At 37.1% G+C, this 57,671-nt stretch carries 49 protein-coding genes and 1 tRNA gene (2 of these 50 cut by a window edge); 35 read left to right on the top strand and 15 right to left on the bottom strand.

Annotated elements, in window-relative coordinates:
- On the top strand, positions 1-225 hold the 3' end of the coding sequence (gene phaC, locus ACFSFY_RS13700; RefSeq protein WP_381538919.1) for a class III poly(R)-hydroxyalkanoic acid synthase subunit PhaC. The gene continues 867 nt to the left of window position 1, outside the view; 225 of the gene's 1,092 nt are visible here — the last part of the coding sequence; its start codon lies beyond the left edge, outside the window; its stop codon occupies positions 223-225.
- A gap of 69 nt (positions 226-294) precedes the next feature.
- Here phaC and ACFSFY_RS13695 read toward each other — a convergent pair whose 3' ends face one another.
- Positions 295-744, bottom strand: a complete 450-nt coding sequence (locus ACFSFY_RS13695) for a GNAT family N-acetyltransferase (protein ID WP_381538917.1) — start codon at positions 742-744, stop codon at positions 295-297.
- A 99-nt stretch (positions 745-843) separates the two neighbouring features.
- Between ACFSFY_RS13695 and ACFSFY_RS13690 the strand changes: the two genes are divergently transcribed.
- Positions 844-1,671: a MerR family transcriptional regulator gene (locus ACFSFY_RS13690; protein ID WP_381538915.1), complete on the top strand. Its 828-nt coding sequence runs from the start codon at positions 844-846 to the stop codon at positions 1,669-1,671.
- Between the two features lie 85 nt (positions 1,672-1,756).
- Here ACFSFY_RS13690 and rpoN read toward each other — a convergent pair whose 3' ends face one another.
- The 5 genes from rpoN to ACFSFY_RS13665 all read right to left on the bottom strand — a co-directional run bounded on the left by rpoN (position 1,757) and on the right by ACFSFY_RS13665 (position 6,365).
- Positions 1,757-3,055 carry an RNA polymerase factor sigma-54 gene (rpoN, locus tag ACFSFY_RS13685; RefSeq protein ID WP_381538913.1) on the bottom strand — a complete coding sequence of 433 codons (1,299 nt, stop codon included), beginning with the start codon at positions 3,053-3,055 and terminating at the stop codon, positions 1,757-1,759.
- An 87-nt stretch (positions 3,056-3,142) separates the two neighbouring features.
- Complete coding sequence (locus ACFSFY_RS13680) at positions 3,143-4,492, bottom strand: sigma-54 interaction domain-containing protein (protein ID WP_381538911.1); 1,350 nt, start codon at positions 4,490-4,492, stop codon at positions 3,143-3,145.
- 172 nt (positions 4,493-4,664) lie between these two features.
- A complete protein-coding gene (locus ACFSFY_RS13675) occupies positions 4,665-5,108 on the bottom strand; it encodes an acyl-CoA thioesterase (protein ID WP_381538909.1) in 444 nt (147 codons plus the stop codon).
- Positions 5,105-6,028, bottom strand: a complete 924-nt coding sequence (locus ACFSFY_RS13670) for an alpha/beta hydrolase (protein WP_381538908.1) — start codon at positions 6,026-6,028, stop codon at positions 5,105-5,107. The genes ACFSFY_RS13675 and ACFSFY_RS13670 overlap by 4 nt, the downstream gene beginning before the upstream one ends.
- Before the next feature lie 25 nt (positions 6,029-6,053).
- The gene (locus tag ACFSFY_RS13665; protein WP_381538906.1) at positions 6,054-6,365 is read right to left on the bottom strand and encodes a muconolactone Delta-isomerase family protein; all 312 of its coding nucleotides are present in this window, start codon (positions 6,363-6,365) and stop codon (positions 6,054-6,056) included.
- Positions 6,366-6,625: 260 nt separating this feature from the next.
- On the opposite strand from ACFSFY_RS13665, the gene ACFSFY_RS13660 reads away from it, so the two are divergent.
- From ACFSFY_RS13660 to ACFSFY_RS13625, 8 genes are all read left to right on the top strand, one after another.
- The gene (locus tag ACFSFY_RS13660; protein WP_381538904.1) at positions 6,626-7,624 is read left to right on the top strand and encodes an NAD(P)H-dependent flavin oxidoreductase; all 999 of its coding nucleotides are present in this window, start codon (positions 6,626-6,628) and stop codon (positions 7,622-7,624) included.
- A complete protein-coding gene (locus tag ACFSFY_RS13655) occupies positions 7,621-9,048 on the top strand; it encodes a carotenoid oxygenase family protein (protein WP_381538902.1) in 1,428 nt (475 codons plus the stop codon). The genes ACFSFY_RS13660 and ACFSFY_RS13655 overlap by 4 nt, the downstream gene beginning before the upstream one ends.
- Positions 9,049-9,120: 72 nt before the next feature.
- The gene (locus ACFSFY_RS13650) at positions 9,121-10,842 is read left to right on the top strand and encodes a class I adenylate-forming enzyme family protein (RefSeq protein ID WP_381538900.1); all 1,722 of its coding nucleotides are present in this window, start codon (positions 9,121-9,123) and stop codon (positions 10,840-10,842) included.
- A gap of 42 nt (positions 10,843-10,884) precedes the next feature.
- Positions 10,885-12,087, top strand: coding sequence for an acetyl-CoA C-acetyltransferase (locus ACFSFY_RS13645; protein WP_381538898.1), 1,203 nt, complete (start codon positions 10,885-10,887; stop codon positions 12,085-12,087).
- A 56-nt stretch (positions 12,088-12,143) separates the two neighbouring features.
- Complete coding sequence (locus tag ACFSFY_RS13640; protein ID WP_381538896.1) at positions 12,144-13,253, top strand: acyl-CoA dehydrogenase family protein; 1,110 nt, start codon at positions 12,144-12,146, stop codon at positions 13,251-13,253.
- A gap of 63 nt (positions 13,254-13,316) precedes the next feature.
- Positions 13,317-14,504, top strand: a complete 1,188-nt coding sequence (locus ACFSFY_RS13635; protein ID WP_381538894.1) for an acyl-CoA dehydrogenase family protein — start codon at positions 13,317-13,319, stop codon at positions 14,502-14,504.
- Positions 14,505-14,569: 65 nt separating this feature from the next.
- Positions 14,570-16,120, top strand: a complete 1,551-nt coding sequence (locus ACFSFY_RS13630) for a class I adenylate-forming enzyme family protein (protein ID WP_381538893.1) — start codon at positions 14,570-14,572, stop codon at positions 16,118-16,120.
- Positions 16,121-16,317: 197 nt separating this feature from the next.
- Positions 16,318-17,685: a 3-hydroxyacyl-CoA dehydrogenase family protein gene (locus ACFSFY_RS13625; protein WP_381538892.1), complete on the top strand. Its 1,368-nt coding sequence runs from the start codon at positions 16,318-16,320 to the stop codon at positions 17,683-17,685.
- Positions 17,686-18,056: 371 nt separating this feature from the next.
- On the opposite strand, the gene ACFSFY_RS13620 is transcribed toward ACFSFY_RS13625, so the two are convergent.
- The 6 genes from ACFSFY_RS13620 to ACFSFY_RS13595 form a co-directional block, all read right to left on the bottom strand.
- On the bottom strand, positions 18,057-18,731 hold the full coding sequence (locus ACFSFY_RS13620; protein WP_381538890.1) for an ABC transporter ATP-binding protein: 675 nt from the start codon (positions 18,729-18,731) through the stop codon (positions 18,057-18,059).
- Positions 18,732-18,733: 2 nt separating this feature from the next.
- Entirely contained in the window at positions 18,734-20,260 is a 1,527-nt protein-coding gene (locus tag ACFSFY_RS13615) for a hypothetical protein (protein WP_381538888.1), read from the bottom strand.
- A gap of 9 nt (positions 20,261-20,269) precedes the next feature.
- Complete coding sequence (locus ACFSFY_RS13610; protein WP_381538887.1) at positions 20,270-21,067, bottom strand: hypothetical protein; 798 nt, start codon at positions 21,065-21,067, stop codon at positions 20,270-20,272.
- A gap of 89 nt (positions 21,068-21,156) precedes the next feature.
- Positions 21,157-22,491: a sensor histidine kinase gene (locus ACFSFY_RS13605; protein WP_381538885.1), complete on the bottom strand. Its 1,335-nt coding sequence runs from the start codon at positions 22,489-22,491 to the stop codon at positions 21,157-21,159.
- Entirely contained in the window at positions 22,491-23,210 is a 720-nt protein-coding gene (locus ACFSFY_RS13600) for a LytR/AlgR family response regulator transcription factor (RefSeq protein ID WP_381538883.1), read from the bottom strand. Before ACFSFY_RS13600 ends, ACFSFY_RS13605 begins: the two co-directional genes overlap by 1 nt.
- 417 nt (positions 23,211-23,627) lie before the next feature.
- Positions 23,628-23,700, bottom strand: a tRNA-Val gene (locus tag ACFSFY_RS13595).
- Positions 23,701-23,839: 139 nt separating this feature from the next.
- On the opposite strand from ACFSFY_RS13595, the gene ACFSFY_RS13590 reads away from it, so the two are divergent.
- Positions 23,840-24,685: a DNA-3-methyladenine glycosylase family protein gene (locus tag ACFSFY_RS13590; RefSeq protein WP_381538881.1), complete on the top strand. Its 846-nt coding sequence runs from the start codon at positions 23,840-23,842 to the stop codon at positions 24,683-24,685.
- A 66-nt stretch (positions 24,686-24,751) separates the two neighbouring features.
- Here the strand turns inward: ACFSFY_RS13590 and ACFSFY_RS13585 are convergent, their stop codons facing one another.
- Positions 24,752-24,895 (bottom strand): hypothetical protein, encoded by a 144-nt coding sequence (locus ACFSFY_RS13585; protein WP_381538879.1) that lies wholly within the window; start codon positions 24,893-24,895, stop codon positions 24,752-24,754.
- Positions 24,896-25,036: 141 nt separating this feature from the next.
- Here ACFSFY_RS13585 and ACFSFY_RS13580 point away from each other — a divergent pair, with 141 nt between their 5' ends.
- The 11 genes from ACFSFY_RS13580 (at position 25,037) to ACFSFY_RS13530 (ending at position 41,270) form a co-directional block, all read left to right on the top strand.
- Positions 25,037-25,987 carry a Gfo/Idh/MocA family protein gene (locus tag ACFSFY_RS13580; protein WP_381538877.1) on the top strand — a complete coding sequence of 317 codons (951 nt, stop codon included), beginning with the start codon at positions 25,037-25,039 and terminating at the stop codon, positions 25,985-25,987.
- Positions 25,988-26,060: 73 nt separating this feature from the next.
- Positions 26,061-27,449 carry an aldehyde dehydrogenase gene (locus tag ACFSFY_RS13575; protein WP_381538875.1) on the top strand — a complete coding sequence of 463 codons (1,389 nt, stop codon included), beginning with the start codon at positions 26,061-26,063 and terminating at the stop codon, positions 27,447-27,449.
- Between the two features lie 89 nt (positions 27,450-27,538).
- Positions 27,539-28,591, top strand: coding sequence for a M42 family metallopeptidase (locus ACFSFY_RS13570; RefSeq protein ID WP_381538873.1), 1,053 nt, complete (start codon positions 27,539-27,541; stop codon positions 28,589-28,591).
- A 13-nt stretch (positions 28,592-28,604) separates the two neighbouring features.
- A complete protein-coding gene (locus ACFSFY_RS13565; protein WP_381538872.1) occupies positions 28,605-30,089 on the top strand; it encodes a UDP-N-acetylmuramoyl-L-alanyl-D-glutamate--2,6-diaminopimelate ligase in 1,485 nt (494 codons plus the stop codon).
- 120 nt (positions 30,090-30,209) lie between these two features.
- Complete coding sequence (locus ACFSFY_RS13560; RefSeq protein WP_381538870.1) at positions 30,210-31,784, top strand: peptide chain release factor 3; 1,575 nt, start codon at positions 30,210-30,212, stop codon at positions 31,782-31,784.
- 247 nt (positions 31,785-32,031) lie between these two features.
- Positions 32,032-35,100 (top strand): efflux RND transporter permease subunit, encoded by a 3,069-nt coding sequence (locus ACFSFY_RS13555; protein WP_381538869.1) that lies wholly within the window; start codon positions 32,032-32,034, stop codon positions 35,098-35,100.
- Between the two features lie 108 nt (positions 35,101-35,208).
- Positions 35,209-36,297, top strand: coding sequence for an SDR family oxidoreductase (locus ACFSFY_RS13550; protein WP_381538867.1), 1,089 nt, complete (start codon positions 35,209-35,211; stop codon positions 36,295-36,297).
- Positions 36,298-36,541: 244 nt separating this feature from the next.
- Positions 36,542-37,306: a TerC family protein gene (locus tag ACFSFY_RS13545; protein WP_381538865.1), complete on the top strand. Its 765-nt coding sequence runs from the start codon at positions 36,542-36,544 to the stop codon at positions 37,304-37,306.
- A 240-nt stretch (positions 37,307-37,546) separates the two neighbouring features.
- Positions 37,547-38,893 carry a TrkH family potassium uptake protein gene (locus ACFSFY_RS13540; RefSeq protein ID WP_381538863.1) on the top strand — a complete coding sequence of 449 codons (1,347 nt, stop codon included), beginning with the start codon at positions 37,547-37,549 and terminating at the stop codon, positions 38,891-38,893.
- A 382-nt stretch (positions 38,894-39,275) separates the two neighbouring features.
- On the top strand, positions 39,276-40,715 hold the full coding sequence (locus tag ACFSFY_RS13535) for an ATP-binding protein (protein ID WP_381538861.1): 1,440 nt from the start codon (positions 39,276-39,278) through the stop codon (positions 40,713-40,715).
- A gap of 114 nt (positions 40,716-40,829) precedes the next feature.
- Positions 40,830-41,270 (top strand): MarR family winged helix-turn-helix transcriptional regulator, encoded by a 441-nt coding sequence (locus ACFSFY_RS13530; protein ID WP_381538860.1) that lies wholly within the window; start codon positions 40,830-40,832, stop codon positions 41,268-41,270.
- A 54-nt stretch (positions 41,271-41,324) separates the two neighbouring features.
- Here ACFSFY_RS13530 and ACFSFY_RS13525 read toward each other — a convergent pair whose 3' ends face one another.
- The gene (locus tag ACFSFY_RS13525; RefSeq protein ID WP_381538858.1) at positions 41,325-42,032 is read right to left on the bottom strand and encodes a hypothetical protein; all 708 of its coding nucleotides are present in this window, start codon (positions 42,030-42,032) and stop codon (positions 41,325-41,327) included.
- 280 nt (positions 42,033-42,312) lie between these two features.
- Between ACFSFY_RS13525 and ACFSFY_RS13520 the strand changes: the two genes are divergently transcribed.
- From ACFSFY_RS13520 to ACFSFY_RS13495, 6 genes are all read left to right on the top strand, one after another.
- Entirely contained in the window at positions 42,313-42,513 is a 201-nt protein-coding gene (locus tag ACFSFY_RS13520; RefSeq protein WP_381539082.1) for a Spo0E family sporulation regulatory protein-aspartic acid phosphatase, read from the top strand.
- A gap of 19 nt (positions 42,514-42,532) precedes the next feature.
- Complete coding sequence (locus ACFSFY_RS13515; protein WP_381538856.1) at positions 42,533-43,468, top strand: AAA family ATPase; 936 nt, start codon at positions 42,533-42,535, stop codon at positions 43,466-43,468.
- Positions 43,468-44,631, top strand: coding sequence for a DUF58 domain-containing protein (locus tag ACFSFY_RS13510; RefSeq protein ID WP_381538854.1), 1,164 nt, complete (start codon positions 43,468-43,470; stop codon positions 44,629-44,631). Before ACFSFY_RS13515 ends, ACFSFY_RS13510 begins: the two co-directional genes overlap by 1 nt.
- Positions 44,618-45,847: a hypothetical protein gene (locus ACFSFY_RS13505; RefSeq protein ID WP_381538852.1), complete on the top strand. Its 1,230-nt coding sequence runs from the start codon at positions 44,618-44,620 to the stop codon at positions 45,845-45,847. The genes ACFSFY_RS13510 and ACFSFY_RS13505 overlap by 14 nt, the downstream gene beginning before the upstream one ends.
- Before the next feature lie 183 nt (positions 45,848-46,030).
- Entirely contained in the window at positions 46,031-46,897 is an 867-nt protein-coding gene (locus tag ACFSFY_RS13500) for an NAD(P)-dependent oxidoreductase (RefSeq protein ID WP_381538850.1), read from the top strand.
- A gap of 99 nt (positions 46,898-46,996) precedes the next feature.
- A complete protein-coding gene (locus ACFSFY_RS13495; protein WP_381538848.1) occupies positions 46,997-47,455 on the top strand; it encodes a chemotaxis protein CheW in 459 nt (152 codons plus the stop codon).
- A 70-nt stretch (positions 47,456-47,525) separates the two neighbouring features.
- On the opposite strand, the gene ACFSFY_RS13490 is transcribed toward ACFSFY_RS13495, so the two are convergent.
- Entirely contained in the window at positions 47,526-47,987 is a 462-nt protein-coding gene (locus tag ACFSFY_RS13490; RefSeq protein WP_381538846.1) for a YkyB family protein, read from the bottom strand.
- Positions 47,988-48,492: 505 nt separating this feature from the next.
- Between ACFSFY_RS13490 and ACFSFY_RS13485 the strand changes: the two genes are divergently transcribed.
- From ACFSFY_RS13485 to ACFSFY_RS13455, 7 genes are all read left to right on the top strand, one after another.
- Positions 48,493-50,187, top strand: coding sequence for an EAL domain-containing protein (locus ACFSFY_RS13485; RefSeq protein ID WP_381539080.1), 1,695 nt, complete (start codon positions 48,493-48,495; stop codon positions 50,185-50,187).
- A gap of 101 nt (positions 50,188-50,288) precedes the next feature.
- The gene (gene fadH / locus ACFSFY_RS13480; RefSeq protein ID WP_381538844.1) at positions 50,289-51,047 is read left to right on the top strand and encodes a 2,4-dienoyl-CoA reductase; all 759 of its coding nucleotides are present in this window, start codon (positions 50,289-50,291) and stop codon (positions 51,045-51,047) included.
- Between the two features lie 419 nt (positions 51,048-51,466).
- Entirely contained in the window at positions 51,467-51,907 is a 441-nt protein-coding gene (gene cbpB, locus ACFSFY_RS13475) for a cyclic-di-AMP-binding protein CbpB (RefSeq protein ID WP_381538843.1), read from the top strand.
- A gap of 125 nt (positions 51,908-52,032) precedes the next feature.
- Positions 52,033-53,529: an MDR family MFS transporter gene (locus ACFSFY_RS13470; protein WP_381538841.1), complete on the top strand. Its 1,497-nt coding sequence runs from the start codon at positions 52,033-52,035 to the stop codon at positions 53,527-53,529.
- A complete protein-coding gene (locus ACFSFY_RS13465; RefSeq protein ID WP_381538839.1) occupies positions 53,510-54,409 on the top strand; it encodes a LysR family transcriptional regulator in 900 nt (299 codons plus the stop codon). Before ACFSFY_RS13470 ends, ACFSFY_RS13465 begins: the two co-directional genes overlap by 20 nt.
- Positions 54,410-54,491: 82 nt before the next feature.
- Positions 54,492-56,897: a hypothetical protein gene (locus tag ACFSFY_RS13460; RefSeq protein ID WP_381538838.1), complete on the top strand. Its 2,406-nt coding sequence runs from the start codon at positions 54,492-54,494 to the stop codon at positions 56,895-56,897.
- On the top strand, positions 56,894-57,671 hold the 5' portion of the coding sequence (locus ACFSFY_RS13455; protein WP_381538836.1) for an ABC transporter ATP-binding protein. The gene runs 155 nt beyond the window's last position; 778 of the gene's 933 nt are visible here — the first part of the coding sequence; its start codon is at positions 56,894-56,896; the stop codon falls past the right edge of the window. Before ACFSFY_RS13460 ends, ACFSFY_RS13455 begins: the two co-directional genes overlap by 4 nt.

Genomic DNA, 57,671 nt, shown 5'->3' with positions numbered 1-57,671 from the left:
GTAGAGCTTAGTAAAATAACTGCAAACCTTTTAAATATTGCAGGAAAACATGATGTCATAGCTTCTCCTAAGCAAGTCGAACCACTAAATGCTAAAGTATCAAGTCAGGATCAAACATTTCATTTGTTGAATACAGGTCATGTTTCAGTTGTTGTTGGAAAAAGAGCGATTGAAACCACATTTCCTTTGATTGACAAATGGTTGACAGATCATTCCGAAGCCTAAAAAAAAATCCCGTTGTACATGCAATTATCAATTGCGTGTGCAACGGGATTTTCATAAGTTACTTCAGTTTTAAATGATTTTCACCATAACTTTTTCATTATTGATATCGGATTCACCGTTAAATTGAAAACCGAATTTCTCATATAGGCGGAGTGCTGATTGATTGTCTTCATATAAACTTAAATAGATCTCCTGACATGAAAATTCTTGCACTAATTTTTGAATTAATGCTGTCAACATAGCTTTTCCATAGCCAATCCCTTGATACTTGGCATCAATGAGAAATCGGTCTAACCAAACACGACCGTTTTTCATTTCTTCAGGGAAATATCCATACATTGCAAAGCCCACGAGCTCTTTGTTTGAATACAGTCCGACAGGTTTAAACTCAGGGTATTCCTTAGCGTCATCTAAACATTGTTCTGTCGTTTCTATAAAGTTTGTTTGGGATTCGGAAACACTTAAACTTAAAATATCTTCTTTATTTTCTTTTGTAACGTCATGAATGGATATACTCATGACTATCAAGTCCTTTCTAATTGCACCAATGGATATGTGTAGTGGTATAGTTATATCTTAAGGTATATGGTTACCGTATAGTCAAGGAGTGTGACTTAAGTGAGTGAGAATTTTCATAAATATTTCACGGTTGGTGAATTTGCGAAGTTATGTAATGTGAAAAAACAAACGTTGTTTCACTACGATGATATCGATTTACTTTCTCCTGAAATTAAGAATGAGAAAGGTTACAGATACTACTCTTATCATCAGTTCGATGTCTTTTCCGTCATTCAACTATTAAAAGAAGTGGACATGCCGTTAAAAGAAATTAAATTATTTCTGAAAAACAAAACCCCGATAGACCTTATAGAACTATTGAAGAATAAAACGCAAGAAATTGATGTGAAAATCAACAACTTGCAGAGTATACAAAAAATCATCCAGACGAAAATTGAACTAACAGAACGTGCATTAGTTATTGATTATTCAACAATCACTTTACAAGAACAAGCGGAAGAACGGTTGTTTTTGAGCAGTTCTATTTTAGATTGTTCCGATAAGGGGTTCCTCAATTCGGTTTCTACATTTATCGAATGTATTAAAGAGGAGGGGTTGGATATTGGTTACCCAATTGGAGCGGTGATCAGTAAAGATCAGGTTGAGCAAGGGGACTATGAAAACTATACGTATCTCTACACAAGATTGGAAGAACTAGCTCCGCAGATTGCTTGCTATGTAAACCCACAAGGCTTGTATGTGGTGGCATACCATAAGGGAAGTGAGGAATTGATTCATCAAACCTTCAAGAAAATGTTGGAATTTACCGTAAAAAATCACTTAAATCTAACGAACTACACGTATGAGGAGTACCTTTTAGATGAAATATCGGTGAGTGGCAGTGATCATTATGTAACGGAAATTAGAATGCAGGTAGAACGTAAGTGAAGGATACAGCTTTAACGGAAATACCAAGGGGGTTGTAAACCCTTGGTATTTTTCATTAAAATTTAGAGTAGTTTTTCTTGACTTTTTAAACGTGGATTTCTTTTCGTTGACTTGAAGATGGGATATTCAGCTCTTTTCGATATTTATTAATGGTCCTTCTTGAAATCAATATCCCTTTTTCGGTATTGAAATACTCAGCAATTTTTAAATCCGAATAAGGCTTGTGCTTATTTTCTTGTGCTATGAAATTTTGAAGAAGTGCTTTCACTTTGGTTTGTGAAACACTCTCGCCTTCACCCGTATTTATTTTTGAAGTGAATAATAGCTGGAGTTTGAAGGAACCGAAAGAAGTTTGGATTATTTTATTCCTCGTGGCACGACTCACAGTAGATTCATGCATTTCAATCTCATCAGCAACTTCTTTGAGTGTAAGAGGCTTTAAGGAAGAAAATCCATTTTTAAAGAAATCCATTTGTTTATCCAATAAAACCGTTACGATTTTAATGATTGTATTTCTTCGTTGTTCGATACTGCTTAGAAGCCATTGATATCCTTTGTATTGTGCATTGATATATTTTGACAGTTCATTTTTGGTGTTAATGTAATGTGTATACTCATTATTTAAACCAATAGTAGGTAAATAACCATCATTTAATTTAAAAATAAATCCATTCTCCTTAAATTCAACGATAATATCAGGAGTGATATATTGTATTGAAAAATCAGAAATGAAGGTGCATGGTTTTGGATTAAGCTTTTGAACGAAATCATAAATCTCTTTCACTTGGGCCATAGTGATATTCATCTGTGCAGCGATTTTATCCCACTTGTGTTCAGCCATCAAATCCAAATGATTTCTCACCAAGCATTCCGCCAATTCATTTTGGTTAGAAGCATAGGTCATTTGTAGAAGCAGGCATTCTTTTAAATTCCTAGCACCAGTACCGATTGGAGCGATGTCTTGAAGAAGATGGATTCCCTGTTCGATTTCATCTTCATTAAACTCTGCATAATGATCTAGGTTTAAATATCCATTATCATCAAGATTATAAATGATATAGTTCAACAACTTTTGCACTTGTTTTTCGGGGTAAATGAGTTTAGTCTGTTCGAATAACTCATCCCTCATATTATTATGAGTGCACTGGATTGTATCCATTGTGTTCCTGTGGTAACCGGTCGATGTAGAACGATGTTGTGATCTTTCCTCGTATGAACGATTTACCTCTTTTTCCTTCAATTCTATTAAAGGATTTTCAATTTCTTGTTTTCGAATATATTGTTCTAACTCGTAAGTGGAGTATTGTAATAGTTCGATGGCTTGTCGTAAATCGGTTGTCATTGAAAGGCTAAGTGTTTGTTTTTGTTGGAGTACAAGCTCCATTGAGATCCCTCCTTTTAAAGTCGATCTTAATGTAACCGTTCATGAAAAATTCGTTTCATTCATTGTAAAAGCAACTGTTTAGGTCTGTTAGATTTGGTATTTTTGTATTTTTTTAACGACAGAAGATTGACTGATACCAAGACTTTTGGCAACTTTTCGAGTTGTTTTATACATTTGTGTTTTTTCTAATATAATCTTCTTTTCTACTTCTTCAAGTGTTTTCTTCAAGGAGAAGCTTTCTGTGAAATCAGGTCGTTCAGATATAAAAGGAAGATCACTCCATGTAAGCTCGTCTTGTTCGGATGTGACGACGAGTCGTTCGATAAGATTTTCCAATTCTCGTATATTACCTGGCCAAGAGTACTTTTGTAAAAGCTCGACAACGCCAGGTTGGAAATGTTTATTTAATTGGTATTTTTGATTTGCTCGGTTTAAAATCATATGCGCTAGAGGTTTAATGTCTTCAATTCTTTCTCTTAATGGAGGAATATTAATTGGAACAATATTTAAACGATAGTAAAGATCTTCTCGAAACTCTCCTGTTTTCACAAGTTTGACTAGATCTTTATTTGTTGCCGAAATGATTCGTGCATCAATTTTAATTTCTTTGTTACCTCCTACTCTACGTATCTCGTATTCTTGTAAGACTCTAAGCAACTTCACTTGTAAATCGATGGGCATGTCGCCTATTTCATCTAAAAAAATGGTCCCTCCATGTGCTTCCTCAAAAAGCCCTCGTTTGCCATCTTGGTTGGCTCCTGTAAATGCACCTTTTTCATATCCGAAAAGTTCAGATTCCAGTAAATGATGTGGAATGGCTGCACAATTGATTTTAACTAATGGTTTTTCAGATCTTGGACTGTGCTGATGGATGAGTTTCACGATGACTTCTTTTCCTACGCCAGATTCTCCTAGGATGAGAATGGGAGAATCGAATGTAGCTATTTTAATTGCTAATCGAACAATGTGGTCGGTCCTAGGGCTGGCAGCGATAATATGGCTGGCAATAGGCGCTGAAGAGACGATACTTTGACTGGGTGGGGTGATACTATCGGACTTTTGTTGCTTAAGTGCGATGGATAATAATAAATCCATTTTGACATTTTTTAATTCTGATATATCTCGCACATTTAAGACGATATGACTAAGTTGTCCGTCCTGGTCGAAAATGGGATTCCCAGTAACTAAAGTTTCCACGCCTCGAATACTAATGACTTCCGTGATGGGGTGTTTTACTCGCATTACAACTTGCGTAACGGATTTTGAAATGAATCCTTTTTCTAAAGCAACTTTGATGTTTGTGCCGGTGAAATCTTCTCGAGTAAAGCCTGTGATTCGTTCGGCGGCATTGTTAATAGCGAGTCCGATACCGTTTTTGTCGAAAATGCAAATACCATCAAAGCTATTTTGGAATGCTTGAAAGTATAGGTTATCCACTTTTTCACCTCGTTTTTAGTTCTTCTACACGGAATGATTCTTTTTAGAATCAAGTATATATACTACTAACAGTAACTTAAATATTCAGAATTGCAATTACTTATTGAAAAATAAGCAGTTTTGCATAGAAACAACCATCTCACATGCAATGAGATGGTTGTTTCTATGCAACCTATTTTTCAAAATCTTGTATTGTTTGTTTAATAAGGTTAGGAATGACAGTAGTTTTTTTCGTTTCCTTATCGACTAAGACAATTGTTGTCCAGCTGGAAGAGATCAGTTCACCCGTCGATTTTCGTTGAATGGCACTTTCAATTTTTAGTGATTTTGTGCCGAAGTGAGATGTTCGAACTCGAACAGTTAAGGCATCGCGAGCATAACCTTCAAGATGGAATTTGGAATAAGTATCGCCAACAACGAACATAATGCTTTGATCGTAAAAACCTAAATGCTCAAAGTAATCAGCACGTCCTTGTTCATAATACAGACTATAGCTTGTATTGTTTACATGCCCGAATAAGTCGGTTTCACAGATTCGCACTTTTAAGTCCGTGGAGAAGGAGAACGACCCAAGCCATTCTTCAAGATTTGGTTTGATATATTCTAAAGGTGTCATTGCTCTACTCCTTTACATAAGTGCTCTATGAACCAATCGGTTGCTGCTTGTTGTGCAGCGTCAAATGTTTCTCCTGTGTAGACATCGAAATGACCTTTTGTTAATTTTACCAACTTTTTTGGCTCTTTGGCTTTTGTATTGAAAACATCGATTGCTGCAACTGCTGGTGTAATGCCGTCCTCAGTTGCGACAATCATCATAAGTGGAGTTGGTGAAATAATATCGACGTTTGCCGCCGGGAAATACTCCAAATAGTGTTCCATTGAATCGAGTGTAATGTAGTTTTTCCAAGTAGGGGCGACCTCTTCAGCCATCTTAAGAAACCACGGGTATGCTTCAGGATGTGTTTGTGCACTGTATTCGCCGCTAGTATCGGTAACTACTTTAATGTATTCAACGGGAGCTCCTGTATAGCGTTTTTTTCGATTCGCAATGAGTTTATCGATGAATGCTTGCATATTTTCTTTTCCCATTTTCTTCTCAGAACCAATCCAACCTCGAATTGTCGGCACTTGTGAAACAATTGCTTTAACACGTCGGTCAAGCGCACCAACTTGAAGGACGTGACCGCCACTATAGGAAGTTCCCCAAATACCGATTTGGTCTTCTAGAACATTCGGGTGCGTGGAAACCCAGGATATCGCATTGCGGTAGTCTTTGATTTGCTCAAGTGGGTCCATATGTTGGCGGTTATCGCCCTCGCTTTCCCCGAAGTTACGGTAATCGATAATGAGAGTTACGAGACCTGCTTCAGCAAATTTTTCAGCATATCTTGGTAAATAGGCTTCTTTTACAAGACTAAATCCATGTGCCATGACAATTGCCGGGAATTGTTTCGTTGAATCGCCTCTGTCCGGAATATATAAAAGTCCGCTACAAGTGACGCCTTCACTTATAAAAGTAATTTTTTCAACATTCATATCCGTTCCTCCTCAATTACTCATTCTAGGATTTTTTCCCCCAACGATTGATAACATCTTCCGCAAAGTCTAAATACGGTCGGATTGGTGTCATTTCATTAACCGTTATATAATCGGCCAGCGGAAGTTGGGCTGTAAATAAACGATCCAATTCATCATGTGAATCTGCTTTGTAAATTAAAATTACTTCCATCGAGCCGGCAATTTTATATGCACTAATTATTATTCCATGCTCCATCGCTTTTTTTGCGATTGAAATTTCTTTTTCCCATAATGTCCATAATTGTTCTTTTGACAATTCTTTTTGATGAACTGTTACACGAATAAAAAACAGCATATTGTCTTCCTCCTTAGAATAATATTATTTTGCACTCAACTATCATTATGCAAAATTCATGCCATGTTTATAAATGTGAGTAGGGCACGCCTTTAGAGAATATCCGATTGCTTTCGATTCGATTTCGAATCGAAAAAACAAGTGTTGATTCAAAAAGGAATCACTTTGTGCTTTTTTTTAATGATTTCATTGGCTTTTGATAGTGGCACGAATATTGCATTGTATTAAGTTAAGATCTGAACACTAAAAGGAGGGCTTTTTTGAAGAAAGAAGATATTTTGGAGAAAATAGCTGAACAAACCATATTACCTGTTATTGCAGCGCCCATGTTTTTAGTTTCGAGTCCAGAGCTTGTTATTGAATGCTGTAAAAATGGAGTGATCAGTTCTTTTCCTTTACCGAATGCTCGAACAATTGAAGTACTAGATGAATGGATGAACAAAATTACTGTTTCATTGGAAAAGTCTATTCAGAATTCGGATAGAAAAACAGCACCATGGGCAGCAAATATCATTACACATCAATCCTATGATCGATTTGAGCAAGAGTTAGACCTAATCAAACACTATAAGCCACCGATTGTTATTACCGCACTCGGAAGTCCTGCACGTGTAGTGGAAGCGGTTCATAAGTATGGGGGTCTGGTATTCGCAGATGTAAACTCCGTTAAATTTGCTAAGAAAGCAGCTCAAACGGGTGTAGATGGCTTGATACTTGTAAGTTCAGGTGCTGGGGGGCATACAGGATCGATGACTGGGTTTGCTTATGTTGATGCAGTCCGTCAATTTTGGGACGGCATTATCGTACTAGCAGGTGGAATTTCAAGTGGAAAAGGTATTTTGGCGGCACAGGCTTTGGGAGCAGACCTAGTCTATATGGGGACATCTTTCATTCCAGCTGAAGAAAGTTATGCACAACAAGAGTATAAAGAAATGGTAGTGGAAGCAGAATTCGACGACATTTTATCCACTAATGCATTTACAGGGGTCCATGCGAATATGCTAATTCCGAGTATAAAAAAAGCAGGACTTATACCAGAAAATCTGAAACCAAAAGAATCCATAGATTTCAGCAATCCACAAGGTGAATCGAAGGCGTGGCGTGATATATGGTCAGCTGGACAGGGAGTTGGAGCAATTCAAGCTATACAACCGGCTGCAGTGATAATCGAGAAGTTACGACAAGAGTATGTGCAAGCCCAACACGATTTACAACTAACGAATAAATGGATAGTTATTAATAAGGAGATGATAAAATGAGTAAAGTAGAATTCAACCCATATTTGTCTGCGCCATTGTATGGGCGGACTGATGTTGAAGAATTGTTTGTAGAGGAATTACAAGTGATTGAAGGGGAGATACCAGTAGATTTTAGTGGGGCTTACATTCGTAACGGTCCAAGTCAAAAGTACGAACCGATGGAAAGACATCACTGGTTTGACGGGGATGGAATGTTGCACGGAATCTACATTAAAGACGGTAAAATAAGTTATCGTAATCGATATGTTGAAACCAAAGGGTATCAGTACGAGGATGATACAAAGAAATCAGAGTGGGTTGGGTTAATGGGGGATATGTCCAAAAATCCGAGCTTTGAAAGATTGAAGAACACTTCGAATACAGATGTTCTTTATCATAATAACAACTTATTAAGCCTTTGGTATATGTCTGGTGAGCCCTACCGAGTGGATGCAAAAACGCTAGAGACAATCGGCATAGAAGACTTTCACGGGCAGTTAACATCAAGCATATCTGCACATTCGAAAGTGGATGAGAACACGGGAGAACTGATCTTTTTTGACTATGGGAATAAGTTCCCGTACATGATGTATGGTGTCGTTTCGGCAGATGGAAAAGCTGTGCACAGTGTACCGATTGAACTACCAGGACCACGTAACCCACATGACATGTGGATCACGGAAAAACATTCGATTTTAATGGATTTACCTTTATTCAATGACCCAGAAGCTTTGAAAAAAGGACGTTATCGAGTTAAATTTCACAGGGATGTACCAAGTCGTTTCGGTGTCATTCCACGTTATGGTTCTTCCAAAGATATTCGGTGGTTCGAAGCAGAACCTTGCTATATTTACCATTCGATAAACGCATGGGAAGAAGGCGACGAAATTGTACTAATTGGTTGCCGTGTGAAAGAACCACAGCCGCCAAAAAATGCGAGTGCAAGTGAGATTGAACGCATGATGCAGTATTTACAGTTGAATGCACAACTGCACTATTGGCGCTTAAATATGAAAACAGGAGAAGTGAAAGAAGGAGAGCTCTGTGATATGAATACAGAATTCCCCGTTATGAATTTAGATTATCTTGGCCGAAAAAGCCGTTACTCTTACAACGCACACATCGACGCGGCTGTGACATTGAAATTCAATGGTCTGGTGAAATACGACACATGGACTGGTAAATCAACAAAGTATATGTTTGGCCCTCATCAGTTCGGAACGGAAGCGGCATTTGCACCCAGAAAGAATTCGAAGTTTGAAGATGATGGTTATGTTATTACGTATATTTATAATGAGAAGACTGATAAATCAGAACTCGTCATCTTAGACGCTACCCAATTTGATATTGGACCGATTGCTCGTATTGCATTACCACAACCTGTGCCTATGGGCTTTCATGCAACCTGGATTTCAGGGGCGAAATTTTATGGAAAGGATGCATAAAACCAGTGTTGGTTAACTAGAAATAGAGTACATGTAAACTACATTATTGATGTAAAGGGAGGAGAAGTTGCGATGATACTTGTAAGTGAAAAATTGATTTCTGAATATGTTGAGAAGGGGTGGTGGGGAACAGAAACGATTTATAATCTATTTCACCATCATGTTGAAACACGTCCAAATACGGAGGCCCTTATTGATCCACTAAATCGCTCAGAAATTTGTGGTGGGTTACCAAAGAGATTTACTTATCAAGAGATTAGTAATGAGGTTGATCAATTAGCGGGGATTTTGGTGAAAAACGGCATCCGAAAAGATGATATCATTGCAATCCAATTACCAAACACGGTAGAGATTGTTATATCTTATTTAGCAATCTTACGTATTGGCGCTATTGCAACGCCATTCCCTGTCCAATATCGAGAGCATGAATATGAGACCTTACTCAACTTCGTTGAAGCTAAAGCCGTGTTGACCATGACACGAATTATGAAGGATGAAGCAGCCCAAAGGTTTGTTGATGTTCGATCTAAATTATCATCTGTTGAACTGATTTTTGCATGGGGGGATGATGTTCCAGAAGGTGTTATTGCATTGGACCAAGAAGAGTTACTGCCACAAGACATCGAAAGCTTCCAACATGAAATTTCAACTGCTGCATCAACTGCGAATGATATTTTCACGATTTGTTGGACTTCAGGTACAGAAGGAAAGCCAAAAGGGGTTCCGAGGAGTCATAATGAATGGATTATTTCTGCATATGCTTCGGTAGATGTTGGAGAGCTTACTCAAGACGATATATTGCTAAATACATTTCCAATGGTAAATATGGCGGGTATTGGAGGTATGTTTGTTCCTTGGTTACTATCTGGTAGCAAACTAATTATGCATCATCCATTTGATCTCCCAACGTTCCTACAACAAATCGCAATCGATCGTGCAACGTATACATTAGCTCCTCCAGCACTATTAAATATGATGTTAAATAATGAGGCGATTTTAAAACAAGCTAATTTCTCAACTTTACGAGCAATCGGCTCGGGATCCACTCCGCTCTCTCCAATGATGGTTAAAGGATGGAAAGAGAAACATAATATTGATATTTTCAACTATTTTGGTTCCAATGAAGGCGCAACATTTATGAGTGGACCCAAAGATATTCCGAATCTTGAGCAACGCGCAACTTTCTTCCCGCGTTTTGGTGTGGAAGGTTATGAATGGTCAACACGAATCGCGAATCGTTTTCAAAGTAGGATTGTGAATGCGGATACAGGCGAAGAGATTACTACGAGTGGCGATCCTGGTGAAATGCGCATAAAAGGAGCAAGTATTTTCCCTGGTTATTGGAAAAATGAAGAAATCACCAATAAAGTCTTCGATAAAGATGGATTCTTCTGTACTGGCGACATGTTTGAAATAGCTGAGGTAAACGGAGAACCAAAGTATTATCGTTTTGTAGGACGTTCAAAAGATATTATTATTCGTGGTGGTATTAACATCGCACCTGAAGAAATTGAGTATTTAATGCAAAGTCACCCTAAAATTGCTGAAATATCGGTTGTTGGTTACCCGGACAAAATGGTGGGTGAACGCGCTTGTGCTTGTATAGTTTTGAACAGTCGAGAGGATCCTATTACGTTAGAAGAAATTAGTTCGTACTTCAAGGAAAATGGATACGCAACTTATAAAACACCAGAGTATATAATTTTTCTGGATTCACTTCCTCGGAATCCGGTAGGAAAAGTGATGAAAAACAACTTGCGTGAGCAGGTCTTAAGTGAAAAGATGTCGGTGTAATTCATCGGATTCTATCGTAGGTAAAAGGAGTGAGTTCATTAAATGGATGCTTATATATATGATGCAATTCGAACACCGAGAGGATCAGCAAGGAAATCTGGTTCGCTTACTGCTATTCAACCAATAATACTCGTCTCAAATTTGTTAGACGCGTTTAGTGAACGGCATACATTTGATAAAGAAGTAGTAGAAGATTTAGTACTTGGCTGTGTGACTCAAGTAAAAGACCAAGGTGCGAATATTGCTAAAATCGCGGCACTTTATGCGGGATGGCCAACTTCCATGAGTGGAACGACTGTTAATCGTTTTTGTGCATCAGGTCTAGATGCGACAGGAATGGCTGCTATGAAAGTTCACTCCGCTATGGAGGATGTTGTCATTGCTGGTGGAGTTGAATCGGTATCGCGTGTTCCGATGTTCGGAGACGAAGGTGCATGGTTTGCAGATGATCATGTACGTCAAAAAACAAATTTTGTGCAGATGGGTATTTCCGCAGATATAATGGCGACCTTGGAAGGATTCAGTCGAGAAGAACTTGATGAATATGCTGTACAATCACAGGAACGAGCTGCCTATGCGCGAGAAAACGGTTATTTTTCAAATGCAATTATTCCCGTTAAAAATGACGAGGGGGAAATTGTGTTACAGCATGACGAATTGATTCGTGCAGAAAGTACGGTTGCGTTATTAGGAAAACTAGATCCTTCATTTGAAAGAATTGGACTCGGTGAGGCGGAAAAAAAGATATTTGAAGCTTTTCCACAAATTGAAAAAGTGACTTATTTGCATCATGCAGGCAACTCGCCTTCTCTTGCAGATGGGGCATCGTTACTTCTTATTGGTAATGAAAAAGCTGAGAATTTACTTGGTATTAAACCGCGCGCCAAAATACTTGCTAGCGCAAACGCCTCTGCGAATCCATTTTTGTTAACAGGAGGGCAAGAAGCAGCCAAAAAGGTTCTATTAAAATCAGGACTTCGTGTTGAGGATATTGATTTATTTGAATATAATGAGGCATTTGCAGCGGCACCTTTGAAGTTTATGAAAGATTTAAAAGTATCTCGTGATCAGTTAAATGTAAATGGTGGTGCGATTTCAATGGGCCACGCACTCGGAGCAACCGGTGGAATGCTCGTTGCTACGGTGTTAGAAGAGTTAGAAAGACGTGGTCAAAAAAGAGGTTTAATCGCTGTAAGTGGCGGAGGCGGTATAGGTACTGCGCTTATTATAGAAAGAATGAATTGATTTTATCAGAAGAGAATGGATGGATTCAATATTATGAGTAGGCCGAGGTGATTTGGATGGAGTTTTATTATAGTGAGGAAGAGGTCATGTTACAACGCAGTGTTAGAGAAATGTTGAAAGAAAAAAACACAATACCACATGTCCGTCAATATGTTGATGAACAAGTAGTCAGTCAAGAATTACGTCAACTAATTGCCCAACAAGGAATCTTGAATATGTTTGATTTAGAAAATGAAGAAGAGAAAGGAATGATTCCTGGTGTTATTATTGCCCAGGAAGCGGGCCGATTCTTACTAACATATCCGTATATAGAGGCAATATTGGCGACATCTCTATTGTCGACCTGTGATAATGCTGAAAAAACAGTTGCAAATATTAGCTCTGGTAAAGTGCTTCCAACAATCGCATGGACCAGTATGGAAGCGACTGCTGTGAAAGTAGAAGGGGACCAATTTATAGCAAATGGAATTCTAAAAGAAGTTCCATTTGCTAAGGATGCAGACATTATACTAGCATCGGTGAGGGTATTAGGAAGTGGCTTTACGGCAAAAGAAGAAGAAACCCTCATTATTATTGATGCCAAAAGTGAGAAACTGAGCATCCGAAACAGCGAGTCAATGGACGAAACCTATCCCTTATATGAAGTTGCGCTCCATGATTATACATTCGATCGATCCTCGATATTAATCGAGGAAGGAATGGGGAGCGGTCATGAAAAGATGAGGCAATTAAAGCAAATCGGTTCATTATTATTAGCCGCGGAAATAACCGGTGCATCCGAAAGAATGATGAGTTCAACGGTTAAATATTTAAAAGAGCGTGAACAGTTCGGTGTTGTAATTGGATCGTTTCAATCCTTAAAACATATGGCAGCCGATATGTTTATGCAAATTGAGAGTATGAAAGTAGCTATAGATTATAGTGCCTGGACGATAGATGTTAATCATGAAGAAGCGGTAGAAGCGGTATCAATTGCGAAGTCGTACGCATCCGCAAATTCCGTTAAAATCGCTGGGGATGCGATTCAAATGCATGGAGGCATTGGGTATACATGGGAAAATGATATGCATCTTTACTTTAAACGTATTCGTCGGGCATCATCACTACTTGGAAATAGTTATGCCAATAGGGAAACCATTGCAAAATTAGTGATTGATCAATACTAACAAGGAAAACTTAATCATATCGACAATTAGTGAACTTAAAATTAATCATGACGGGGTGACCTTATGGATCTTTCATTAAGCAAAGACTTGGAAGCATATCGTATAGAAGTTAGAGAGTGGTTGGAGGAAAACTTACCTAAGGGTTGGGGAACTCCTTTATATAAAAAACCACAGAATGTGGAGGAGGAAAGAGTATTCTATCGTGGGTGGGAAAAGACAATCTATAAAGGAGGTTTTAATGGAATCACTTGGCCAAAAGAATATGGTGGTCAAGAAAAGACGAGTATTCATGAAATTATTTATTATGAAGAAGCGGGAAAATTGAACGCTCCACCAGAAGTGAATGCTTTGGGGAAGGCTTTATTTGGGCCAACATTATTAGTCTATGGGACAGAAGAGCAAAAAAAGCGCTATTTAGAACCGTTGTTAAAAGGCGAGGAGATGTGGTGTCAAGGCTTTTCTGAACCGAATGCGGGATCTGACCTAGCATCGCTCCAAACAAAAGCTGGGCTTGATGGGGATGAATGGGTCATTACTGGTCAAAAGGTTTGGACAAGCGGTGCCCAATTTGCAGATTGGTGTTTTGTATTAGCACGTACAGATCAAAATGTACCAAAACATAAAGGAATAACATTTTTTATTATTCCTATGGATGCTGAGGGGGTAACGGTTCGTCCCATTGTTCAAATGGATAAGCAGTCCATGTTCAATGAAGTGTTTTTTGATGGCGTTCGTATTCCTAAAGATCATTATGTAGGTGAGTTAAATGATGGATGGAAAATCGCGATGACGACATTGAGTTTTGAGCGTGGAACGATGTCCTTAGGAAGACAAGCTCAATTCCAAAAAGAGTTTGAACATATTGTTAAATTAAGTAAGGAGTTAAGAACAGAAGATGGTTCACTTGTCGCGGATAATGCTTACTATAGACAAAAACTTGCTGAGATTTATGCCGAAATTAGGATATTCCGTTACCACGGATTGAAAACGATGAGTCAATTGATGAATGAAAACAGACTCGGTCCAGAAGCGTCGATGCAAAAAGTGTTTTGGAGTTCTATGCATGTGAAACTGGGTGAATTAGCTATGGAAATACTTGGGGAACATGCGCCGTACTGGGGAGAAAGCAGTTTAGGCAAGGGGATTTTACAAGGGAATGATTTTCTATCTCGTGGTGAGACGATTTATGCAGGAACGACACAGGTTCAGAAAAACATCATTGCGGAAAGAGTTTTACAATTACCCAGATAACAAATGTTTAGTCTTTATATATTCCAATTACTATAAATACTCTAATACATGGGGAGGAATTTATTATGATGATGCTATCTAATATTATGAATGAGAATATTAAGGAATTTGACGAGTATGACTTTTTGTATTTCGGTAATCGAACGTATACAAATATAGAGGTAGATCGTTTATCTACTATTTTCTCGAATTATCTTCTATCAGAAGTTGAAAATAGTGGTGATAAAGTTATTGTTTATCTTGCAAATTGTCCTGAAGTTATTATTTCATACCAAGCAATCTTAAAAGCTGGGAAAGTTGTAGTTCCTGTCATGTATGCATTAAATGCAAAAGAAATTCAATATATTATTGAGGATTCAAATGTAAATACAATTATTACCTCGAATGCCCTTTTGGAGAATATTGTAAAAGTAGCAGAGAAAACAGGTAAAAAATTAAATGTAATCGTAACGGATAATATTGAAAATGACGCTGCTGAAGGCAGTGTAAATATACATGAGTTAGAGAAAATATACAACCACTCTAAAAGTCAAAATCGTGAAGAATTGAATATATCAGAAGATGATTTAGCGGTGATTTTATATACGTCAGGTACTACGGGTCAACCAAAAGGGGTGATGCTAACGCATCGAAATCTTTATATTAGTGCTCAATCTGCTGCCCGTTTAATGAAAGCTGAAATGTGGAAAAAGCCAACTCTTGTCGCCTTACCATTGGCACATAGTTTTGGATTTACAGCTATGAATACGTATTTGTTTCTAGGCAGTTCTGTAGTTATTATCGAACGCTTTAATGCAGATGAGATCTTTAAAGCGGTTGAAAAACACAAAATAAGAACGTTTACGGCAGTTCCCGCAATGATTTATGGAATGGTTATGAATCCAAATATAGACTCTTATGATTTAAGTAGTTTGGAAGGTGTATTGAGTAGTTCAGCCCCATTGCCATTGGCATTGATGGAAGCATTTACAAAGAAAACTGGCACAGAAGTATGGCAAGGATATGGTTTGTCCGAAGCTTCTCCAGTCGTTTCTACACAATGGAGAGGAGCTACTATTAAACCTGGTTCAGTTGGGTTACCTATTGATATTGTTCGTGTGAAAATCATAAATGATGAAGGCGAAGAGCTTCCGAGAAACGAGGTTGGCGAGTTAGCCGTTAAAGGATTAAATGTGACACCTGGATATTATCAACTTGAAGAAGAGACAGCAAAAACGATAGTAGATGGTTGGTTACGTACAGGTGATTTAGCTCGTATTGATGAGGATGGTGATATTTTTATTGTTGATCGTAAAAAAGACATCATTATTAGAGGGGGATTAAATATCTTCCCAAGAGATAGTGAAGAAATTATTATGACACATCCGGATGTATTAGAGGTTGCAGTTATCGGAGTGCCCGATGAGGAAATGGGTGAACGTGTTGTTGCTTATGTTGTGAAAAGGCCAGAGTCTGTAATTACTGAATTGAATGTGATATCTCACAGTCAAGAACATTTAGCAAAATATAAAACACCTCAAGAAGTCGTATTTGTAGATCAGTTACCGCGAAATGGAGTTGGAAAGATATTGAAACGGAAGATTTCCGAACTTTATCAAAATAAAGTAATGAATTAAATGCTAGGTTCCTAACGTTAAAACGTATCTTATACTTCTATTTAAATCCATGGATTGTTCGCATAGTTAAGTGGAAAAGGAGCCCTCCTTGGTATGATTTTTGGTTGCTTAACCTACCAAAAGTTGGGTTCTTTTTCATATTTTCTTTTACTGCTACTTAGAATACCCAGAGAAATGAGAGGAAAGGAAGTGTCTAAATGAAATATGACATAAAGAATGTAGCTGTATTAGGATCGGGTGTTATGGGTTCAGGAATTGCTGCTCATTTAGCTGCTCAAGGCTTATCGGTATTGTTATTAGATAGAATTCCAGACAAGTTAACTGAACAAGAGCGGGAAATGAGCTTTTCAATAGATCATATGGAAGTAAGAAATCGATTTTCTATAAATGCTATAAATCAACTAAAACAGAAAAATATATTATCAGAAGAAAGTCTTTGCCTTATCGAGGTGGGAAATTTTGACGATGACTTTATGAAATTAAAAGAAGTAGATTGGATTATAGAAGTAGTCTTAGAAGACCTTAAAGTGAAGAAAGAGTTATTTAAAAAAATAGATCTGATTCGATTGGAAAATACGATAATCAGCTCAAATACATCCGGACTTAGTATTAATGCAATGGTTCAAGATTGTTCAAAGGCTTTTCAAAAGCATTTTTTAGGTACTCATTTTTTTAATCCGCCTTACTATTTAAAATTACTAGAAATTACTCCATGTGAAAATACATGTAAAGAAGTTCTCAGCTATATGACTCGGTTTTGTAAAGAAAACCTTAAAAAAGGAGTCATTATTGCTAAAGATACTCCGAATTTCATTGCGAATCGTTTAGGTACGTATGGACTTTTTATTGCACTTATTGAGTTAGAAAAAGGAGGATATTCAGTAGGGGAAATTGATTCAGTAACGGGGCCATTAATTGGTCGTCCAAAGTCGGCTACTTTACGAACGGCCGATGTTGTTGGGATTGATACATTAGTACTTGTTGCAAAGTATATGCATAGCCAAACAGAAGGCGTCGAAAAAGAGATGTTCAAATTACCTTCGTTTCTAAAGAGTATGATTGATAATGGGATGCTCGGCGCCAAAAAGAACAGTGGGTTTTATAAGAAGGTAGACAAGGAAATTGTGGAATTAAATGTGAACTCACTTGAGTATGGTCCAATGACAAAATTACAAACATCTTCTGTTGAACAAGCAATGCGACAAGAAAATGTTGGTTCAAGAATAAAAACTCTAATATACTCAGATGATCGGGCAGGGCAACTGGTTTGGAACATCTTGTCAGCCACTTTACAATACGCTGGACAGTTACACGGGGAAATTGCGGATGATATCGTTTCAATGGACAAAGCCATGAAATGGGGATTCGGATGGGAACTCGGAATCTTTGAAATATGGGATTCGATTGGAATTATAAAGTCCGTCGCTAAAATGAATGAAGAAGGTAAGGAAATTCCTTTAATTGTGCAACAATTACTAGATAAAGGATATGACTCCTTTTATAAAGTAGTGGATGACAAGTTGTACTTTTTTAATGGATATGAGTATGCATTATGGTTTGACTAAACCCCTTCCACATAAAATAATGCTCAAAAAGTTTTAGGAAAACCTTGTATTTTCCTATCGACTGGAAAGTCTTGAACAGCAAATTAAAGCAAATAAAAAACACCACCTCCGAAGAGATGATGTTTATGAGAAAACCGTGTTCCTACAGCGTTCTCAAGAGCCTAAGCTCTATGGTCCCAGAGGGGTTCGAACCCACGACCTCTACCTTGTCGATTTTGATTCTCTAAAGTAGACAGTGGACTATAGTCAATATGAAAAATCAAATGGGTTTAACATAAAGCAAAAATGAGTCCACATATTTTGAATATCCCCTTCATAAGAGTTGTTTAGTAAAGTGTAGATCATCCTAGTTTTTAATAAGGTGTTTAAATTTACTGCTTACTATAATAAATATATTTTAGATCCTCTGTTAAAGGTTGTAACTTTCCATCCGTAATGTGGTAAACTTCATCGCATAATTCTTCAATGTCTTCATAGTGATGACTAGTGAGTAGGATTGTGCGTTCGTTTACCTGGAGATTTCTAATGATTTCTTTGATATCATTGTATGTTTTAAAATCTAGTGCATTAAACGGTTCATCCAGTATAAGGATATCCTGGTTTTCCATGATTGCTTGAGCAATACCTAGTTTTTGTTGCATCCCTAAGGAGTAATCTTTCACTTTTGTTTTATTATCGGGATTTAATCCTACTAGTGTCATCGTATCCTTAATTTGTTTATCAGAAATCTGATTTTTGATAGCTGCTAAAAACTTTAAATTCTTAAATCCACTGTATATTTCAATATAACCAGGCGTATTAATAAACACGCCTACATTTTCAGGGAAATCAATCTTTTTCCCAAGTACTTCATTTCGAACTTTTACATAACCTTCAGTAGGTTTAATAAAACCGCAAATAAGTTTGAACAAAACTGACTTGCCACTCCCATTATTTCCAACAATTCCTATTGTTTTTCCTTTTCCAACCTGAAAGTTTATATTTTGCAGAACGGTTTGTCCTGCAAAATCTTTCGATACGTTGTGTACTTCAATTATATTTTCCATCGTTACATCTCCTTTAGTAAAAAGCGTTTGTAGCTGGCGTAGCACAGCGAATACAAGATTAAAGTACATCCTGTTAGTATCGCGATAGCATGAATGAAGGGAATACCGTTTGACCCTACAATTAAGTTGACTCTCGCTAATGTGCCCAACCCTATTGGGAAATAGTGCAGAAATTGTAGGGGAATTAATAATAGTAAATGAGACGCGAACACTATGAGGAAAGCTATAGTTACATTTCTGGTTTTCAAAAAGAGAAATAAAAATCCAAAATAGTATACGCAGAACTCTAAGAATTTCAATGCAAATAACTTGAACATCCAATTCTCAGGTGAAGCAGGGTTCATTAGCTGCGTCACGTCATTCCACCCTTGATTATTTAGCATTCCCAACAAAATAATAATAAATAGGGTAAGTAACAGATAGCAAGTCAGGAACAACAGGCTATTTCCTAAAACAGCTCTGAACCAATTGGATTTATATTGAATTCTGACCCAAAGCGTTAAACGTGAAGAACGTTGCATCTGTTCTGTGAAAACTGCGATTAGATATAAGGGAGTTCCGTTATATACTAGTTGTTCTATAAAAGTCATCAGATGAAATTGCCCTAACTCTTGACCGTAGAAGAACAGAAGAAAAGTATCTTCTATTGTTTGAGTAGGGTAAGTTGCTGAATTCCATGTGTAGATGAGTAGCAGGATCAGAAGTGAGATTCCTATATTTTTAGGTTTCCATAGCATTCGAGAAAAGTAAAAAAACAAACCTTGTAATTGAAAGTTTATATTGATTCTAACCGAGTGATTCCAATAATTTTTAATAACCAGCACAGCTGAAATACCAAGTCCCAATATACTACTGATCGTCCAAATCCACGCATATGGAGCATGAAAGTTATGATGGAAAATAAAGAAGCGATTAATTGTGATAAATGATAAATTACTGAGCGAAGGATACTTAAATACGAGAATCATAAGCAAATATGAACCCATTATTAGGAATATGAGCATTCTTTTTCCGAAGAAGTGATGTAGAATCTGCATCATAAAGCCAAGAAAACTTAATCCTAAAATCATGAAAAGTATGGAAACACTGATTGCAGTAAGCGGTGTGCTGAAATGTTTAGCAAACTCTAAAAAGAGAATATCCGCTGAATTATCTGATATAGAAAAATGGTTATTAGAATGTAATCCTATTCCTATTAAGCAAATAACCAAGATTTGTACAAAAACAAAAAGAGCTGTATTAATCAAGATGGCGACAGATTTTGTGAAGAAATAATTGGAAAAGGTTTTAAATCGAAAAATAACAATAGGTAAACCAATGTCTAGATTTTTATATATATTCAGTAAGAATAATGGTGTCATAAAATATAAAAGATAATATTGATCGGACACTATTCTTAGCAAAAAGTGTTCATAACTTTCCGTTGTGACTTGACGGGTTGAAAAACTAACTAGTAGTACCACAGCTATCGTTAGAAAAAAGAAGTGGGATGTGAATTTTCTGATATCAGACCATATAATTATACTCATTTTTGCCTCCTAAACCTTGTATATAGTGACTTTTTTTACATAGCGCATATAAAGAAAGAAAAGTACCATCAAAAGTAAAACGATGACCGGCCCCACTACTAAGGAAAAAGATGTAATGTCAGTAGCCGAGTCCATTGTGGGATCAAATGATAGGAAAAATCGATAACTCCTAAAATTAAGAACTTGTAAAACATAATTTTCTACCATTAGGTACACAAAAGGACCTGTTAAAATGATAAACAAGTTTTGAATAAACAAACTCAAGAGAAAGCCCATTGTCGCTATTAGGGAGGCTAGAATTCCTTTCCAAAAACTGAGCAGGGTAGCATATAATAATGGTTGATGTACAAAAGTAGAACCTAAAAAATGATCAAGCTCAACAGACGGAAAAGTGATTTCTGTTAGTGGATCCATTTTCTTATACATTACTACAATGGGGTCATTGATAAACAAGGTCACTAATGCTCCTACGAAAAAAATAGTGAAAACTATAGTAAATGCACTACTACTCATTACTATCCATTTAGCGAATAGATACTGTTTTTTACTAGCTCTTGGTAAGGTATAGCTTAAAAAATCATTTTTCTTTTCGTAATACAAAAGCCAACCGGTGGGAATAACTGCAATTAATGGAAAAAGAATATTGAAAACGGTAGTACCGACTTCCCAAGCTTCTAATTGTTCTTCTAAGCTGTAATTTTTATAGACAGTACTGCATAAATAAATCGATAAAACTGTGCAAAAGAATAAGACTGCTAAAACGGGATATTTAATTTTATTCCATTCGAGCAATAATAAGTTTTTCATAAATTAATCACCTCCCACACAGTATAGTGAACGGGAAATCGTATAACAATACATGAGAAACAAACGAGGGATTTAAAGGAACGAACATTTTACGTTCCCTTAAACCCCTCGTTTATGCGTTGAAATTGGATACCTAAAGTAATCATATTCGTTTGTTTTTGTTCGTTTCTGGCAATGATTCGGCCATTGTATCGTTCAGCGATTTTTTTAACATTATAAAGACCATAGCCTCGTTGACGAGAAAAAGATTTGGTTGAAACTCCAATTTCAAAGATTTTCATAAACTGCTCATTGCTTAAATAATCAGAAGGATTACTAACGGTCAATTCCAAATGTCCGTCTCTTTCAACCATAGAGAGGTATATTTTATCTCCTCTTGAACTTGCCTCCAAAGCATTATCAATTAAAATGCCTAAAACTTCAATCATATCAGCATCTTCACATCTAAATTGATGAACGGGAATCGTCCGTTCGATTCGCAACTCTCTTTTTAATTGTTCGGTTCTTTTCATTTTTGTGTAGAGAAAACCTGCGATTACTTTATGATCCATATTTAACAGCTCATACTGACTGTTCGTCAAATTAGCACTATCAACATATTCTTGCATTTTTTCGCGGACCACTTGAATCTCATCAGTAGTTTCAACCAAGCTAGAGATAGCTAACAGCTTATTGGAGAATTCGTGTTGTCTTGCGCGTACCTCCATCACTAAATCATCAATAATTGGGATGTATTGTTCTGTTGCATGAATTCGGGTTTCAACTATTTCTGATTTACGTTGTGCTATTAATATCCAACTCATAAAGGTACCAACAAAAAAAAGGAGAAGGAAAAGGAAAACCTGATTTCCCAATATTACCGCAGATTCAAAGTTGGCAGAGATAATTAACAAAAGAAGAAGAATAAAAACATTTGTCACCATAATTCGTGTGAAGCCACTGGATTTATTCGGTAATAGTTGATTTATTTTTGTTGACCCAAGCCAGTATGCAATAAGAACGATAAAGAGGGTGAAAATTCTAGTAGAGTTATTTCCCAAGCCAATAAAATCCACGCTTGCAATACTAAACATTCGGATAACAGACCAAACGGTAAACGCTAAGAATGTCGTGACTATGACCTCTAGATGATCTAATTTAAACGCTACACTATTTAACAGCAGCAGTAGGCATATCAAGCCGATGATACCGAAAAGCGAATTTACCGGAAGAATTTCGAAATTCTTAAATGCAATGGTTGTCTTAATACCATCAGCCGAAGGTGAAACACTAACTCTAGATAAGAAGGCGAAGGAGAATAGAAAAGCGCACCAGACAACCATTTTTTTATTGAAAAGTAGTTCTTCTTTTGCAAAATAGACCATGACGGCATATATGCTTAAAACATCCAATGTGACTTGGAAAAGCAACTGAGACATTGCCATTAGTCGGTACCCATTATGACATCTCTATATTTGTTGCCGATTGGAAGACTGATGGAAGTTCCTCTGAGACTTAAAGTACTCTTAGCTTTGACAATGCGTTCAATAAAGTCCGTATTGATAATATAGCTTTTGTGGCATTGTTGAAAGGGTCCATTCTTTAAAAGATCTAGTATAGACTTTAAAGAGTAACCGGCAATGTCTTCTTGTATCAAATCTCCGTCCGGATTCTTCATGTGAATAACCATTTTCTTTCCGAATGATTCAATATAAACGATATCTTGTAATTGGTACTCGAAAATAAATCCTTTTTGTTCTATCCGAACGGTTGGAACATCAATCTTGATAGTGTGTAAATAATCGAGCACATTTAAAACAGACGTCTTTACTTCTTCTTTAGTAAATGGCTTTACTAAATAGTCATAGCATTTTATTTCTCGATAAGCGCGCAGTTCTTCTGTTGCGATTGCTGTAGCAAAAATCATAGGAGTGTATTTGTATTTTTGTAAATCTCTTAATTCATTGGCCAAGTCTGTTCCTTTATAGTCTGTTAATTGAATATCAATGATGAAAAGCGAGATATCGTATGTGTTTGAAATTTTCAAGGCTTGTCCAGCACTTGGTGAGATATGTATATAGAAGTTTTGATTCATATCTACGAGTATAGAGTGTAAGAAATTTTGGATTTGTTCATCGTCTTCTATAATTAAAATATGTTTCATATCTGTCCTCCTAAACTTACTGATTCTCTAAGTATAACAACTTATTTAATGAGAATCTTGAAATGGCTAATAGTGTAATCTTTTTACTAAAGTTTATTCATGTAGGTAGGATAAATGGAGAATTGCAGCAATTAGACTGAATCAATAGGAGTTTATATACGAATTCTTATTAGGAGGGTGGAAGCTAGTAAGGCGTAGGGGATATCGTCAATACATCAGCCAGGCTTGGTCATGCGAATCCTCATATGTTGCTGAAGTGTTTCAAGATGCATGCAAAATAAAATAAATGATGAAGAATAAATTGTGCTCAAACTTGGGGTCAAACTTGATTAAAGTCAATAAAAAACACCACCTCCGAAGAGATGATGTTTATGAGAAAACCGTGTTCCTACAGCGTTCTCAAGAGCCTAAGCTCTATGGTCCCAGAGGGGTTCGAACCCACGACCTCTACCTTGTCGAGGTAGCGCTCTCCCAGCTGAGCTATGGAACCAGAATTATTTCGTATGCCACTTAATTACTGCACAAGTTCTATTATAGCAAGCCTGCAAAGGAAGTCAACATGTTTCGTCGAAGAAGCCAAGTACGGTACAATTTGTATAAATACTGTATGAGCGAGGAGTGTTGATTTAATGGAGACAACAATTACCCTTCCATTTGTTTATGATTTTACAAGAGCGTTAGACCGACTTTCAAATGAAGCGATGAATTCTGTTGATTTGTCAACAAATTCCATAAGGTTTCCAATGGAAGAAGGTAATGTTGTAAAACTTCAAGCGACTGGAACAACTGAACGACCTTCTTTTTTACTTGAGGGGACTTTGGATGAAGCTCAAGTTGAGGAAGTAAAATCAATATTTCATTTTGATCGTTCTTTAACGGATATACAATCTCATTTTATGAATACGGATCTGGCACCAATTTTTGTTGAACACGTAGGAACACCGATTGTTCGAAGTTTTTCACTTTATGGAAACGTCATGCGGAGTATCATTCACCAGCAATTGAATATGTCTTTTGCACATACTCTTACAATGCGTTTTGTTGAAACGTTTGGCAGTGAAATTGACGGCGTGTGGCGTTTTCCTTCACCTGAAAAAATTGCTTTACTGGAAATCGCACAACTTCGAGAAATGCAGTTTAGTACTCGTAAAGCTGAATATATGATTGGACTGTCTCAAGAGATTGCAGCAGGTTCGCTTAATTTGCAAAAATATAAACAGATGGATGATGCAGAAGTGAAAGCTGATTTGGTTATGTACCGCGGAATTGGTCCGTGGACTGCACAAAGTTTTCTAATGTCAGGGCTTGGAAGACCGAATGTTTTTCCAATCGCAGATATTGGACTGCAAAATGGATTACAACGTTTATGGCAAATGGATAAGAAACCTACGAAAGATGAGATTTCTCTTCGTTTCTCAGATTGGTCTCCATATTTAAGTTACGCTGCACTTTATTTATGGCGAAGCATTGAGTAAAATAATAAAACAGCTGTTCCATATAAATATTGGAACAGCTGCAGTATGCTGGTTACTATATGAGTGTCATTGAAGTTCTTCAGTTTCAATTGCTGTTTCATCGAAATAGAGGAAATTCTCTTCTTCGAGTTCAGAAAATCGTTCTTTATTAATACCAAACGAAAGGTCTCCTTCGAAAATCGTTTCCCACCAAGTTTCAGTTGTCGTCATTGTATTTCCTCCTCAATTCTTTATATTGTTTGATTATTCTCTACCCGGCGATATCTTCGGACAAACGTTTAACGGGTGAAAAGGGTCCAAAGACTTATAAACTGTCGAAATATTTAAATACTTATAAAAGGGGCCATTCGGATGAAAAAAACAACATTTGCAATCGTTGGAACGGGTATAGTTGGCGAACGAATTATTAACCAGTTGCAGAAAAATGATTGTGTAGAAATCATTGCTGTTTTTGATGAAAATAAACAGCGTCTTTCTGAAATTGCGAATAAATACGGTCTAACTGTGGCATCCTCTTACGACGAAGTACTGTCTCTTAAGCCCAATTGGGTCTATATTGGTACACCACCTGTTTCGCATGCATCGCTAAGCAAACGTGCTATTGCTGAAAATTTAAATGTACTTTGCGAAAAACCACTCGCACATGATGCATTTGACGGCGAGACAATGGCGAAAGCAGCAGAGGAAAGTGGTGTGATAACAGCAATGCATTTTCCTCTTATGTATAGTCCACCCGTTCGACATTTCATGGAAATGATTGAAAAAGGTGCAATTGGTGACATCGTTCGTGTTGAGTTGAATACGTATTTCCCGCACTGGCCTAGATTGTGGCAACAAAACCCTTGGATTGGTTCACGTGAACAAGGCGGTTTTACTCGAGAAGTTTTCCCGCATTATTTACAGCTTATGTACAGAATGTTTGGACGAGTAACACTCACAGAACACAACACGGTTTATCCTAATGACAGTGCACTTGCTGAAACGAGTGTCCTTGCTATCGGAAAGACGGAAAAGCAAATTCCTGTTTTATTAAATGGACTTACGGGTGTAGGACAATTAGAAGAGCTGTCATACATAGTATATGGAACGGAAGGGGTTTTAAAACTGCACAATTGGGCCGAACTTAGCATGGCACAAAAAGACAGGCCTTTTGAAATATTGACTTCTTTCGATTCAGTAAAAACATTGGTGGAAGAATGTATCGTGGCCTCACAAGATGAAACTGCATTTCTTGTTCCGTTTTCAGAAGGGCTTGAGATACAAAGGCTTATCGACCAACTGCTGGCAGTGCAGAACCTGTAAGTAAGAGTTTAAGATTGCATCGACAGAAGAATCTATCTATCATTGAAAGAAATACTAGAATGGAGGAATTGCTTTGAATTTCACTGCAAACGATGTTGAATCAATGATTGCTACTCAGAAAGAATTTTATTTCTCAGGTGAAACGAGAAGTGAAGAATTCCGCAAAGAAATGCTCTTAAAACTTAAAGATGCAATTGAGTCACATGAAGAAGAAATTACATTAGCGCTCTACAACGATTTAAGAAAAAGTTCTTTTGAATCTTATGCTACGGAAATTGGATTTGTACTTTCGAGTATTTCTATGATGATTAAGGAACTCAGTGGATGGATGGAACCCGAAAAAGTAAAAACACCGATACATTTACAACCTGCAAAAAGCATGATCGTGCGCGAACCTTATGGGTCTGTATTAATAATTGGTCCATTTAATTACCCATTTCAGCTCATTATGGAACCGCTTGTAGGTGCGATTGCAGCTGGAAATTGCGCAATTGTAAAACCATCCGAAACATCTGTGCATACTGCAAAAATAGTTAAGAAAATAGTAATGGAAACATTTCCTCCTGAATATATACGAGTTGTCGAAGGAGAACGTGAAGAAACAGAAGCCCTCATTCATGCTTCTTTTGATTATATTTTCTTCACAGGTAGTGTGGCTGTTGGAAAAGTAATTATGCGGGCAGCTTCGGAAAGACTAACTCCAATTACTCTTGAACTTGGAGGGAAAAGCCCAGCACTTGTTGATCAGACGGCCAATTTAAAAGTTGCTGCTGAGCGGATTGTATGGGGGAAATTTATAAATACAGGTCAAACATGTATTGCTCCTGATTATCTTCTTGTGCATCATTCTATTCAGGACGAACTTGTGAAAGAAATGATTAAAGCCATCAAACGATTTTACGGGGAAGAAGCTTCGAAAAGTCCTGATTATGGCCGTATTGTGAATGAAAAGATGTTTGATCGTTTAGCTAAAATTGTTGAAAGAGAACAATCACAAGTTATTCATGGTGGTTCAGTGGATCGTAGTGATTTATATATTGAACCGACACTATTGGATGGCATTTGGTGGAACAGTCCTTCAATGGAAGAAGAAATATTTGGTCCGATTTTGCCAATTATCACATATGAAAACTTAAGTGAAGCTGTTCAACAAATTCAAAAGCGTGCCAAACCATTAGCTGCATATATGTTTACAGAAAATGAGTTGGCTGCCGATTACTTTATTGAAAACTTGCCGTTTGGTGGGGGATGTATTAATGATACAATTTCTCATGTTGGGAATACGAACTTGCCATTTGGCGGCGTAGGTCCTTCAGGAATGAACGCATATCACGGGAAATACAGTTTTGATTTGTTTACACATCCCAAATCAATATTGGATAGAAATACATCGATTCCGATGCGTATCGCATTTCCTCCTTATGGCAATAAACTTAAATTTGTAAAACCGCTTATCCGTTAATTCGGAAGCGGTTTTTTTATTCAACATTTTTGGTTTTCAGGGAATAAAAAGGTATAATAACAAAAGCAGAAAGAAAAGAGGAATTGCCAATGAGTAAAAATTATGATGAAAAATGGACACTCAGCCTTTTACAGAAACTTGTGGAGACACCAAGTCCATCAGGTTATACAGGTCGAGTTATGAAATTGATTCAAATGGAGTTAGATGCCCTTAAAGTGGACTATAAAAAGACTAATAAAGGAGCAATTATTGCTACAATTGAAGGAACAAATACAGAACGTCATCGTTTATTAACAGCACATACAGATACTTTAGGAGCAATGGTTAAAGAAGTAAAAAGCGATGGTCGTTTAAAACTGTCAATGATTGGCGGTTTTAATTGGGATGCGGTTGAGGGAGAATATTGTCAGATACATACTGCTTCTGGAAAAGACATTCGTGGGACAATATTAATGCATCAAACAACAGTTCATGTTTATAAAGATGCAGGTAGTGCAAAACGAAGTGCAGACAATATTGAAGTGCGAATTGATGAGAAAGTTCTAAAAGCAGAGGATACTCGACAACTTGGTATTGAGGTTGGGGATTTCGTTTCTTTCGATCCACGCTTTGAAGTTACTAAGAGTGGTTTTGTAAAGTCACGCCATTTAGATGATAAAGCGAGTACTGCCCTTTTGATTGAACTAGTTCGTTCATTAAAGCAAGAAAAAACAAAGCTTCCTCATACCACTCATTTTTACATTTCAAATAACGAAGAAATTGGGTACGGTGGAAACTCCAATATTCCAGAGCAAACAGTTGAGTATATTGCAGTCGATATGGGAGCAATTGGAGATGGACAAACCTCAGATGAATACACCGTTTCTGTTTGTGCAAAAGATTCAAGTGGACCTTATCATTATGATTTAACGCAACATTTAACAGGTCTTTGTAAATCAAAAGATATCCCGTTCAAGTTAGACATATATCCATATTACGGTTCCGATGCTTCGGCAGCAATTCGAGCAGGATTTGATGTGAAGCATGCTTTATTTGGACCGGGTATTGAGTCATCTCACGCTCTAGAACGTACTCACGTTGATTCTCTAGAAGCGACAGCGCAACTTCTTTACGCATATGTAACATCTGAAATGATGGATTGAACGGAGGTTTATTATGGAAGCGAAAAGATTAATTTCAGTTTTACCAATCAAACAAGTAATTGGCGAATTGCCACTTGAAGTAACAGATTTAGCCGTAGACTCACGTTCAGTCAGTGCAGGTGGAATGTTCGTCTGTATTGAAGGACACACTGTGGACGGACATGATTATGTGCAAAAAGCGGTTGACTCGGGCGCACGTGTGATCGTGGCGTCAAAACCCGTCGATGTAGACCCCGATAAAGTGGCAGTCATTCTCGTCGAAGATACGTCACGGGCAATTGGTTTACTTGCTGCTTGTCATTACAATTATCCTTCAAAGGAAATGACACTAATAGGTGTTACTGGAACAAATGGTAAAACTACAGTGAGTGGTATCATTCAATCCATTCTTCAGGCAGCTGGAGAAAGTTCTGCAATGACAGGGACGATTGGTTTTGAATTAAATGGAACATTATATGAAACAGAAAATACAACGGGCGATGCTTTAACGACTCAATCTATGATTGCCCAAGCGGCTAACGAAGGGTGTTCAACGATGACGTTGGAAGTTTCTTCACACGGTCTCATCGAAGGACGTCTTGCAGGGGCAGAGTTTGATATCGCTATTTTCACAAATTTGACGCACGACCATTTAGATTTCCATGGAACGATGGAAAACTATGGAAACGCAAAAGCGCTTCTGTTTTCACAATTAGGACAAGACTTTTCGAAACGGAAGTTTGTTGTTGTGAATGCAGATGATGCTTGGAGTGAGAAGTTGTTGGACAAAACATCCTATCCCGTGCTCACATATGGAATTTTAAATGATGCTGCATTCCGTGGAACAAATATTAACTTAACGGCAGAAGGTACGAGCTTCACATTATCGTCACCAGAGGGCGATTACGATGTTGAAATGAACTTAATTGGTGAATTTAATGTTTCTAATGCTCTAGCCGCAACTGCAGCTTTGTATGCAAAAGGTATGATGATTGATGATATCGTTAAGCATCTAGGAGAAATAACTGCTATAAAAGGTCGTATGGAGAAGGTGGAAACAAACCTACCTTTAACGATTTATATTGATTATGCTCATTCGCCAGATGCCATCGAAAAAGCAATTACTTCTGTTTTACCTTATAAAAAGAATAAGCTTATCTTTGTAATAGGTACTGGAGGCAATCGTGATCGTGTGAAAAGGCCGATTATGGCAGAAAAAGCGTCTATTGCCGATTATGTTGTTCTCACTACAGATGATCCTCGAAATGAAGCATATGAAACAATTTTAGCTGAATTGGCTGTGGGGATGAAGCATGACAATTACGCTTGCATTGGTGACCGTGTTGAAGCGGTTCGACATGCGATATCGGTAGCTGAACCAGATGACATTGTAATTTTTGCTGGCAAGGGACACGAGGATTATCAAATAATTGGTTCTGTAAAATATCCTCATTCAGATGCAGAAATTGCTCTTTCTGAAGCTTTGAAAAAGTTTGGTACAGGTGCGTTGGAAAAATAGTAAGAAGTGCTGCTTATAATTAAAGGCGGCACTACTTCTTTACACTAGAAAAAAGTGTTGATATCCGTGTAGGTAGTCACTATGATTAGGAACAGCAGAACAGAAGGAGAATATATTAGTATGGATAAACCTATCAATGAAGAAATCGCGTCACGTCGGACGTTTGCAATTATATCTCACCCAGATGCAGGGAAAACAACAATCACGGAAAAACTACTTTATTTTGGTGGAGCAATTCGGGATACTGGTACTGTAAAAGGAAGAAAGAGTGGAAAGTTTGCAACATCAGACTGGATGGAAATTGAGAAACAACGTGGTATTTCAGTTACATCATCTGTTATGCAGTTTGACTATGATGGAAAGCGAGTAAATATTCTAGATACACCCGGTCACGAAGATTTTAGTGAGGACACGTATCGTACTCTGATGGCAGTAGATGCCGCGGTTATGATGGTAGATGTTGGGCGAGGGATTGAACCTCAAACAATTAAGTTATTCAAAGTTTGTCGCATGCGCGGAATTCCAATATTTACGTTCATCAATAAAATGGACAGACAAGGTAAAGAACCGCTGGATTTAATGGAAGAGCTTGAAGAAGTACTGGGCATTGAATCATATGCTATGAATTGGCCGATAGGAATGGGGAAAGAGTTCCTCGGCATTTACGACCGTTTTAATAATCGTATTGAGCAAGTTCGAGTAAAGGATGAAGAGCGTTTTCTTGAATTGAATGAAGAGGGTGGTCTTTTAAAGCCTCATCCAATGATGGAAACCTCATATTATAAACAAGCAATGGAAGAGGTACAATTGCAAAATGTTGCAGGCAATGACTTTGATGAAGACCGAATTGCAAAAGGGGAGCTAACACCGGTGTTCTTCGGAAGTGCCTTAACAAGTTTTGGTGTGCAAACATTTTTGGAAACATTTTTAAAATTTGCACCTGAGCCTCAACCACGAATCACAAAAGATAAAGTAGAAATCGACCCCTATTCGAAAGAGTTTTCAGGATTTATTTTCAAAATCCAAGCGAATATGAATCCTGCGCATCGAGATCGAATTGCATTCGTTCGAATTGTTTCAGGTAAGTTCGAAAGAGGAATGACGGTTTCAGTCCCTAGGATTTCAAGAACGTTTAAGTTAACACAAACGACACAATTTCTAGCAGACGATCGAGAAATAGTGGACGAAGCAGTTGCAGGAGATATTATTGGAATTCACGATACGGGAAATTACCAAATTGGGGATACGATTATCGGTGGAAAGTCATCGTTTGTTTTCGATGCACTGCCTCAGTTTACACCGGAATTATTTGTTCGGGTAACTGCGAAAAACGTTATGAAATCAAAGCATTTCCACAAAGGGATTTTACAACTAGTGCAAGAAGGAGCAATTCAGTACTACCGTACTTTACACACTGAAGAAGTATTGCTTGGTGCGGTTGGACAACTGCAATTTGAAGTTTTCGAGCATCGTATGAAAAATGAATACAATGTAGAAGTACGAATGGAACATCTTGGTGCGAAAGTTGCTCGTTGGATTGAAAATGAAAGTGATGTATCCGAGTCAATGGCCGGACAACGTGCAATGCTCGTAAAAGATAGGCATGAAAAACTCGTGTTTTTATTTGAAAACGAATTTTCAATGCGTTGGTTCCATGATAAACATCCTTCCATCAATTTATATAACTTACTATAATTTAAAAACCTAAAAAGACGATTTTTCGTTTTTTTAGGCTTTTTTATGAAATAAGGTGAGTCTCTTATTTGAACTCCTACTTAATTTTCCCTATGATAAGAACATACTTTAAATTCATTTTTGAAAAGTCTTTTACTTTTAATAGATTAAAAAGATGATATTGGTTTGGTTTGTATTGTAATTAAAAGAAACTTAAATGCCCATCACTTATGCCGAGATATAAGTGATATAAAGAAAGGAAGAAGACATGAAGATTAGTGACTTTTCTATAAAAAGACCCGTATTTACAATCGTAATAATGTTTCTTGTTATTATTCTTGGAGCTGTATCCTTTTTCCGTATCCCTGTAACCTTAATTCCGGAGTTGAATCCGCCAATAGCGGTTGTTGTATCCAGTTTTCCTGGTGCTTCCCCAACAGAGGTCAGCGAGAAAGTTACAAAGCCACTTGAAAATAGTTTATCCACAACACCTGGATTGAAATCCATACAGTCCACGTCTCAAGAGGGAGCCAACTTTATCCTTCTTATGTTCGATTGGTCAACGACAATCGATGATGTTCAAATGGATTTATTGCAACGAATTGATCAAGTACAAATGCCCGATGGTGCAAATAAACCACGCTTTCTAAAATTTGATCCCTCTCAATTTCCGGTGATTCAATTGTCCCTAAGGACGGAATCTAAAGATACAGATATCCGTGTTTTAGCGGAGCAATTGGAACTTGAACTACGCCGAACTAAAGGCGTAGCAAGTGTATCCGTTTCGGGTCAATTAATTGAGGAAGTTTTAATAACGTTAGACCAGAAAAAACTTGAAACAAACGGTCTTGCACAAGAAGATATTGTGCAACTGGTTCAGGCGAATAATGTCTCTATGCCAGGAGAACCAATCGAAACAACAGATGGAAAACAACTGACGACACGAATCGTCAGTACGTTAACAAATGTTGATGAAATCAAAGACTTGATTGTAACGATCAATCCTGTCGATGGTAAAAAAGTACGCATTCGTGATGTCGCAAAAGTTGAACTCGGAGAAGCGGAGTCTCCAACAGAGACACGTGCGAACGACGAGGGTGCCGTTTTAATGTCTGTGTTGCAGGAATCTGGTGCTAACACTGCCGATGTGTCAACGTCTTTCCAAGAGGCTCTTGACGAACTACTTGAGACAGATGAATTTAAAGATGTGAAATCGGATATTTTGTTTGACCAAGGTGATTACGTCAAACTTGCGATTGGCAATATTGGTCAATCCTTAATTCTCGGTGGAATATTTGCGATGCTTGTGTTGTTCTTTTTCCTTAGAGGGATAAAGAGCCCATTAATTATAGGTGTAGCGATTCCTTATTCAGTAATTGTTACGTTTGTCCTCATGTTTTTTGCAGATTTCTCACTGAACATCTTAACTCTAGGTGCCTTGGCACTTGGTATTGGTATGCTCGTAGATAATGCGATTGTCGTTATAGAAAATATTGAACGGCATCTTGCAATGGGGAAAGAACCTCGTGTAGCTGCTTCTGATGGGGCAAAGGAAGTGGGAGGAGCAATAATTGCTTCGACGTTAACAACACTTGCTGTATTTGTTCCTGTTATATTCATCAGTGGATTAATCGGACAGATATTTACAGAGTTTGCTTTAACGATTTCCTTTAGTTTGTTTGCGTCACTTATTGTGGCCTTAACAGTTGTCCCGATGATGGCAAGTCGTATGTTGAAAAAGCCTAGGAAAAGTGTAGAGGCAAGACGTCGCCGTTCTAAAACATTAAATAACTTTTCAAGATCTATTACATGGTCCTTAAAACATCGCTTCATCGTTTTATTTCTCACGACTGTCTTACTTGCAGGTAGTGGATTTGCATTGACGAAGGTGGGCACGGAATTCCTTCCAGCAACGGATGAAGGATTTGTCAGTGTATCCGTTCAATTGCCAAATGGCGCTTCGCCAAGTGCAACAAATGATGTTGTAAAACGTATTGAAGATCAGTTGAAAGAAGAGAAAGACATTGAAGTGTATGTAAGTTTAGTAGGTGGTACGCAAGAGAATTTAGCTCAAGGTACTTCCAAATCAAACGTCGCTGAAATGTATGTGAAACTGGTTCCATTGTCTGATCGCGAACGATCGGTCTTTGAATTTGTCGATGAAGTTCAGCCTAAAGTGTTGAAGGAAATTGGAGAGGATGCAAGTATTAGTTTCGATTTGCAAACGGCATCAGGTTCGACTCCGAATTCACTAACGTTCTCACTTAAAGATACAAATGAAAATCAGTTGAATGAAGCTGTAACTAAGTTGAATAAAGAACTTGTGAAACTTAAGTCCGTTACAGAAGTTACAAATAATCTTCAAAATACGGTTGAAGAAATTCGTATTGAAGTGGACCGTGACCTCGCTTCTGAAAAAGGACTTTCGCCGTATCAAATCGCTCAAACAGTGAACAATGTGACACGTGGTTCTTTAACAACACAAATCATAGGCGATAATAATGAAGTGTATGCGGTTTATGTGCAATATGATAATAAATACCGCAATAGCATCGATGAGTTGAAAAAGCTCAAACTTCGTACACCCGCTGGTGAGTTTGTAGAACTTGGTAAAGTTGCTAAAATCGATATTGCAGAAGGTCCTGTATCAATTCAGCGTGTTGACCAAGCGCATTCCGTCTCGTTTAATGTGAAATATGAATCGACTGAGTCACTCGGTGATATGACTGCAAAAGTAAATGAAACAATCGATAAACTGAAACTTCCAACTGAAATTGAAGTTGCATATGGTGGGGATCGGGAACTCTTTGAAAGTGCGATTAATGATATGTTAATGGCAATTATCCTTGCAATTGTTCTCGTTTATATTGTGATGGCTGCTCAGTTTGAGTCGTTTAAATATCCATTTGTCATTATGTTCTCAGTACCATTGATGATTATTGGTGTAGCAATCGGATTGTTTGTAACGAACACACCTCTGAGTGTTACCGCGGTAATTGGGGTTCTGGTTCTCGTTGGAATAGTAGTGAACAACGGGATTGTCCTAGTCGACTACATTAATCAAAGAAAAGAAGCTGGACTTAGTTCTTATGATGCGATTGTTGTCGCAGTTAAAGATCGTGTCCGTCCTATCTTAATGACGGCCCTGACGACCATCCTAGGCTTGTTGCCACTTGCTCTAGGTATTGGGGAAGGTACTGAAATGAATCAGCCTATGGGAATAGCTGTAATTGCTGGACTCATAAGTTCGACTCTTTTAACGCTGTATATTGTTCCGATTATTTACAGCCTATTCGACTCTGAAACAAGAAAACGTGCGGTACCCAAAAATAAATAAATATCATGCTTAATTTAGAGCCTCCTTTATGGGGGCTTTTTTTATTTCTGAAGATTCTTCTAAATGCATTAATAAATGTTATACTGAAATAAAAAGGGGGTTGTTTAAATGAAAGTCCATTTCCTTACTGGATTTCCGGGGTTTATTACGTCTGAGCTGATTAAAGAATTAATAAGAGAAGGAAAATCTAAACTTTTTTATGTGCTTGTATTACCAGAGCAAGTGGATTTAGCGAAACGTAAGGCGGATTCTATTATAATGGAATTAGATTCAAAGCATTCAATCAATATTGTAGCTGGGGATATCACAAAACCGAACTTAGGAATGAATGAAGAAATCATTAAAGAATTACATGAGGAGCAACTAACAGTATGGCATCTCGCAGCGATTTATGATCTTGCGGTAAAAGAAGAACTTGCTTGGAAAGTTAATGTAGAAGGTACTATTGTGGTGAATGAATTTGTTCGGAGTCATCCGGATATACTTAGATATATGTATTTTAGTACAGCGTATGTCGCTGGAAAACGTGAGGGTAGATTACTTGAAACTGAATTGATTCGACCGACGTCGTTTAAAAATCATTATGAGGAAACAAAATTTGAGGCTGAATTACTTGTAGAAGAATTGAAAGAACAAGTAGCCGTTACGATCATTCGTCCTGGAATTGTTCGAGGTCATTCAGAAACTGGGGAAACAATTAAATTTGATGGTCCTTATTTCTTTATGAATATGATTGATCGATTGAAATGGTTGCCTATGACTCCATATATCGGAAAGTCGGAGGCCTTTTTAAATGTTGTTCCCATCGATTATATTATGAGTGCATCCGTGTATCTTTCAAGTCACTCAGAGGCGGAATCTCAGACCATTCATTTGACGGATCCGAACCCGCACCCTATAGAAGAGATTTATAGAGCAATGGTTTTCGAGGTTACTGGGAAAAATCCTAAAGGAAGATTTCCAGAAGTTTTGGCTGCAACAGCATTAAAATCAAAAAGAATTCAACAAATGCTCGGTGTTGAAGCTGAAACACTCGGTTATTTATCTTGGAATGCAATGTTTGATACGACAATAGCAGAAAGACTCCTGCAGGAAAGCGGGATTCAGTGTGCTGATTTCATTCAATCGATACCTGCTATGACGGTCTTTTACAATCAACATAAAAACAATGCTGACTATCATATTAAAATTGTTTAACCAAAGTTTACATTTTGTTATTCGGTGTTATAATAAAAGAAAGAGCAACCAAAACTTAATAACTTTTGACTTATGTCAAGGGGGAGTAGCTATAGGGAAACCTATTTCATAGTCGTCAATACGTGGCTTTTGCCATCGGTTATGATAGCTGGATTTTTTCTAATTTAAATTCCGACTTAGCGAGACCTTTGCCTATTTATTAGGTGAGGGTCTTTTTATATATTTATTAATAGGAGGAATTATTTTGGATACTATTTTGTTACAATATGCGTGGGTACTTTTAGTGCTCATCATACTTGAGGGTCTTTTGGCAGCAGATAATGCAGTAGTAATGGCGGTTATGGTGAAACACTTACCTCGTCTTGAACAGAAGAAAGCTTTATTTTACGGATTGTTCGGAGCGTTTGTTTTCCGCTTTGCAGCATTGTTTATGATTACTTTTCTTGTGAATATGTGGTGGATTCAAGCACTTGGTGCAGCGTATCTTCTATTTATATCCGGTAAGAGTATTTACGATCAACGAGCCCAAAAGAATTCAGAGCATGATCTAAAGGCTGGAAAAAAATCTGGCTTCTGGATGACCGTTCTCAAAGTAGAGCTCGCGGATATTGCATTTGCTCTGGATTCAATGCTTGCTGCGGTAGCACTTGCTGTTACACTTCCTGAACTTGGAGATTTTGAAATTGGTGGAATTAACGGCGGACAGTTTACCGTTATGTTGTTAGGCGGTATTATTGGACTTGTCATCATGCGATTCGCAGCCCGTCAGTTCGTACAGTTATTAGAAAAGTACCCATCGTTGGAAACTGCCGCATTTTTAATTGTTGGTTGGGTTGGAGTGAAATTACTTGTAATGACACTTGGCCACCCGGAATTACAAATTATCGATCCGGCATTTCCGCACTCGTCACTTTGGAATTCAATTTTCTGGGTTGTCTTAGCGGCAATTGGAATTTTTGGTTACTTCAAAGGTGTTCGACAAAATCGAAAGAAAACTCATTCGAACTAAACATTTAAGAACCGACTGCATATTTTCTGTAGTCGGTCTTTTTTTATCGAAATTCAGATAGATTCGTCGAAAGTATTTGAGTTCATCTTTAAAATATGTGGATTAAACCCGGGAATTAGGGGTATCTTTAACAGAGGCTAATTTTAAATTATGGCAATTTACAGCAAAACCTTTCTTTTTGGTTACAAGTTCCCTAAAATGATAAGATGATCACTTGAATTGGGAAAGGAACTTAATTACATGAAATTTACCGAAACGATCCGTAGTTTTACACCTGTACAAAAAATCGTCTTTTTTTACTTTTTGGCAATTGCTTTTTCCTTTCTATTATTAAATTTGCCAGGTGTTTATTTACCAGGAGTAAAAGTTCGTTTTATCGATAGTTTATTTACTGCAGTTAGTGCAGTCAGTGTAACAGGCCTTACTTCAATTACGATTGCGGACACTTATTCAGTTTTTGGAATATGTATGATTATGATTGTTTTGCAATTTGGTGCTGTAGGAATCATGTCGATAGGTACGTTTTTCTGGTTGATTGTAAGAAAGCGGATTGGTATGAGCGAACGCCAACTAATCATGTTGGATCATAATCAATATAATCTTTCGGGTGTTGTTCATCTGATTCGAGAAATTGTGAAAATTATTTTTATGATTGAAATCATTGGTGGGATCTTTTTCACTCTTTATATACAAAAGTATTATGAGACATTTAATGAAGCGCTTCTTCATGGTTTTTTTATGTCGGTATCAGCGACAACAAATACAGGATTTGATTTAACTGGAAATTCTCTTCTCCCGTATTTTAATGACTATATCATTCAAAGTGTAACAATGGTGTTAATCATACTAGGTGCAATTGGTTTTCCAGTACTCATTGAAGTGAAAAGTTATTTTTCAAAAGAGGTTCCGAACTTTAGATTTTCATTATTTACTAAAATCACAACAGCAACATTTGGTTTTCTACTTCTAATCGGTACTATCATAATTTTTATACTTGAATCAATGAATTCATTCAAAGGAATGGCTTGGCATGAAAAAATCTTTGCTTCCATATTTCATTCGGTATCATCGAGATCTGGAGGACTGACGACATTCGATGTTACGCAGTTTAGTGATGCAACACATATCTTCATAAGCTCCCTTATGTTTATTGGTGCATCCCCAAGTTCGGTTGGTGGAGGTATAAGAACGACGACATTTGCGATTGCAATTTTATTCCTCATTAATTTTGCAAAGGGTAATGAATTTATTCGTATTTTCAATAGACAAATTAAGCAAGTTGATATATATCGCTCTTATGCAGTAATTTTACTTGCCGGTATGATGGTGATGGTGACTTTAATTATTTTAACTGTTACTGAACCTAATCAAACAGTGGTAGCACTCTTGTTTGAAATTACATCAGCATTTGGGACATGTGGTATGTCACTAGGTATTACAAGTGATTTATCAACAATTGGTAAATCCATTATTATGATCTTGATGTTTATCGGTAGAGTTGGGCTTATATCCTTTCTTTTCACCCTTGGAGGGAAGAAGAAGAAAACACATTATAATTTCCCCGAAGAACGTGTAATTATTGGTTAACGAACTGGGCCACATCCTTGTAAATAAGGATGGGCCTTTTTATTTTTTAGTAGGCCTTACTACTAGGAGTTCGGAAAAAATAATTATTTTCAATCTAGGTGAAAAAACTTAGGCTAAAGTGACTATAACCATGCAAATTACGCCTATGTATTTATTTCTAAAAGGTAGTGAGGCGTTACGATAATTGATAATATTTATTGCGTTTTAGTAATCTTTTATTAAAAAGTAGATATAGCATAGGAATGAAGGTCTAAATACCTATACCTATTTCCTTCGAGATATGAAATAATTTGAATATATAATATATTTAGTAACTTCGTGTTTTTGCATTAAAGTACATTTTTTTTCATACTGTCTATATATAGAAGTAGGGGGAGTAAAAATGTCTAATGGTATTACTGAATCGATAGTAGAAAAAATAATCCTCTTTAATAATTCAAGTATACCCGTCGTAATAATGGATTTAGACGGGAACTTTATTAATAGCAACAACCCATTTAACAAGATGGTTAGCAACTGCAAAATAGAAAATATTAAAGAGTTACTTGATGAATCGGCAGTTGAAATGTGGAATGAATATATGGGAATTACGAAGGAAAAAGGAAAGTTTACCTTTTTCATGCCACTTCAAGTAAAGTCAAAGATTATAGGTACGTATAAAATGGAAAGCATTTATTGTGATTGCAACAAGACGATAACTATTTCTCTTAACCTGAAAAAAGAATTGAAGAACAGGAATGAGTTATCCTATAAAGGTGCTTTTAATACATCGGACAGTTTAATGATCCTGGTAGATGAGCATGGAATAGTACGAGATATAAATGATAAGTGTTTTCATTATTTAAATTTTGACCGAAGTCATTTTGTTAATAAACCAGTAGATGTCCTAATAAATATGGCTTCCAAGGATGATCAAACATTTTCTGAATATACAGACGGAATTCTAGGGAATGAATATACTGAAGTGTTGATAAAATATGAGAAAACTCCGGGTAATGTTTGTTTTTACCATATAGTCACTCGTTATGATAAACAAATAGGTTATTATTTAACACAGGTAACTGATCAAACAGTGCAAATAAATCTTGAAGAACAATTGGAACATAATAATGCCTTATCCTCAGTTGGGCAACTGGCTGCAAGTATTGCCCATGAGATTCGAAATCCGATGACGACTTTAAAAGGTTTTACACAACTACTTAGAATATCTGCGTCTGAAGAGTCGAAGAGATATCTATCTGTGATTGATGATGAAATTGAACGAATGGAATCGATATTAGGGGAAATGCTTATTTTGTCAAAGCCGAGCAAAAATAAAAAAGAACTAATTTCTATTCAATCATTAATGTCGGATTTAGTTCAGGTGATAGAACCAAAAGCAAGATTAGCAGGTATTACGATAATAAAAAAAGTGGATTTGCTCATAAAGAGTATGATATATGGTGATGTGGTAAAGCTTAAACAGGCGCTTTTCAATGTATTGAAAAATGCACTCGAGGCTATGCCGTCCGATGGGTTATTGACGATTGAAATTAAAGAAGTTGGCGAAGAAGTAATTAGTGTATCGATTCAGGACACGGGTAAAGGAATAAAGGACTCTCAGTTGCCTCAGATTTTCAGGCCTTATTTCACGACAAGAGCTGATGGAACAGGACTTGGATTATCATTTGTATTAAAAACAATTGAAAATCATGGCGGAACGATATCGGTAGAAAGTAAAGTAGGGATTGGATCAAAATTCATTATTTTGTTTCCTGTAGCAATTGGCTACACTACTGCTATTAATAGTACTAATTTATCTATTTCAACTTTGTATGATTGAAAAAATAAGAATAGAGTTTTTTAAAGAACAATTGGATTTTTGACATTTTTACGTTATTCCCGTTATACTTACAATAGCTTACTTCAAAACGGGAAAACAAAGGGTGAAATAGATATGACTAAAAATACTGAAACTGCTTTAAAGTTATTTATTGTTCTTACTAGGGCAAGTAAAGTGATTTTGGAAGAAGCGCATAAACCAATTGATAAGTATAAATTGAACCCAACGGAATTTGCTGTTCTGGAACTTCTTCATCATAAAGGACGGCAACCAATCCAGAAAATAGGGCAAAAGATTTTGTTGCGCAGCGGCTCGATGACATATGTTGTTGATAAACTTGAAAAAAATGGTTTGCTTGAAAGAGTTTACAGTGAAGTGGACAAACGGATAACCTACATGTCCATTACAAGTAGGGGCGGAGAGCTAATGAATTCTATCTTCCCGGAACATGCTGAAAATATTGAATCCATTATGTCTGCATTGACAGTTGAAGAGCAGGAACTGGCTATTGGACTGATAAAGAAACTCGGTCTTTCTGTTAAGGATTTATCTTAAGAAATAAAAAAGTCAAAGCATTGTCTATATAAGACGATGCTTTGACTTTTTATTTTATGAATTCTTTAAAATTGTTTCAGCCATACGAAGAAACTCTTCTATGTGATCCGCATTTGGAGTATCAAAAATAGTAAGTTTAATGACCATTCCATCTTTTTTAAAGACAATACCAGTTACAGGTGCTGATTCTGCAGTTACGAAGTAGCCTTCCGCGTCTTCAATGCCATCACCTTTAGGTAATTCTGTATCTACTAATTTATCTGGTACAGCACCGCCACTAGATGCTTCGAGTACAACAATTGTATTTTCAACTGCGTATTCATAATTGCCTTCTTCTTCATCCATAGTTTCAATTCGCATAAATACTGAGTCATTGTCTTTTACGTAAAGACTATCGCGACCGGGTTCTTCGCTTGTTAACTTGTACGTAGGAAGCAACTGAATTGAATAGTCTTGTTCATCGCTCTTAGTCTGAATTGCGTCTGATAAGAGATTGTCATTGTTATTTGTACTTTCAGTCGAGTCCTCTTTTTCAGTTTCTGTTTCAGTTACAGGTTCGGAAGATTCTTCTTCTTCTTTCTCCGAATCTACTTCCTCGTCTATATCCTCTTCGACTACACTATCGTCTGTAGAGGCCCCTTCAGAAGCTGTACCATTTACTTCGTTATCTTTAGCTTCATTGTCGGTGTCACTCGTTCCACACGCTGCTAGGAGCAAGACTGTTGCTAGGGCGACATATAATAGATTCCATTTCTTTTTCATATAAACTCCTCCTTACATAATTGGACGTCCTTAGGGCAAAGATGTTTCATACATCTTAGAAGAGTAAATGAGATTTCTCATATTGTCCATTATTATCAGTTTGCCTTAAAGTAGTACTTGAGTAAAGAACTATCTTAATGATAGTTCCATAGACATAGTGTTGTATTTTGTTGTATTGTGTATGAATTTGGAGTTATTTCTTTTACCAGTCAATTCAGTATTCCTGTATAATGTGTACTAGTGTATTCATTAAAAGAGGGAAGGTTTTTTTTTGGAAAGAATGTTGGAAATGGAAATTGAATCCACACGAGAAGAGATGATACAAAAAGCATTAGAAGTAGGATTTAATAATTCTGTTACACTTGGGATAAGTTGTAAACTTGATCAGTTATTAAACCAACTGGAAAAGATAAGAAAGACAAGAATGTTTTACGGAACCAATGAATGTACTTGCATGAAGGAATTTGTGGGAAAAGGTTAAAAAGTATGGAGGGGTAGTTATGTCGACAATCGAAAAGTTTAAAAATGAACTGAATAAGGCAATTATAGGTCGGGAAAAAGAATTCGATTTTATGCTCATTGCATTGCTGCAAGAAGGTCATGTGCTTTTGGAAAGTGTACCGGGATCTGGGAAAACAATGATGGCGAAAAGTTTTGCGAACGCTTTCAAAGGAGAATTTACACGAGTACAATTTACACCTGATGTATTGCCATCCGACGTTACGGGGATTCGCTATTTCAATCCCGTGACGCAAGAATTTGTTTTAAAAGCGGGTCCTGTATCGACGAATATATTATTAGCAGATGAAATCAATCGAGCAACACCTAGGACACAGTCCAGCTTGTTAGAATCAATGGAAGAAAAACAAGTGACAATTGATGGTGAGACGTTGAAATTGCCAACCCCATTTATGGTCATTGCGACACAAAATCCAATTGAATCTCAGCAAGGTACCTTTCCTTTACCGGCAGCTCAACTGGATCGATTTTTATTTAAATTAAATATTGGTTACCCGACATTTGAAGAAGAACATTTGATACTTAAGCAGTACGGTAAAAATCCTGGTGCAATTACAACGGCGTCAATTATCGGACCAGAAGAAGTAGAAAAATGGTCAATTGAGGCAAGTGAGGTAATTGTTCACGAAGATTTGGAAAAATACATATTGAAAATTGTACACGCAACAAGAAAGCATCCTTTTTTGGAGCTAGGTCTTAGTTCTAGGGCTGCACTTGCAATTTTGCAAGCAACAAAAGCACATGCCTATATAAATGGTAAAGGATATGCGACACCAGACGACGTAAAAGCAATATTCGAACCCGCGGCGTTGCATCGTATGGAGTTGTCAACAGAAGGGATGTTAACGAAAAATTTAAATGAAGTATTGATGGAAATAATAAATTCAATTCCCACTCCTATAGAGGCAACGGTTTAATGAAATGGCTTCGTTTGGAAGAAGGGTTCAAATCATTACATCAGACTATGACTGTATCCCTTGTATTTCTGTTGTTTTCAATTATTTATCTTCAAATTATTCCAGCGGCTTTATTTGCAGCAGTTTTTTTCATGTGTATTGTACAAAATGTTTATTATTTGAATGTGGGTAAAGATTTAGTATTCATTCCAAATAAAAACCAAACTCGTTTTTTGATTGGTGGAGAAAATGATCTTGTACTTGAATTTGAGAATGGGAAAACTCCTATTTGGAATGGTGTTTTGACGCTTTCAATTCAAGATGCAGTTGTTCCCCTTGTGGATGATACATCCCATTTTAGCGGCATCTTTGATTTCGAAGTTCCTTTTTCTGCAGGAAGTAGGGAAGTAATTAGTATCTCCATTCCGCTCAAAGGGAGAAAAAGAGGATTATCCCGAATTACACGAATTACATTAGACGTTCCACATATTTTTGGAGAGGGCTCTGTTTTGATGGAACTTAACGATCCGGTTATGACTCAAAGTCTTGTTTATCCACAGATAGTTTCTTTTGATGATCAATTAAATCCGGCTCCGTTTAAACCGGGTGAACTTGGGCAAAGACAGTCGTTATTCCATGACGTTTTTCAACCAATCGGAACAAGGGATTATGTGTATTCAGACCGATTCGATCAAATCCATTGGAAAGCAAGTGCTCGAATGCAAAAATTACAAACGAAAGAATTTATGCCGGTGACTGCACAATCGGTATTGTTCATATTAAATGCAATTGAAAAACAACGATCAGATGATGATTTCGAACAAAAAGTGGAGCGTTTGGTTTCTTATGTTGGTTACGCTTTGAAAAATGATATTCCATTTGCAATTGTTGTCAATATACGTACATTTGGAACTACACCTTATATGTATCTTGCAACTGGAAGTGGTAAGGTTCAATACCAAAAAGCGCTAGAGATGCTTGCACGTTTATCTGAAAGAAATGCAAAGATTCCATTTGAAAAAATCTTGCAAAGTATTCAGACACAAGGTCTCCTCTCACCAACAGTTGTTTTAATCACTCATGAACCTGAACGCTACGTGAACTTTACTAGTAAATGGTCAACGCATAATCGGGTCGTTGTGGACAGTTTCTACGAAAGGAGTGAGACTGTTGCACTCAGGTAATGTTTTTCGACAAGGTATCCGTCTGAGAAATTCGGAAAGTTATATTTTGGAACTGTTGTTACTTGTTTATCCATTAATTCTGATTCAAGAAGGAACTTCTTTCCAACCGCATTATTTACTAATCTTATTAGCACTAACTATGGGTGTGACTACATACTTTTTATTTTCTAAAGTGGCCTATTCTGTGATCATCGGGTTAATACTTTCAGTTGTACTAGCAATCCCTTTTTATTTAATTGGATTACCGATTGCACCAGTAATTTTTATGTTCTGTTTTATAGCATGGAGAACACATGCGAATTTTAGTTCAGAGCGTTTGAATCGTATGCCATTTGTTCTTATGAACACAATTCTTTTTGCATCTTTTTATTTATTTACGAGTGTCTTTTTGCTCAAAACGCAGGCAATTGAAGTAAATGCAATTCATTCGACGTTATTTATAGTAACAACAATTCTATTTGTGCTCATTCGTTTTCTCACCACTTCGATAAGTGGGAGAAATAGACCTGGATTTCGCTTATCAGAGGTAAGTAGAGCATTTGGTTGGATGCTTGGTGTAGGAGTAGTTGTTTTCATAGCAGTATATTATTTTATCGATGCAATTCGAACAACTATCATTTCAATCTTCGGTTTTGTATTCGGCGGACTCTTTATGTTGGTTGCAAAAGCGGTTACACCTCTTCTAGATTTATTGAGTGAATATATACTGAATAATCAAGAGCCAGACAAAGAAGAAGAAGAGATGTTAGAACCAGATGAAGCATTTCAACAAGAACAAGGGTTATCGGATTTCGATTTAAATACGTACTTTATCATTTTTGCAATCCTTATTGCGATCGGAATTATAATTTATATACTAAAAAGTCGTAAGCTCGGTATAAAAAATGAAACAGAACCTAAATATTCAATTCGTTCTGGAGGAAAAAAACAGAAACAAGCTGTTCAATTAAAATACGATTACTCCGAAGCAACAAATTTAGTACGTACTTCTTTCTTATACTTTGAAAAAGAGGCCATTCGAGTAAAGTCGCCAAGATTTGCAGGGGAAACGGTGAAAGAGTGGTTTGCGAGAATGGGTTGGGAAACTGGTGGCGAATTTTTTGACACATACGATGAGGCTCGTTATGGCTCTATGACTGTATCTAAAGAAGAAAGTGAACATTTTGTCGAAGAACTAAACGAAATTAAAAATAAATATTTTCCTAAGAATGTTTAAACTTTACTAAAACGGGGGACATTAAGTATGAACACAGCAACATTCTCATTTCCCCCTTTTGAGGACGCACCCAGAAATTGGGTACGTCCTCCTTTTTTTTTTGGAGAAAAGTATCGAATTAAGAGATATCAATTCTGTTTTTTGGTACGATTAAAAAAATAGGATTAAAATGGGGGAATTAAAATGGGGAAATTGAGTATAGGATTTATAGGTACTGGAGTAATGGGTGCGAGTATTGTTGCACATTTATTAAATGCGGATTATAAAGTGACACTATATACACGAACGAAAGAGAAAGCAGAGAGTCTCATAGAGAAGGGTGCTGTTTGGGCTGAAACGGCTGGTGCGGCAACAGTGAATTCGGATATTGTATTTACAATGGTTGGTTATCCTAAGGATGTCGAAGAAGTATATTATGGTAAGGATGGCATTTTTCCAGCTAGTAAAGAAGGTCAAATTCTTATTGATATGACGACTTCAAGTCCTGCGCTCGCAATAAAGATTGCTCAGGAGGCCGCTTCACGAAAAGTAGATTCGATTGATGCTCCTGTTTCTGGAGGAGATATTGGAGCGAAAAATGGAACATTATCCATTATGTGTGGCGGTGAAAAGACGGTTTTTGATAAAGTTTTACCGATTTTATCGGTTTTTGGAAAAGGAATTGTGTATCAAGGGGAAGCAGGATCAGGTCAACACACAAAAATGTGCAACCAAATCACGATTGCAACCAACATGATAGGTGTGTGTGAAGCACTTGCTTATGCAAATAAAGCTGGGCTTGACCCTGAAACAGTTCTTTCTTCAATAGCGGCGGGTGCAGCAAGTTCATGGTCCTTATCAAATCTAGCTCCTCGAATTTTGAATGAAGATTTTGAACCCGGTTTTTTTGTGAAGCATTTCTTGAAAGACATGAACATTGCGCTGGATGAGGCGAAACGAATGAATTTGGCGTTACCTGGTTTGGAGCTTGCTTTTGAGATGTATGAACAATTAGTTGAAAAAGGGTATGGCGACAAAGGGACACAAGTTCTCTATAAAAGATATAAGTAAATAAAGATAAAACTAAATATATAGTAAACAAAGCCGAAATAAGTATTACGGACTATCTTGAACCGTCAAAGCAACAGCAAATAAAAGAAGATGGGCAAGGTGAATATAGTGCAAAAAGTGTCATTAAAACTTGAAGTCTTTGAATTTGTGGAGTTCCGCGTCGAAAAAAGCAAATTTGGAATTAATATTAAACATGTGAGAGAAATTATTGAGCCAATTCCAGTAACTGTAATACCTCATTCTCATGCTTTTGTTGAAGGAATTATTCAACTTCGTGGAGATGTTATTCCTGTTATAGATTTTAAAAAAGTTATTGGAGTGCCTGGGGAAAGTGCTGATAGTGAGGCTAAATATATTATTTCTGAATTCAACGGTATTACGGTAGCATTAGATGTAACTGCAGTTACACAAATTGAGCGTATAAATTATTCCGAAATAGAGGCAGCCTCAGATATGTACGAAGGATCTACTGTACCTGTTACCGGTGTCATTAAGCGTGACGACGGAATGATCCTACTTGTCGATTTTGAGAAAATAATCGCAGAACAATTTAAGTAACAAAGAAAAGCGGGTAAATTAAAACAGCCTGTATTCACACCAAATGGTTCGTGTGAAAGTAGGCTGTCGATTATCCATCAAGATACGAGGACCTGAAACTTTGTGAATTCTTTTCTTTGTGAATGCTTTTTTTTGGAACAATCTTTTTCACTTTTATTTCTGTTTCGAGTGGAAAATCTAAATAATTAGATAGAAGCTCTCTTGCAGTTTTTAAACTCATTCGCTCCTGTGGATTACGCGAAGTTTGGTCTTGGTGGCCGAGGTGTGGGAGTGTTTTAAAGTCATCTTTTTCTGGAATTGTATGAAAAAGGAACCCGCTACAGCATACAAGTGTAGTTGAATGTTGCTTACTAAACTTAGGATTATCAACAAAATGCAATCCGACTTTTTCAGCATTACCGGTACGAATTAACTTTTCTAAAGACATTTTTTTAAGAGTGTAGAGATGTCTATTATCTGGAGCAGTTTTTGCATGGCGATTCACGGTATAAATTGCAATTGCCAATTGACGAATAGTTTGTTTTGTATCCAAAACTTACCTCCTTTTTTTTATTGGAAACGAAATGAATACTACTATAATAACAAAATGAGTAAGTTCTGTACAATTTCAGACAAAAAACTGGGAATTGTTGTATTTACAAAAGGTTTTGAAATTGGACCTGCTGCGTCCAATTAGGGGGAATATTGAATTGAATGATAGTCATCTACAGAGTGTCGGGAAATACATCGACCAACATCCGAATAAAATGTCAATCCTCCTTAAAAAAAGTATTGGAGATGAATTTGATGTTATTTATGCAAATAACATCGCGAAGGACTACTTTTCAAGTGAATCAAATCGTGTGGCTTCACTATTTTTCGGAGTATTTTGGACTAAGATTAATAGACAAATGAAAAATCTGAAATCAATTACACATTATACAACCGAAATCAATCATACAGTGAATCGGAAAAAATTTCTGTTTGAGATTACGTTTCAAAAAAATAATGATATGGATGATGAAGTAATTTATATCGAGTTACAAGAACGGTTAGATATTCTAGAAGAAAAAAGTTTACGTGATCAATTACAAGATAAATATGTATCTGTGATTAATCATAATATGGATCCAATCATAACGATTAATAAAGAATGGCAAATAACGTATGCGAATCCATCGGTTCATACAACCTATGGATATAAAGCAAAAGAACTTTCCGGTCGTTCAATATTAAATCTAGTGACAGATGTGAGTTCAAATCAATTTCACGAGCTTATTAGAGGTGGTTTTTTAGGGGAATCCATTGATGTTGACGAAATATATATTTACAAAAAGAATGGGGAATACTTGCAAGTCCATTTGAAAGCAATTCCAGTAAGTACTGAGGGAGAAGTTACAGAATTGCACTTGATTGTTCGGGATACATCAATAGATCAGGAAAACAATGAAAAACTTCTTTATTTATCTTATAATGATCAACTAACAGGCCTGTGGAATAGAAGTGCGATGAAGGAACATTTTGTTACAGATTCACTAAATGCTAATAAAAATGCTGAACGCTTGTTTTTGATCCATTTGGGTCTTGATCGTTTTAAGCTAATCAACGATTCTCTTGGTCATACTGGTGCTGATACTATTTTAATGATGGTGGCAGATCGTCTTAAATTAATCTGTCCACAAATGGGTCGACTTTACCGTAAAGGTGGAGATGAATTTGTTATAACCTTACAAAACAATTGTGTAGCTGAAATAGAAAGACTTGCACAACGAATATTAAATGACTTTAGTAAACCGTTTTATCTTAACCAGCAAGAATACTTTATTTCTGCATCCATCGGTATTTCTGTTTTTCCGGTAGATGCATGCAAGTTTGAAGAGTTGCTGAAAAAATCGGAACAGGCCCTCTCTTTTGTAAAAGATCGTGGTCGTTCTCAATATCGCTTTTATCAGGATGAAATGAATTCAATTGTTGCCGATGAAGTATTAATGGAATCTCATTTGCGTAGAGCTATTGAGATGGATGAACTAAGGGTTTATTATCAGCCGCAAGTGGACTTGAAAACAGGTACAATATCGAGTTTTGAAGCTTTATTACGTTGGAGTAACAGGAAGTTTGGATTTGTTTCACCTGCCAAGTTCATACCGATAGCCGAGGAGTCAGGACTTATTCACAGCATAGGTGACTGGGTATTGAATCAAGTATGCAAGCAATTGAAAGAATGGCAAGAAAAAGGATATCGTCCTGTTAGAATTGCAGTAAATATATCGCCAAAACAGTTCCGGGTGGAAACGTTTGCTGAAAATATGCAAGAAAAAATAGAAAGCTATGGTATTGTTCCGTCTTCTCTAGAAGTTGAAATTACGGAAAATGCCCTAACAAGTGTTCATGAAACGTTGACTATTTTGAATACGTTAAAAGAAATTGGCGTCATGATCTCCGTGGATGATTTTGGAACGGGATATTCATCACTTAGCTATTTGAAAAAATATCCAATAGATATTATTAAAATTGATCGTTCTTTCATTCAAGATATTGGATTAGATGATAAAAATAAAGCAATCGCAAAAACAATTATTAATCTTGCGTATTATTTAAATATGGAAGTAATTGCAGAAGGCGTTGAAACCGAATTACAAGCGAGTATTCTTCTTGCCGCAAACTGTCAGAAGGCACAAGGTTTCTTATACAGTAAAGCGATTCCTGTTGATGAACTTGTAGATAAGTATTTATTAAAGCATGTTATCGTTTAATAGATTTGAATGTAAAAACTGTAATCTAGATTTCTTCTACACCTTTATACGTGATACAATAATGAGTGAATAGTCATTCACTTAATAAAGGGGGAATAAAAATGTTTGAAGAAAAGGTTATTATTGTTACAGGTGGATCTAATGGAATGGGTAAGTACATGGCAAAGAAATTCGCTGATGAAGGTGCAAATGTCGTTATTACAGGTAGAGACTTGGATCGTTTAACAGCTGCAAAAGAGGAACTTGGAAAGAACGTTCATATCTTTCAAATGGATGTCCGTAGTGTAGAATCCGTTGACGCTATGGTTGCTTTTACAGATGAGAAGTTTGGCAGAATTGATGGCCTTGTAAATAATGCTGCTGGAAACTTTATCGTTCATGCTGAAGACCTCTCACCAAATGGTTGGAAATCTGTTATCGATATCGTTTTGAATGGTACATTCTATTGTTCAAGCGCTGTGGGTAAGTATTGGATTAAAAATGGAACAAAGGGTTCTATTATCAATATGCTTGCAACATATGCTTGGAACGCTGGAGCAGGTGTCGTTCATTCAGCTGCAGCTAAAGCAGGTGTTATGTCACTTACACGCACGCTTGCGGTCGAATGGGGGACGCAATACGGTATTCGAGTGAATGGTATAGCCCCAGGACCGATTGATCGTACAGGCGGTGCTGAGAAGTTATGGGAGTCAGAAGAAGCAGCAAAAAGAACGATTAAATCAATTCCACTAGGCAGACTCGGTCAACCCGAAGAAATCGCCGAACTCGCAGCATTTATTATGTCTGATAAAGCTTCTTATATGAACGGAGAAATTGTAACCCTAGACGGCGGACAATGGCTCAATCAATATCCATTTTAATAAACGAATATAGTAAATAAAACGGATTATTCTATATAAAAAAGTAGCCTAGTACTTGATAAAATCAAGTACTAGGCTACTTTTGTTTTGATAATAAACATCCTAAAGCAGGACTGGATAAATGATTAGTACTAAGAAACCTTTAGGTGAAGTCTGCTTTTATCTAGCCTACCATGAAAAAGCACCCTGCAGGCGGTATTGGGAACCGAGAACCCGTGTGAATCTAAGTACCACAAACTTTCTAAACACACTATCGAACTTTAAATATAGACATCATGATACATATTTAACATCCTGTAAAATAATTCGTAAAAACTACTCGTACATAATGAAAAGGTACAGGCCAGTATCGACTGATTGTGATATGATAGATATGAAGAAATTAATTAAATGTATAGAGATAGAAGGAGCCGATTTATATGATTTCTGTCAATAACAGAGATTTTCTTTTAACGCCAATCTCCGACTACATTATTTCAGCTGAGAAAGTAGCAAACGTACAGCTTGGAAATAACGCAGAGCACGCCTTACTAGTTCTTACGAAAACAGGCTACTCATCAATTCCAGTTCTTGATTCAAAAGATCGACTTCAAGGTTTACTCAGTATGGGAATGATTATGGATTCGATTTTAGGAATTGCACATATTGAATATGAACGTTTATTTGATTTAAAAGTTGATGCGATTATGAATACAGATATCCCAACAATTCGAACTACAGACCGTTTTCAAAGAGGGCTGGATTTACTAATAAATCATCCATTTCTTTGTGTAGTAGATGAAGATGGTGTTTTTGCGGGGATTTTTACAAGAAGAGTCGTTCTAAAGCAGTTTAAGAAATACATTTATTCCGATCAATAAAGATTCATAGTACATCGAAAGGCTCTCAAGTAGGGCCTTTTTCTGTTTAAATTCAACATTCCTCTTTAGATGTAATTTATCGAGGTTTGTTTGATTTACTATGTTTTGTAAAAGGGGAATTTGCAATGGCTGAAACTAAAAAAATAACGAATCGACCGCTCGTACTTATATCTGTAATGCTCGCAATGTTTGTTAGTGCTGTAGAAGCAACAATTGTAACAACAGCAATGCCGGTAATAGCTTCAGACCTTGGGGGTTTTTCAAGATACAGCTGGATTTTTTCCTCGTATTTATTAATGAGCACGGTTACGGTGCTCATTTACGGGAAGTTGGCTGATATATTTGGAAGGAAACCGGTTTTGTTTTTCGGTCTTTCTATTTTTTTAATAGGATCTATTTTATGTGGGTTTGCGACGTCAATGGAAATGTTGATATTCTTTCGATTGATTCAAGGTCTTGGTGCTGGAGCGGTTATGCCTATTGCGACTACGATTATTGGAGATATTTATTCGACAGAAGAGCGGGCTAAAATTCAAGGCTATTTATCGAGTGTATGGGGTGTTTCGGCTGTTCTGGGGCCAGTCATCGGCGGTACAATTGTACAGTTTTTAAGTTGGGAATACATTTTCTGGGTCAATGTTCCACTTGGAATAATTGCGATTGTTGGACTAGCCAAATTCTTACACGAACCAGAACGGGAGAAGAAAGTCTCGATTGATTATAAAGGTGCTGCGCTTCTGACGGTATCCCTATCCGCTATATTATTTTGGCTTGTAGAAGGTGGACAATCATTTAGTCGTCTTTCGGTAATGAGTGTTTCACTAATTAGCGTGGGTATCGGTTTGTTTATTCTCTTTGTGATTGTGGAAAGATCGGCAAAGGACCCAATGATGCCCTTTTCCATATGGAGAAATCCTGTCATACTTTATGCGAATCTTGTGTCCTTTACAACCGGAGTCATTTTAATTGGGGTTTCGGCTTATTTACCAACATTTGTTACAGGCGTGATGGAACAGCCTGCAATTATTGCGGGATTTGCGCTTACTGCAATGTCCATCGGTTGGCCGATCGCATCTTCATTTGCTGGACATTTACTTGTGCGTTTTGGAACGTTTACAGTCTCATTTGCTGGTACAATCTCACTTGTTTTTGGTGCATCCTTATTCGTTTTAATGAATGCAGGTTCAGGTCCTTTATGGGCAGCAACAGCGAGCTTTTTCATCGGTGTCGGAATGGGGTTAACGAGCACTTCATTCATCGTCACAATTCAAGGTGCTGTACCTAGGGAAAAAAGAGGTTCGGCAACGGCTGCAAATATGTTCATGCGGAATTTTGGGAACACGTTTGGCGTGGCATTGTTTGGAGCAATATTGAATACATCTTTAATGAACGGATTTAGCGAAAAGGGACTTAACTTCTCGTTAGACGATGTGAATTTACTCCTAACGGCTGAGAAAAGAGAGTCTTTGGGACAAGAACAACTGCTTGCATTACAAAATACACTCGATAGTTCATTGCAGTGGGTTTACTTGGGAGTAGCATTTTTTGCGGTACTAAGCTTACTTCTGGTATTACGAATTCCACGCGGAAGGGAGTTATATAATGTCAATGACCGAACTTGAAATTATTAAAACATTGGCTGAAGAGGGAAATATGAGGAAGGCGGCTGAGCGATTGTTTTTATCGCAACCCGCACTTTCTCAACGTCTTCAGACAATTGAAAAGGAATGGGAGACGCTGCTATTTATTCGCTCGCAAAAAGGTCTTGAGCCTACGCCTGAAGGTGAACATGTTATTGCATATGCTCGCGAAGCGCTTATGAGACGTGAAGAAGTATTTGAAGCAATCACTTCAATGGCAGATAAAGTCCACGGTACATTGAAAATTGCATGTGCTTCAATCGTTGGACAAACATGGTTGCCACAAGTTCTGAAAGAGTATGTCGAGAGCTATCCGAACGCTCAAATATCTTTAATAACAGGCTGGAGTTCTGAAATTGTGAAAGCACTGAATGATCGGGAAGCACATGTTGGAATTGTTCGAGGTAAGATTGACTGGAAAAGTCGGAAAACACACTTATTTAGGGATCAGATGTATTTAGTAGACCGTGAAATCACTTCAATAGAAGAATTAAAAGATTCTACGCGTCCATTTATTCAATTTAAAAGCGATTCTAATTATCATATGGAAATCCAACATTGGTGGAAAAGTCATTTTACTCAAGTTCCAGGTCGGCAAATTACTGTCGATCAAATTGAAACGTGTAAACAACTTGCGTTAAATGGAATTGGCTATGCAATTTTACCAGCGATCACACTTACTGGGGATGAGCTTGTGAATAAAATACCTTTACTCAACAGTGAAGAAGAATTTGAGTTAACACGGGACACGTGGCTCATTGGTTATGAATCGACATTTGAATTAAAACAAGTCGAGGCTTTCGCAGAAATTGTGCAATCGCATGCCGAGAAATTACGGAATAGTAAATTTTTCTTGAAATAAGAGGAACTTAAATGGTAGTGATTCGTACTAATAGAGAGGTTACAAACAATTCACTAAATGAAACGGTAGGGAGATGATATAGATGGGGAAAAAGATATCCGCTTTGGTATTCGTATTACTTGCTGTCATTATGGTACTTCCAGGGGTAAATGCGTCTGCTGCTCCAGATTTAAAGGTAAGCGTTACTACTGGTTTTGACGGCAAATCAAAATACGATAAAGGCGCTCCAGCACAAATTAAAATAGAAAATAGTGGAACTGCATTTAGTGGAGATTTAGTCATTGATATTCAAAGTTCTTATAATTTAGGTTCCGGTAGAGCAATACCTCTTGATATAGAATCAGGAGAATCCAAAACAATTTCACTTGTAATGCCAAGTTCAGAGGATCATTATGGACACGGTTTTGGGAGCGGGGCTGTAAAACGAATTTTCCTTTATGAAGGTGGATGGGAAAAAGGAAAGGAGCTCAAACACAAAGGAGCTCAGCAATTCAGTCCTGCTTCTTACGGCTTTGACAGTGCATTTGTATTTATGTTTACCAATAATATCGACCGATTATCTGCATTAAAAAAAGCAAAAGGAACTCAATTTAATAATGCTCAGTACATTGATGGATCTAAGATTGATGGTTCGATTCTGCCTGATGAATTACTAGGTTGGGAAATGATTGACATTATAGTTATGGATGAATATCCTTTAGCAGATTTACCACAACAGAAGCAAGAAGCTCTATTGGCTTGGGTTCGCTCAGGTGGAAAGTTGTTTATTGGAAGTTCAGACAATATCAATACGGAAGTAGGAATCTTCTCAGAATATTTGCCGTTAAAGCTTGGGGATCGGAATGAGTTGGATCCTGGGCTCCTTAATAACTGGGCAAATACGGAAGAGTTTAGTAGTCCAATCCCGTCATTTAAAGCCAGTCTGGCAGAAGGGGCCAAATCCATTCTAAGTGATGGAGATGCTACATACATTGCTTCTTCTGAGGTTGGTACTGGAGTCATTTACCAAACGGCCTTTTCATTTGGTGATGATCCCATTTCAAAAATGGAAGGAATGCCGGCATTATGGGAAACGTTAATCGATCTGGGTGGATTCTCGATACAACCCCATTATAACCAAATGAATCAATCACTTGGTATGCTGTCAAATCATGTTGGATATACAAACGAAATTTTTCCGTCTTTCAAAGTATCTGCACCATTGCTTTCTGGAATCATTTTACTGTATATCATTTTAATCATTCCAATTCTTTATTTTATTTTAAAAAAGAAAGACAAACGAGAATATACTTGGTGGATCATTCCTTTAGTGGCTGTTGTCACATCCATTGCTATTTTTGGTTATGGAGCAAAAGATCGTATTGGTAGAGCACAAATCCAACATACAGCAGTCGTGAATGCTCAATTGGATGGTAAAGCGAAAGGTTATTTTGCTGAAGCGATCCTGTCGAATAAATCAGGGGACTATACATTTACTTCAGGGGCTGATACAACATTAACAGCCTCAGTTAAGCAAGATCTATTCGGTAATAATTCGCAACTCTTGCACAATCGAGCAATGGTTGAAAAAGATGTAGCGGCTAGTTCAATTCATCTAAGAAATGTAGGGTATTGGAATGTTGCATCTGCATATGGGGAAACGACGTTCGACGAAGTGGGCCAGCTTTTAGTGGATTTAACTGTTTCGAATAAAAAGCTAGTCGGTACGATTCAGAACGACTATCCATTTGGATTGACAGATGTTGCTATTTGGTCCGGTTCAAAACTATTGCCAATCGGCGACATTGGACCAGGTGAAACGGTCGAAGTAGAGGAAGCATTAAAGTTATCCTTTTTATTGTCAGCATCCCCTATGAACAATAATTATATGGGTCAACCGCAAATAAATAACGATGATTTGATGGAAATGAGAAAAGAGGGGACGTTACAGTTTTTAAGTGAATTAATACAGGAATCAAAAACCCCTATATTGATAGCTTATACAGATACACAACTTATTCCTGTCGAAGTTGAAAAAAATAAAACGACTCTTTCTGCATTAACACTTATTTCACAACCGTTTGAAGTAGAAATGGAACTTGAAGGTGAGCTTACTCTTGAACCCGGAATGATGGATATGTCGATTGTTTCCGAAGATGGAAATATGGAACCTGACATGTATGACTTTCAAATGAATATAGGTTACTTCAGTGAAGCGGTTTATTTACAAAAATGGAAAATAGGAGAGAAGTTCCTAGAATCTAATATCAATTGGACATCGCTTGATGTAACGAAAATACAAAAGGAATTGTATGATTTAAGTGTGTTGAATCATAAGACTGGGTTGTTTGAAGTACAACCAAGCGGTAAGGTGAAAATAACAGAGAATCCTTCAAACTATATTTCTCCTCAAGGTGAAATCGATATTCAAATAGTGTTTCATAAATCTAGAGAAGGAAACGAAGCGAGCATTCCTGAACTTAGATTGACTGGGGAGGTGACGAAATGATTGAAATAAAAGGTTTGACTAAAAAATACGGTAATTTTTATGCTTTGAACAACTTAACGATTACGTTAGAAGAAGGAACTGTTTTTGGATTTGTGGGGTCGAATGGAGCGGGAAAGTCAACGACATTTCTCATTTTGGCAACCCTTTTACAACCAACATCTGGTGAAGTGTTCATTGATGGAGTAAGCATTCGTGAAAACCCGACTGCAATTCGTAAACTGATTGGATATATGCCCGACTTTTTTGGAGTGTACGACCAACTTAAAGCAGAGGAATATTTGGATTTTTATGGTGCAAGTTATGGAATTCCAGAAATAGAACGAAAAAAGCTAATACCGCAATTGCTCGAACTTGTGAATTTGGCGGATAAAGGAAATGAATACGTCGATTTGTTATCTCGAGGGATGAAACAACGTTTATGTCTTGCGAGGAGTCTCATTCATGATCCCAAAATCCTTATACTAGATGAACCTGCATCTGGATTAGATCCACGGGCCCGAGTTGAAATGAGAGATATATTAAAAACACTGAAAAAGATGGGGAAAACAATTTTAATTTCGTCTCATATTCTTCCTGAACTGGCGGAAATGTGCGATGAAATTGGCGTTATTGATAATGGTGTATTAATAGCACACGGGTCTGTTGAGGAAATTCAAGCGAAGCTCCATGGTGAACGCGTCATTACCGTGAGATTATCCGAAAGTGATCGACAAACTGCCGTTGCATTTTTTGAAGATGAGCCACTCGTCGCGAATATTAAACATTTGACCAACG

Source organism: Sporosarcina siberiensis (genome assembly GCF_042681925.1).
GTDB classification, from domain to species: Bacteria; Bacillota; Bacilli; order Bacillales_A; family Planococcaceae; genus Sporosarcina; species Sporosarcina siberiensis.
The sequence above is the reverse complement of the archived record's forward strand: the minus strand, read 5'-3'. Positions and strand labels throughout refer to the sequence as shown.

Excerpts from the sequence above, each read along its gene's own strand:
- ACFSFY_RS13695 (WP_381538917.1), bottom strand. The coding sequence starts at position 744 with ATGAGTATATCCATTCATGACGTTACAAAAGAAAATAAAGAAGATATT.
- rpoN (WP_381538913.1), bottom strand. The coding sequence starts at position 3,055 with ATGGAGCTTGTACTCCAACAAAAACAAACACTTAGCCTTTCAATGACA.
- ACFSFY_RS13675 (WP_381538909.1), bottom strand. The coding sequence starts at position 5,108 with ATGACACCTTTAGAATATATCAAACCAAATCTTGAAGAATGGCTTGGG.
- ACFSFY_RS13670 (WP_381538908.1), bottom strand. The coding sequence starts at position 6,028 with ATGAATGTTGAAAAAATTACTTTTATAAGTGAAGGCGTCACTTGTAGC.
- ACFSFY_RS13665 (WP_381538906.1), bottom strand. The coding sequence starts at position 6,365 with ATGCTGTTTTTTATTCGTGTAACAGTTCATCAAAAAGAATTGTCAAAA.
- ACFSFY_RS13655 (WP_381538902.1), top strand. The coding sequence starts at position 7,621 with ATGAGTAAAGTAGAATTCAACCCATATTTGTCTGCGCCATTGTATGGG.
- ACFSFY_RS13650 (WP_381538900.1), top strand. The coding sequence starts at position 9,121 with ATGATACTTGTAAGTGAAAAATTGATTTCTGAATATGTTGAGAAGGGG.
- ACFSFY_RS13645 (WP_381538898.1), top strand. The coding sequence starts at position 10,885 with ATGGATGCTTATATATATGATGCAATTCGAACACCGAGAGGATCAGCA.
- ACFSFY_RS13640 (WP_381538896.1), top strand. The coding sequence starts at position 12,144 with ATGGAGTTTTATTATAGTGAGGAAGAGGTCATGTTACAACGCAGTGTT.
- ACFSFY_RS13635 (WP_381538894.1), top strand. The coding sequence starts at position 13,317 with ATGGATCTTTCATTAAGCAAAGACTTGGAAGCATATCGTATAGAAGTT.
- ACFSFY_RS13630 (WP_381538893.1), top strand. The coding sequence starts at position 14,570 with ATGATGATGCTATCTAATATTATGAATGAGAATATTAAGGAATTTGAC.
- ACFSFY_RS13625 (WP_381538892.1), top strand. The coding sequence starts at position 16,318 with ATGAAATATGACATAAAGAATGTAGCTGTATTAGGATCGGGTGTTATG.
- ACFSFY_RS13620 (WP_381538890.1), bottom strand. The coding sequence starts at position 18,731 with ATGGAAAATATAATTGAAGTACACAACGTATCGAAAGATTTTGCAGGA.
- ACFSFY_RS13615 (WP_381538888.1), bottom strand. The coding sequence starts at position 20,260 with ATGAGTATAATTATATGGTCTGATATCAGAAAATTCACATCCCACTTC.
- ACFSFY_RS13610 (WP_381538887.1), bottom strand. The coding sequence starts at position 21,067 with ATGAAAAACTTATTATTGCTCGAATGGAATAAAATTAAATATCCCGTT.
- ACFSFY_RS13605 (WP_381538885.1), bottom strand. The coding sequence starts at position 22,491 with ATGGCAATGTCTCAGTTGCTTTTCCAAGTCACATTGGATGTTTTAAGC.
- ACFSFY_RS13600 (WP_381538883.1), bottom strand. The coding sequence starts at position 23,210 with ATGAAACATATTTTAATTATAGAAGACGATGAACAAATCCAAAATTTC.
- ACFSFY_RS13590 (WP_381538881.1), top strand. The coding sequence starts at position 23,840 with ATGGAGACAACAATTACCCTTCCATTTGTTTATGATTTTACAAGAGCG.
- ACFSFY_RS13585 (WP_381538879.1), bottom strand. The coding sequence starts at position 24,895 with ATGACGACAACTGAAACTTGGTGGGAAACGATTTTCGAAGGAGACCTT.
- ACFSFY_RS13580 (WP_381538877.1), top strand. The coding sequence starts at position 25,037 with ATGAAAAAAACAACATTTGCAATCGTTGGAACGGGTATAGTTGGCGAA.
- ACFSFY_RS13570 (WP_381538873.1), top strand. The coding sequence starts at position 27,539 with ATGAGTAAAAATTATGATGAAAAATGGACACTCAGCCTTTTACAGAAA.
- ACFSFY_RS13565 (WP_381538872.1), top strand. The coding sequence starts at position 28,605 with ATGGAAGCGAAAAGATTAATTTCAGTTTTACCAATCAAACAAGTAATT.
- ACFSFY_RS13560 (WP_381538870.1), top strand. The coding sequence starts at position 30,210 with ATGGATAAACCTATCAATGAAGAAATCGCGTCACGTCGGACGTTTGCA.
- ACFSFY_RS13555 (WP_381538869.1), top strand. The coding sequence starts at position 32,032 with ATGAAGATTAGTGACTTTTCTATAAAAAGACCCGTATTTACAATCGTA.
- ACFSFY_RS13550 (WP_381538867.1), top strand. The coding sequence starts at position 35,209 with ATGAAAGTCCATTTCCTTACTGGATTTCCGGGGTTTATTACGTCTGAG.
- ACFSFY_RS13540 (WP_381538863.1), top strand. The coding sequence starts at position 37,547 with ATGAAATTTACCGAAACGATCCGTAGTTTTACACCTGTACAAAAAATC.
- ACFSFY_RS13535 (WP_381538861.1), top strand. The coding sequence starts at position 39,276 with ATGTCTAATGGTATTACTGAATCGATAGTAGAAAAAATAATCCTCTTT.
- ACFSFY_RS13530 (WP_381538860.1), top strand. The coding sequence starts at position 40,830 with ATGACTAAAAATACTGAAACTGCTTTAAAGTTATTTATTGTTCTTACT.
- ACFSFY_RS13525 (WP_381538858.1), bottom strand. The coding sequence starts at position 42,032 with ATGAAAAAGAAATGGAATCTATTATATGTCGCCCTAGCAACAGTCTTG.
- ACFSFY_RS13520 (WP_381539082.1), top strand. The coding sequence starts at position 42,313 with ATGTTGGAAATGGAAATTGAATCCACACGAGAAGAGATGATACAAAAA.
- ACFSFY_RS13515 (WP_381538856.1), top strand. The coding sequence starts at position 42,533 with ATGTCGACAATCGAAAAGTTTAAAAATGAACTGAATAAGGCAATTATA.
- ACFSFY_RS13510 (WP_381538854.1), top strand. The coding sequence starts at position 43,468 with ATGAAATGGCTTCGTTTGGAAGAAGGGTTCAAATCATTACATCAGACT.
- ACFSFY_RS13500 (WP_381538850.1), top strand. The coding sequence starts at position 46,031 with ATGGGGAAATTGAGTATAGGATTTATAGGTACTGGAGTAATGGGTGCG.
- fadH (WP_381538844.1), top strand. The coding sequence starts at position 50,289 with ATGTTTGAAGAAAAGGTTATTATTGTTACAGGTGGATCTAATGGAATG.
- cbpB (WP_381538843.1), top strand. The coding sequence starts at position 51,467 with ATGATTTCTGTCAATAACAGAGATTTTCTTTTAACGCCAATCTCCGAC.
- ACFSFY_RS13470 (WP_381538841.1), top strand. The coding sequence starts at position 52,033 with ATGGCTGAAACTAAAAAAATAACGAATCGACCGCTCGTACTTATATCT.
- ACFSFY_RS13465 (WP_381538839.1), top strand. The coding sequence starts at position 53,510 with ATGTCAATGACCGAACTTGAAATTATTAAAACATTGGCTGAAGAGGGA.
- ACFSFY_RS13460 (WP_381538838.1), top strand. The coding sequence starts at position 54,492 with ATGGGGAAAAAGATATCCGCTTTGGTATTCGTATTACTTGCTGTCATT.